The sequence below is a fragment of the Tenacibaculum discolor genome, assembly GCF_003664185.1.
Taxonomy (GTDB): Bacteria; Bacteroidota; Bacteroidia; order Flavobacteriales; family Flavobacteriaceae; genus Polaribacter; species Polaribacter discolor.
This window is the reverse complement of record NZ_RCCS01000008.1, coordinates 1-57,671: the sequence shown is the minus strand read 5'-3', so window position 1 is coordinate 57,671 and position 57,671 is coordinate 1. Positions and strand designations below refer to the sequence as shown.

53 protein-coding genes and 1 other RNA gene (1 of these 54 running past the window's edge) are annotated in these 57,671 nt (G+C 31.3%); 34 read left to right on the top strand and 20 right to left on the bottom strand.

Annotated elements, in window-relative coordinates:
* Nucleotides 1–633 carry the 3' portion of a DNA gyrase/topoisomerase IV subunit A gene (locus C8N27_RS10780; protein WP_121147375.1) on the top strand. Its footprint begins 2,082 nt before the window's first position, so 633 of the gene's 2,715 nt are visible here — the last part of the coding sequence; its start codon lies beyond the left edge, outside the window; it ends in the stop codon at nucleotides 631–633.
* Nucleotides 633–1,499 (top strand): mechanosensitive ion channel family protein, encoded by an 867-nt coding sequence (locus C8N27_RS10775; RefSeq protein WP_099216616.1) that lies wholly within the window; start codon nucleotides 633–635, stop codon nucleotides 1,497–1,499. The genes C8N27_RS10780 and C8N27_RS10775 overlap by 1 nt, the downstream gene beginning before the upstream one ends.
* Nucleotides 1,500–1,514: 15 nt before the next feature.
* Here C8N27_RS10775 and C8N27_RS10770 read toward each other — a convergent pair whose 3' ends face one another.
* The 3 genes from C8N27_RS10770 to C8N27_RS10760 all read right to left on the bottom strand — a co-directional run bounded on the left by C8N27_RS10770 (nucleotide 1,515) and on the right by C8N27_RS10760 (nucleotide 3,670).
* A complete protein-coding gene (locus C8N27_RS10770) occupies nucleotides 1,515–2,477 on the bottom strand; it encodes a hypothetical protein (RefSeq protein ID WP_121147374.1) in 963 nt (320 codons plus the stop codon).
* Between the two features lie 148 nt (nucleotides 2,478–2,625).
* On the bottom strand, nucleotides 2,626–2,937 hold the full coding sequence (locus tag C8N27_RS10765) for a DUF6787 family protein (protein ID WP_121147373.1): 312 nt from the start codon (nucleotides 2,935–2,937) through the stop codon (nucleotides 2,626–2,628).
* Nucleotides 2,938–3,019: 82 nt separating this feature from the next.
* Nucleotides 3,020–3,670: a DUF937 domain-containing protein gene (locus C8N27_RS10760; RefSeq protein ID WP_099216619.1), complete on the bottom strand. Its 651-nt coding sequence runs from the start codon at nucleotides 3,668–3,670 to the stop codon at nucleotides 3,020–3,022.
* A gap of 131 nt (nucleotides 3,671–3,801) precedes the next feature.
* On the opposite strand from C8N27_RS10760, the gene C8N27_RS10755 reads away from it, so the two are divergent.
* The 3 genes from C8N27_RS10755 (at nucleotide 3,802) to C8N27_RS10745 (ending at nucleotide 6,506) form a co-directional block, all read left to right on the top strand.
* Nucleotides 3,802–5,127 carry a dicarboxylate/amino acid:cation symporter gene (locus tag C8N27_RS10755; protein ID WP_121147372.1) on the top strand — a complete coding sequence of 442 codons (1,326 nt, stop codon included), beginning with the start codon at nucleotides 3,802–3,804 and terminating at the stop codon, nucleotides 5,125–5,127.
* 9 nt (nucleotides 5,128–5,136) lie between these two features.
* Nucleotides 5,137–5,973: a sulfurtransferase gene (locus tag C8N27_RS10750; RefSeq protein WP_121147371.1), complete on the top strand. Its 837-nt coding sequence runs from the start codon at nucleotides 5,137–5,139 to the stop codon at nucleotides 5,971–5,973.
* Between the two features lie 122 nt (nucleotides 5,974–6,095).
* On the top strand, nucleotides 6,096–6,506 hold the full coding sequence (locus tag C8N27_RS10745) for a hypothetical protein (RefSeq protein ID WP_099216622.1): 411 nt from the start codon (nucleotides 6,096–6,098) through the stop codon (nucleotides 6,504–6,506).
* Nucleotides 6,507–6,535: 29 nt separating this feature from the next.
* Here C8N27_RS10745 and C8N27_RS10740 read toward each other — a convergent pair whose 3' ends face one another.
* The 3 genes from C8N27_RS10740 to C8N27_RS10730 are packed head-to-tail and all read right to left on the bottom strand — an operon-like array spanning nucleotide 6,536 to nucleotide 8,365.
* Nucleotides 6,536–7,048 carry a DUF7935 family protein gene (locus C8N27_RS10740; protein ID WP_099216623.1) on the bottom strand — a complete coding sequence of 171 codons (513 nt, stop codon included), beginning with the start codon at nucleotides 7,046–7,048 and terminating at the stop codon, nucleotides 6,536–6,538.
* On the bottom strand, nucleotides 7,038–7,751 hold the full coding sequence (locus C8N27_RS10735) for a DUF3307 domain-containing protein (protein ID WP_121147370.1): 714 nt from the start codon (nucleotides 7,749–7,751) through the stop codon (nucleotides 7,038–7,040). Before C8N27_RS10735 ends, C8N27_RS10740 begins: the two co-directional genes overlap by 11 nt.
* Nucleotides 7,748–8,365: a SatD family protein gene (locus C8N27_RS10730; RefSeq protein ID WP_099216625.1), complete on the bottom strand. Its 618-nt coding sequence runs from the start codon at nucleotides 8,363–8,365 to the stop codon at nucleotides 7,748–7,750. The genes C8N27_RS10735 and C8N27_RS10730 overlap by 4 nt, the downstream gene beginning before the upstream one ends.
* A 229-nt stretch (nucleotides 8,366–8,594) precedes the next feature.
* Here C8N27_RS10730 and C8N27_RS10725 point away from each other — a divergent pair, with 229 nt between their 5' ends.
* The 4 genes from C8N27_RS10725 to C8N27_RS10710 all read left to right on the top strand — a co-directional run bounded on the left by C8N27_RS10725 (nucleotide 8,595) and on the right by C8N27_RS10710 (nucleotide 13,802).
* Nucleotides 8,595–10,925 carry an ATP-dependent helicase gene (locus C8N27_RS10725; RefSeq protein WP_121147369.1) on the top strand — a complete coding sequence of 777 codons (2,331 nt, stop codon included), beginning with the start codon at nucleotides 8,595–8,597 and terminating at the stop codon, nucleotides 10,923–10,925.
* 46 nt (nucleotides 10,926–10,971) lie between these two features.
* A complete protein-coding gene (locus tag C8N27_RS10720) occupies nucleotides 10,972–11,604 on the top strand; it encodes a DUF4290 domain-containing protein (protein ID WP_099216627.1) in 633 nt (210 codons plus the stop codon).
* The gene (gene murA / locus C8N27_RS10715) at nucleotides 11,605–12,918 is read left to right on the top strand and encodes a UDP-N-acetylglucosamine 1-carboxyvinyltransferase (RefSeq protein WP_121147368.1); all 1,314 of its coding nucleotides are present in this window, start codon (nucleotides 11,605–11,607) and stop codon (nucleotides 12,916–12,918) included.
* Nucleotides 12,919–13,037: 119 nt separating this feature from the next.
* Nucleotides 13,038–13,802: a DUF6503 family protein gene (locus C8N27_RS10710; protein WP_121147367.1), complete on the top strand. Its 765-nt coding sequence runs from the start codon at nucleotides 13,038–13,040 to the stop codon at nucleotides 13,800–13,802.
* A gap of 64 nt (nucleotides 13,803–13,866) precedes the next feature.
* Here the strand turns inward: C8N27_RS10710 and C8N27_RS10705 are convergent, their stop codons facing one another.
* Nucleotides 13,867–14,058 carry a hypothetical protein gene (locus C8N27_RS10705; protein WP_099216630.1) on the bottom strand — a complete coding sequence of 64 codons (192 nt, stop codon included), beginning with the start codon at nucleotides 14,056–14,058 and terminating at the stop codon, nucleotides 13,867–13,869.
* A gap of 198 nt (nucleotides 14,059–14,256) precedes the next feature.
* Here C8N27_RS10705 and C8N27_RS10700 point away from each other — a divergent pair, with 198 nt between their 5' ends.
* The 9 genes from C8N27_RS10700 (at nucleotide 14,257) to C8N27_RS10660 (ending at nucleotide 25,178) form a co-directional block, all read left to right on the top strand.
* Nucleotides 14,257–14,817 (top strand): nucleotide exchange factor GrpE, encoded by a 561-nt coding sequence (locus tag C8N27_RS10700; protein WP_099216631.1) that lies wholly within the window; start codon nucleotides 14,257–14,259, stop codon nucleotides 14,815–14,817.
* Between the two features lie 70 nt (nucleotides 14,818–14,887).
* A complete protein-coding gene (dnaJ, locus tag C8N27_RS10695) occupies nucleotides 14,888–16,012 on the top strand; it encodes a molecular chaperone DnaJ (protein WP_121147366.1) in 1,125 nt (374 codons plus the stop codon).
* A gap of 186 nt (nucleotides 16,013–16,198) precedes the next feature.
* Nucleotides 16,199–16,509, top strand: an RNA gene (gene rnpB / locus C8N27_RS10690) — RNase P RNA component class A.
* A 289-nt stretch (nucleotides 16,510–16,798) separates the two neighbouring features.
* Nucleotides 16,799–19,579: a bifunctional aconitate hydratase 2/2-methylisocitrate dehydratase gene (locus C8N27_RS10685; RefSeq protein WP_121147365.1), complete on the top strand. Its 2,781-nt coding sequence runs from the start codon at nucleotides 16,799–16,801 to the stop codon at nucleotides 19,577–19,579.
* A gap of 190 nt (nucleotides 19,580–19,769) precedes the next feature.
* The gene (locus C8N27_RS10680) at nucleotides 19,770–22,037 is read left to right on the top strand and encodes an aconitate hydratase (RefSeq protein ID WP_121147364.1); all 2,268 of its coding nucleotides are present in this window, start codon (nucleotides 19,770–19,772) and stop codon (nucleotides 22,035–22,037) included.
* Between the two features lie 107 nt (nucleotides 22,038–22,144).
* On the top strand, nucleotides 22,145–22,816 hold the full coding sequence (locus C8N27_RS10675; RefSeq protein WP_099216635.1) for a Crp/Fnr family transcriptional regulator: 672 nt from the start codon (nucleotides 22,145–22,147) through the stop codon (nucleotides 22,814–22,816).
* A gap of 76 nt (nucleotides 22,817–22,892) precedes the next feature.
* Complete coding sequence (locus tag C8N27_RS10670) at nucleotides 22,893–23,780, top strand: anti-sigma factor (protein WP_121147363.1); 888 nt, start codon at nucleotides 22,893–22,895, stop codon at nucleotides 23,778–23,780.
* Between the two features lie 110 nt (nucleotides 23,781–23,890).
* Nucleotides 23,891–24,589 carry a peptidoglycan DD-metalloendopeptidase family protein gene (locus tag C8N27_RS10665; protein WP_121147362.1) on the top strand — a complete coding sequence of 233 codons (699 nt, stop codon included), beginning with the start codon at nucleotides 23,891–23,893 and terminating at the stop codon, nucleotides 24,587–24,589.
* 118 nt (nucleotides 24,590–24,707) lie between these two features.
* The gene (locus C8N27_RS10660) at nucleotides 24,708–25,178 is read left to right on the top strand and encodes a DUF6495 family protein (RefSeq protein WP_121147361.1); all 471 of its coding nucleotides are present in this window, start codon (nucleotides 24,708–24,710) and stop codon (nucleotides 25,176–25,178) included.
* An 18-nt stretch (nucleotides 25,179–25,196) separates the two neighbouring features.
* Here the strand turns inward: C8N27_RS10660 and C8N27_RS10655 are convergent, their stop codons facing one another.
* Complete coding sequence (locus tag C8N27_RS10655) at nucleotides 25,197–25,880, bottom strand: SIR2 family NAD-dependent protein deacylase (protein ID WP_099216639.1); 684 nt, start codon at nucleotides 25,878–25,880, stop codon at nucleotides 25,197–25,199.
* A gap of 254 nt (nucleotides 25,881–26,134) precedes the next feature.
* Between C8N27_RS10655 and C8N27_RS10650 the strand changes: the two genes are divergently transcribed.
* The 4 genes from C8N27_RS10650 to C8N27_RS10635 all read left to right on the top strand — a co-directional run bounded on the left by C8N27_RS10650 (nucleotide 26,135) and on the right by C8N27_RS10635 (nucleotide 32,148).
* The gene (locus tag C8N27_RS10650; protein ID WP_167444747.1) at nucleotides 26,135–29,560 is read left to right on the top strand and encodes a DUF2135 domain-containing protein; all 3,426 of its coding nucleotides are present in this window, start codon (nucleotides 26,135–26,137) and stop codon (nucleotides 29,558–29,560) included.
* A 522-nt stretch (nucleotides 29,561–30,082) separates the two neighbouring features.
* A complete protein-coding gene (locus C8N27_RS10645; protein ID WP_099216640.1) occupies nucleotides 30,083–30,736 on the top strand; it encodes a hypothetical protein in 654 nt (217 codons plus the stop codon).
* Between the two features lie 168 nt (nucleotides 30,737–30,904).
* Nucleotides 30,905–31,576, top strand: coding sequence for a TrmH family RNA methyltransferase (locus C8N27_RS10640; protein ID WP_121147359.1), 672 nt, complete (start codon nucleotides 30,905–30,907; stop codon nucleotides 31,574–31,576).
* A gap of 146 nt (nucleotides 31,577–31,722) precedes the next feature.
* Complete coding sequence (locus tag C8N27_RS10635; protein ID WP_121147358.1) at nucleotides 31,723–32,148, top strand: hypothetical protein; 426 nt, start codon at nucleotides 31,723–31,725, stop codon at nucleotides 32,146–32,148.
* A gap of 82 nt (nucleotides 32,149–32,230) precedes the next feature.
* Here the strand turns inward: C8N27_RS10635 and C8N27_RS10630 are convergent, their stop codons facing one another.
* From C8N27_RS10630 to C8N27_RS10620, 3 genes are all read right to left on the bottom strand, one after another.
* A complete protein-coding gene (locus tag C8N27_RS10630) occupies nucleotides 32,231–34,558 on the bottom strand; it encodes a type IA DNA topoisomerase (protein ID WP_121147357.1) in 2,328 nt (775 codons plus the stop codon).
* Between the two features lie 89 nt (nucleotides 34,559–34,647).
* On the bottom strand, nucleotides 34,648–35,346 hold the full coding sequence (locus C8N27_RS10625) for a LytR/AlgR family response regulator transcription factor (RefSeq protein WP_121147356.1): 699 nt from the start codon (nucleotides 35,344–35,346) through the stop codon (nucleotides 34,648–34,650).
* Complete coding sequence (locus tag C8N27_RS10620) at nucleotides 35,343–36,305, bottom strand: sensor histidine kinase (RefSeq protein ID WP_167444746.1); 963 nt, start codon at nucleotides 36,303–36,305, stop codon at nucleotides 35,343–35,345. Before C8N27_RS10620 ends, C8N27_RS10625 begins: the two co-directional genes overlap by 4 nt.
* Before the next feature lie 340 nt (nucleotides 36,306–36,645).
* Here C8N27_RS10620 and C8N27_RS10615 point away from each other — a divergent pair, with 340 nt between their 5' ends.
* The 3 genes from C8N27_RS10615 (at nucleotide 36,646) to C8N27_RS10605 (ending at nucleotide 41,382) form a co-directional block, all read left to right on the top strand.
* Nucleotides 36,646–38,829, top strand: coding sequence for a DUF5916 domain-containing protein (locus tag C8N27_RS10615; protein ID WP_121147354.1), 2,184 nt, complete (start codon nucleotides 36,646–36,648; stop codon nucleotides 38,827–38,829).
* 146 nt (nucleotides 38,830–38,975) lie between these two features.
* Nucleotides 38,976–40,409, top strand: coding sequence for an ATP-grasp domain-containing protein (locus C8N27_RS10610; protein WP_099216647.1), 1,434 nt, complete (start codon nucleotides 38,976–38,978; stop codon nucleotides 40,407–40,409).
* A gap of 10 nt (nucleotides 40,410–40,419) precedes the next feature.
* Nucleotides 40,420–41,382: a succinylglutamate desuccinylase/aspartoacylase family protein gene (locus C8N27_RS10605; RefSeq protein WP_121147353.1), complete on the top strand. Its 963-nt coding sequence runs from the start codon at nucleotides 40,420–40,422 to the stop codon at nucleotides 41,380–41,382.
* Between the two features lie 36 nt (nucleotides 41,383–41,418).
* Here C8N27_RS10605 and C8N27_RS10600 read toward each other — a convergent pair whose 3' ends face one another.
* From C8N27_RS10600 to C8N27_RS10590, 3 genes are all read right to left on the bottom strand, one after another.
* Nucleotides 41,419–41,580, bottom strand: a complete 162-nt coding sequence (locus C8N27_RS10600; RefSeq protein WP_167444745.1) for a hypothetical protein — start codon at nucleotides 41,578–41,580, stop codon at nucleotides 41,419–41,421.
* Between the two features lie 120 nt (nucleotides 41,581–41,700).
* On the bottom strand, nucleotides 41,701–42,789 hold the full coding sequence (locus C8N27_RS10595) for an NADH:flavin oxidoreductase (RefSeq protein ID WP_121147351.1): 1,089 nt from the start codon (nucleotides 42,787–42,789) through the stop codon (nucleotides 41,701–41,703).
* Nucleotides 42,790–42,859: 70 nt separating this feature from the next.
* Complete coding sequence (locus tag C8N27_RS10590; protein ID WP_121147350.1) at nucleotides 42,860–43,702, bottom strand: DUF2911 domain-containing protein; 843 nt, start codon at nucleotides 43,700–43,702, stop codon at nucleotides 42,860–42,862.
* 120 nt (nucleotides 43,703–43,822) lie between these two features.
* Between C8N27_RS10590 and C8N27_RS10585 the strand changes: the two genes are divergently transcribed.
* The 3 genes from C8N27_RS10585 to C8N27_RS10575 are packed head-to-tail and all read left to right on the top strand — an operon-like array spanning nucleotide 43,823 to nucleotide 45,738.
* On the top strand, nucleotides 43,823–44,326 hold the full coding sequence (locus C8N27_RS10585) for a hypothetical protein (RefSeq protein WP_099216652.1): 504 nt from the start codon (nucleotides 43,823–43,825) through the stop codon (nucleotides 44,324–44,326).
* 1 nt (nucleotide 44,327) lies between these two features.
* A complete protein-coding gene (locus C8N27_RS10580) occupies nucleotides 44,328–44,993 on the top strand; it encodes an MIP family channel protein (protein WP_121147349.1) in 666 nt (221 codons plus the stop codon).
* Nucleotides 44,980–45,738, top strand: coding sequence for a Rossmann-fold NAD(P)-binding domain-containing protein (locus C8N27_RS10575; RefSeq protein WP_121147348.1), 759 nt, complete (start codon nucleotides 44,980–44,982; stop codon nucleotides 45,736–45,738). The genes C8N27_RS10580 and C8N27_RS10575 overlap by 14 nt, the downstream gene beginning before the upstream one ends.
* Nucleotides 45,739–45,751: 13 nt before the next feature.
* Here the strand turns inward: C8N27_RS10575 and C8N27_RS10570 are convergent, their stop codons facing one another.
* From C8N27_RS10570 to C8N27_RS10545, 6 genes are read right to left on the bottom strand one after another with little or no spacing between them, the layout of a single operon-like run.
* Nucleotides 45,752–46,252 (bottom strand): hypothetical protein, encoded by a 501-nt coding sequence (locus tag C8N27_RS10570; RefSeq protein ID WP_121147347.1) that lies wholly within the window; start codon nucleotides 46,250–46,252, stop codon nucleotides 45,752–45,754.
* An 18-nt stretch (nucleotides 46,253–46,270) separates the two neighbouring features.
* On the bottom strand, nucleotides 46,271–47,911 hold the full coding sequence (gene gldG, locus C8N27_RS10565; RefSeq protein WP_121147346.1) for a gliding motility-associated ABC transporter substrate-binding protein GldG: 1,641 nt from the start codon (nucleotides 47,909–47,911) through the stop codon (nucleotides 46,271–46,273).
* Nucleotides 47,904–48,623: a gliding motility-associated ABC transporter permease subunit GldF gene (gldF, locus tag C8N27_RS10560; protein WP_121147345.1), complete on the bottom strand. Its 720-nt coding sequence runs from the start codon at nucleotides 48,621–48,623 to the stop codon at nucleotides 47,904–47,906. The genes gldG and gldF overlap by 8 nt, the downstream gene beginning before the upstream one ends.
* Nucleotides 48,624–48,629: 6 nt before the next feature.
* Nucleotides 48,630–49,157 carry a GNAT family N-acetyltransferase gene (locus tag C8N27_RS10555; protein WP_121147344.1) on the bottom strand — a complete coding sequence of 176 codons (528 nt, stop codon included), beginning with the start codon at nucleotides 49,155–49,157 and terminating at the stop codon, nucleotides 48,630–48,632.
* Nucleotides 49,157–49,453 carry a putative quinol monooxygenase gene (locus tag C8N27_RS10550; protein ID WP_121147343.1) on the bottom strand — a complete coding sequence of 99 codons (297 nt, stop codon included), beginning with the start codon at nucleotides 49,451–49,453 and terminating at the stop codon, nucleotides 49,157–49,159. Before C8N27_RS10550 ends, C8N27_RS10555 begins: the two co-directional genes overlap by 1 nt.
* A gap of 4 nt (nucleotides 49,454–49,457) precedes the next feature.
* Nucleotides 49,458–50,318 (bottom strand): SAM hydrolase/SAM-dependent halogenase family protein, encoded by an 861-nt coding sequence (locus tag C8N27_RS10545; protein ID WP_121147342.1) that lies wholly within the window; start codon nucleotides 50,316–50,318, stop codon nucleotides 49,458–49,460.
* Between the two features lie 119 nt (nucleotides 50,319–50,437).
* Here C8N27_RS10545 and C8N27_RS10540 point away from each other — a divergent pair, with 119 nt between their 5' ends.
* The 6 genes from C8N27_RS10540 (at nucleotide 50,438) to C8N27_RS10515 (ending at nucleotide 57,426) form a co-directional block, all read left to right on the top strand.
* Nucleotides 50,438–51,391, top strand: a complete 954-nt coding sequence (locus tag C8N27_RS10540) for a PhoH family protein (RefSeq protein ID WP_099216660.1) — start codon at nucleotides 50,438–50,440, stop codon at nucleotides 51,389–51,391.
* A 62-nt stretch (nucleotides 51,392–51,453) separates the two neighbouring features.
* Nucleotides 51,454–52,404: a phosphoribosylaminoimidazolesuccinocarboxamide synthase gene (locus C8N27_RS10535; protein WP_121147341.1), complete on the top strand. Its 951-nt coding sequence runs from the start codon at nucleotides 51,454–51,456 to the stop codon at nucleotides 52,402–52,404.
* Between the two features lie 116 nt (nucleotides 52,405–52,520).
* Nucleotides 52,521–52,982: a (2Fe-2S)-binding protein gene (locus tag C8N27_RS10530; protein ID WP_121147340.1), complete on the top strand. Its 462-nt coding sequence runs from the start codon at nucleotides 52,521–52,523 to the stop codon at nucleotides 52,980–52,982.
* Between the two features lie 12 nt (nucleotides 52,983–52,994).
* Nucleotides 52,995–55,211: a xanthine dehydrogenase family protein molybdopterin-binding subunit gene (locus C8N27_RS10525; RefSeq protein WP_121147339.1), complete on the top strand. Its 2,217-nt coding sequence runs from the start codon at nucleotides 52,995–52,997 to the stop codon at nucleotides 55,209–55,211.
* Between the two features lie 128 nt (nucleotides 55,212–55,339).
* Nucleotides 55,340–56,593 carry a cysteate-C-fatty acyltransferase gene (locus C8N27_RS10520; RefSeq protein ID WP_099216665.1) on the top strand — a complete coding sequence of 418 codons (1,254 nt, stop codon included), beginning with the start codon at nucleotides 55,340–55,342 and terminating at the stop codon, nucleotides 56,591–56,593.
* Nucleotides 56,594–56,700: 107 nt separating this feature from the next.
* Complete coding sequence (locus C8N27_RS10515) at nucleotides 56,701–57,426, top strand: DUF4294 domain-containing protein (RefSeq protein WP_121147338.1); 726 nt, start codon at nucleotides 56,701–56,703, stop codon at nucleotides 57,424–57,426.
* Nucleotides 57,427–57,671 lie beyond the last annotated feature (245 nt).

Below are 57,671 nucleotides of genomic sequence, written 5' to 3'. Positions count from 1 at the left end.
GAGTTTAAAGCAGAAGATAAAATTTTAATAGCAACCCAATCAGGAAAAATCAAAGCAGTATCGCCAGATTTAGCGATGCACTTTGAAAATGATATGATTGTGTTAGAAAAGTGGAAACCTCAAAAACCTATTTCAGCAATTTATTTTGATGGCGTAAAAGAACGTTATTTTGTAAAACGATTCTTAGTTGAAACACCAGATAAGGAAGAGCTTTTTATATCAGAAGACGAGAAATCAAAGTTAGAAATAATAGCTACTGATTATCGTCCTATGGCTGAGGTAATTTTCTCAAAAAGAAGTTTAGATAAAATTGAAGTTAATTTTGAAGATTTTATAGCAGTTAAAGGGATTAAAGCCCAAGGAAATCAATTAACAACAGACAAAATAAGAACCGTAAACTTATTAGAATCGTTACCTTATGAAGAACCAGAAGAGGAAAAAGTAGAGGATATTGAGGTAAACGATGAAGAAGAAATTAAAGAGGAAGCATTACCTTTGGAAGTAGAAGATGCTAAACCTAAAGATAAAGAGTTTGTAGAATCTAAAGAAGATAAGGCAAAAAAGGCATTAGAGAGAGCACTTCAAAAGAAGAAGAAAGATAAAGATGACGAAAGTCAAACAGCGTTATTTTAATGGATAAGCTTTTACCATACCGTTTTAATTTAGATACCTTTTTTGGTGTTTTAGGATACATTGTAGTTGTATTTTTAGTGTCTTGGATTATTTCAAGATTGGTAAGAGCTATTATTTGGCAACTGATAAAAAGTAAAAAAGAAGACCGTTTTGGAAGAACAAGTATTCAGTTTTTGCGAAACTCAGTATCGTTTGTAATAGGGCTTTTAAGTGTTGTTTATTTAATTATGACGGTGCCTGCTTTTAGAAGTAAAGCAACGTTAATTTTTTCTGGGGCTGGTATTTTAGCAGCTATTATAGGTTTTGCTGCGCAAGCAGCACTATCTAACTTAATAGCAGGAGCTTTTATTGTTATATTCCGCCCGTTTAGAGTAGGAGACTATATTAAGTTGGATGACACACGAGTGGGTATTGTTGAAGATATAACGTTGAGACATACCGTGATAAATAACTTTGAAAACAAGCGTTTAATAATACCTAACTCGGTAATAAGTACAGATTCTATTTTAAATCATACCATAGAAGACTCTCATGTATTGAGTTTTAATAACTTCAAAATAGGATTAAAAGCAGATATTGATTTAGCTAGAAGAATAATACAAGAAGAAGCTATTAAGTTACCAACTGTTATTGATTACCGTACACCAGATCAAGTGATGAGTGATATACATCAAGTAGATGTTCGTGTTATTGATGTGTACCCAGATCATATTCATATGCGAGCCTATGTATGGTTAAATGAACCATTCCAAGAGTTCAAAACCAAATGTGCTTTAAAAGAAGCAGTACATAAGCGTTTTCTTGAAGAAGGAGTGGACTTACCGATACCAATCAACATAAATGAAATAATAAAAAGAGCAAACTAGGTTTGCTCTTTTTATTTAATATACTTCAAAAGTTATAAATAAGTTTTTTTCGGAAGGATTAGGAACCTCTGAAATTAACCCATAAATACCTTTATTTACTATTGCAGTAAAATAAGCTTTATTACCAGTAGGCATATCATTAACACCACCTAAAAAAGTAACATCAGAAGGCGCAGGTTCAATTAGCCCTTTAGGATCAGCCCAATTCATCCAATTTTCTAAGTTCTTAAGATCAGTTTTACTTTGTAGTTTTACTAAGTTAATATCATGCCCAACAAAACTTTCATACGTAATTTGATCTTTAAAGTATACAGAAAAAGTGCGTTTTCCAGCAAAAACTGAATCTTTTAAAACAATACCATCAGTACTAGAGATCGTTATGTTAGCATCTGCTTTGGGCTCAGAATTTCCAGAATCTTTATCAGAGACAACAACATCTTTAACCATTCCCATAGAAGTATGAAATACTCCATTACTCATTTTTACATAGCACTCAAGCATATAATTCCCGGGGTTTAAATAAAGTGTAGTTTCTCCTGTGTTTTCTGGAGAAAGTAATCCGCTACCACCTAAAAAAACAACTTCACCAAACCATTCAGGTAAATTAACAAACTCAGCAAACCCTTCTTTAGCTTTACCTTCATTAATAAGTTTCATAGCTTCATCAAAAACGGGTGCTACATATTTTTTAGCATCCTCTGAATTTTTCCCTTCAGGATACTTATCAATTAGAAAAAAGTGTGTTTGTGGAGATTTATTGATGTAACGAAACGTATTCCAACCGGAAGTTATGGTATCAGGCATTTGAAAATCCATACTTTCTGTAATAATTTCAATTACCTTTTTCTTCTTAATAACTTCTTTTTTGGTTTCAGTAATATTATCAGTTTGTTTCTTCTCTTTTTTACAAGATTGAAAGATTAAAAACGAACAACATATAATTATGAGAGCTAGAGTCTCTTTTAGGAAAGTTTTCATATAGAAAAGAGTTTAGTTAGTAATTCTATCTTAAAACAAGGGAAGTAAAAGAGAGGAAGTATTATTATTTAGCTAATAATATTACAAAAGTAAAAAATACTTTAGAGAAAAGTATAGGTAAATAACTGATTTTTAAATAATTGAATTATTAGTTTGCTTTTTTGAATAAAAAACTTAGTCCTAATCTACTTAAGAACTTCTTTTCAAATTCCCAAAAGAACTTAAATTGACCAAAAAGCCATCCAACTAAAGGTAAAGTAGTTTGGTAAATAGGAAAAATAAGAGAAATCCTTAAAGGATAGTATAGCCAAGGGCTCATTGTTTGTGGAGATAAACCTAATAAGTTAGTAATAGGTTTAGCAACCCATGCGGCAAAAGAACCGTTTATTGCGAAAACTATAAAAATGGCTGCTAAAGCCCAATTGTTTTCTATGCCCCAACGTTGTTTTAGTTTCTCCATAAATACTAATATCGTGGCAAAAGTAGTTAAAAGAAAAAGGGCAAACAAATGTTTGCCCTTTGATTATATTATAAATGAAAAGTTATTTTTTTCCAAATACTCCGCCTAATAGCCCTCCTAAAAGTCCACCTGACTTTTGTTGACTACCACCAGCGTTTCCTAAAATCATTCCAGCTACATCATCAACAATGCTACCATCACCATCAGCATCTAATATTTGTTCTAAGAAACTTTGTTCTTTTTGAGCAGAATTACCACCAAGTAAACCTCCTAAAAGTCCACTTAAATCACTCGAATTATTTATGTTTTCTTGACGGGATTGCTTACCTAATAATCCCATTAAAATTGGAGCTGCAGTTTTTAAGATATCAGCAACAGCACCAGAATCCATTCCAGCTTTTTGTCCAATAACTTTTTCCACTCCTTGTTGTTTGTTTCCTAAAACATGACCTAAAATTTTATTACCATCTTGTAAAACATCAGAGTTAACTCCACCATTAAATAAATCTCCTAAATTATCTAAGATTCCACCATCATGCTTATTTAATGCACTTTTTAAACTTTCAGCACCTTGAGGTGTAGCAGCATTTCGTTGCATTGCTTTCATTAAAACAGGTAGTGCCATCGTTAAAACACTACTAGTTTTATTAGTATCTTGTCCTGTAGAGCCAGCAACACCAGATATTATTGCCTTTCCGGTATCACTATTTAATAAATCTAAAATTCCAGTCATCTTTTTATTTTAATATGGTTAGTACTTAGTATCTAATTTATGGGACACAATATACGAACTCAAGGTCACTTTTTTTTAAATAATTCTTTATACCTTACGGCCAGAAAAAAATTAATAGATTAATATATTATATGAAGAAACTTGCACTACACTGGCAAATTTTAATAGGAATGGTTTTAGGTATTTTATTTGGGTTAGGAATGACTTTTGTAGATAATGGAGCGACATTCGTATCTGATTGGATAAAGCCTTTAGGAACTATTTTCGTAAAATTATTAAAGCTAATAGCAGTACCACTAATTATTGCTTCTCTTGTAAAAGGTATATCTGACTTAAAAGACATTTCAAAATTTAAAAATATTGGTTTACGTACTATATTAATATATATAGGTACAACAGTAATAGCTATAACAATAGGATTACTATTAGTAAATGTTGTACAGCCTGGAGATGGTATTTCAGAAGATACCATAGCAAAATTAACGGCAGATTATGCAAATAGTGAAGGTGTACAAGCTAAAATAGCTGAGGCTAGTAAGCAAAAAGAGAGTGGTCCACTTCAATTTTTAGAAGACATGGTTCCTGATAATGCTATGGAGGCGATGAGTAACAATAAAGCAATGTTGCAAGTAATTTTCTTTACTATTTTCTTAGGTATATCAATGTTGTTGGTGGGTGAGAAAAATGCAAAACCATTAAAAAACTTCTTTGATTCATTAAATGAAGTCGTGTTAAAAATGGTAGATTTAATAATGTTAACAGCTCCTTACGCAGTGTTTGCATTATTAGCAAATGTTGTGGTTTCTTCAAATGATCCAGATTTATTATTAGCGTTGCTAAAATATGGATTAACAGTCATAGGAGGATTATTATTAATGGTAGCACTTTACATGGTTTTAATAAGTGTATTTACGAAGAAAAACCCATTATGGTTTTTAAAGCAAATAAGCCCAGCACAGTTATTAGCATTTTCAACCAGTTCAAGTGCGGCAACATTACCTGTTACGATGGAGCGAGTAGAGGAGCATATTGGAGTTGATAAAGAAGTATCGAGTTTTGTGTTACCTGTGGGAGCTACCATTAATATGGATGGTACTAGTTTATATCAAGCTGTAGCTGCTGTATTTATATCACAAGCTTTAGGTTTCGATTTAACTTTTGGAGATCAGCTAACAATTATTTTAACAGCTTTGTTGGCATCAATAGGATCAGCAGCAGTACCAGGAGCAGGTATGGTAATGTTAGTAATTGTATTAGAATCAGTTGGCTTTCCAGCAGATAAACTAGCAATAGGTTTAGCATTGATTTTTGCGGTTGATAGACCGTTAGATATGTGTAGAACAGTCATCAACGTAACTGGTGATGCAACAGTGTCTACTTTAGTAGCTAAATCTGTAGGGAAGTTAGGAAAACCACATCCACATGAATGGGATGAACATTATGATGAAGTAAAATAAACTTGTTGTATGCTTACAGTAAAATCACCTATAGTTTCTGTTGATTGGTTACACGATAATTTAAGTGTAAATAACTTAATAATTCTTGATGCAACTATTCAGAAAGTAGGGACAAAATTAGATAATAAAAAAGAAAAACAGCAGATTCAAAATGCTGTTTTCTTTGATTTAAAGAATATCTTTTTAGATGTTGAAGGAGAATATCCTAATACAGTTCCGTCAGAGAAACATTTTGAAAACGAGGCTCAAAAATTAGGAATAAATAATGATAGCTGTGTTGTTGTTTATGACGATTTAGGAGTGTATTCAGCACCAAGAGTTTGGTGGTTGTTTAGAATATTTGGGTTTACTAATATTGCGGTTTTAAACGGAGGTTTACCAGCTTGGAAAGATGCTGGTTATATAGTCGAGTTAAAAAAAGAAAGAAAACCCTTAGTAGGAAACTTCAAAACGAATCTTAATAAGGAAAAAATAAGTGTTACGGAGGAAGTGTTAAAAGCTTCTCGAGATAATAAGGTTATATTGGATGCTCGCTCTAAAGGAAGGTTTTATGCTACGGAGCCAGAGCCAAGAAAAGACTTAAGAGGAGGTCATATACCAAATTCTAAAAGTTTGCCTTATTCAGAATTGCAATTAGAAGGGAAGATGAAATCGAAAGAAGAACTTCAAAAAATATTTTCAGATATGAATCCGAATAAAGAAGAAATGATTTTTTCATGTGGTTCGGGAATTACGGCATGTATTTTAGCTTTAGGAGCAGAAGAGTCAGGAAATACTAACTATAGTGTATATGATGGTTCTTGGACAGAGTGGGCTAGTAGATTAGAGTTACCAGTAGAGAAATAATTAAAAAGAGATAAAAAGAAACTTTTATTAGTGTTGTTTATAAGTTGTTTAAAATAAATAAGTTATATTTTATTAGTTTGCTTTAAAAAAATGTTTAAGTTAGTGGCTTAAACTAATTTTTTATGAAAAAAACTACTCTTTTATTTTTGTTTCTATTTATTAGTGCTATTAGCTTTTCTCAAAGAACCTACTGGTTAGGAGAGTTTAAAAGTGGTGCGAAAATTTATTTAGCTTTAATTAAGAATGATAAAAATCATGGCTTGCATGTAAGAATGTATAGTACCCATAATAATAGAGCTGTTTTGATTCGTGCTAATAAAAAGAAAAATTCAGAAACCTATAATATGCAAAAGAAATATGGAGGTTGGTCTGATAAAAATTATCTGGCATTTTCTAATCTCTTAGGAGAGAGGAAAGGTTATCTTGTTATGAATGGGAAGCCGTTGAGTATAAAAAAGATTAGTAGAAGTGAAATTCCGGAATATATAAAAGGTTCACGAACAGAATATAAAAGAACATATGTCACAAATTAAAAAAAGCATCTACTTATAGATGCTTTTTTTTATATCAATTTCTTTACTTCTTGTTTTAAAAAGGAGATTGCTGTATTTGCTGGACTTTCTTGTTGCGAGTAGTCAATTAACACATTTTCTCGTAAGTCTTTAGCAGTTTCAGAACCTTCTGCTGTAGAACGAAGCTTTGCTATAATACCCAACTTAGCAGCAGTAACAGCTTTCCAGCTATCATCAGAAATGTATAGTTGTTGTACTAAATTATGTTCAAATTCTTGTTCTATGTTACCAATTAAAAGTTGTAGATAATTATCAGTATCATCTCCAATAGGGTTAACTCTTAATAATAATTTTGATGGATTGATACGTTCACAAAACAATAACATACGCTCATATGCTTGTAGTTTTGTAGGTAAACTTTCACGCTTTTTTTCAACTAAAGCATTAAATGTTTTTTCTTTATTATCCTGTTCAATAAAGCGACCCAAAATTAGGTAAGCCACACCGCCAGTTACTAATGCTGGTAGGGCATAAGCAAGCCCTTCAATAATTTTATCTTCCATAATGCGAATATACGAGTCCTGTTAAAATTGCCAATCCAAAACTTAATAAAGTTCCAATTAGTACATATTCAGTAAGCTTTCTGTCTTTTGATGCAGTTAAATCTCCAAATCTAAATATAGATTTTGCAGCAAGTAAAAAACCAACACCTGCCCATTGGTTAATTGCAATAAAAACAAAAATTAATATACGTTCTAAAAAACCAATGTACCTACCTGCATTGGCTAACGATTGTTCTGTTGATTTATTACCCTTTTCAGGATTCCATTTTGAAATTAACGTATTTATAATGATAGAAGAGGTGTAAGTAACAAAAATTAAAGAAGCAAAAAGTAATAAGTTTTGCTTAGTTAAAATAGCGTCAATATTAATCTTAAAAGGATAATAAATATAGGTGGCAAGCCCTAGAAAGAATATATGTAAAGCTTGATCTAAAAAGAAAAATAGACGTTTGTTCTTTTTCTTTTGAAGATATAGTTTTCCAAGATCAACTAGGTAATGAGTAATAATTACAAGTAAAAAAGCACTCCAATATGTAGAGTTAAATTGTAATAATAATAGTAATAAAACTGTATGAACGCCTATGTGAGCATATAGTTTTATAGATTTTATTTTCTTTTTCTCTTTGTTTTTCACCCAGTTTTTAGGCTGAAACACAAAATCGCCTAATAAATGAGCAATAAGTAGTTTTAAGAACAATATCATAAGTTGGTTAGTTTCTGATTCATAAGTTTTCTATAGCGTTTCTCTAGTTTCATAATTTCATCAAATCCAGAACGCTTTCTTCGTTCGCTAGCACTACTTTCTGAAATAGCTAGTTTTTTAGCAATAACTTTTTGAGTACACTCAGGGTTTTGTATTGACATATACACAAAAGCAGCAGAATTAGTTGTCCAGTTATCCATTATTAACAAACTTAAACCTAAAGAAACTTCAAATTCTTCATTAATATTTTCCCAAGGAGTTTTTAAAGCTAAATTTTGTTTTTTTAACAAATAATCAAATGCATATCCAGAATTTATAAAGACTTCGCCATTGGCTTCGGTAATTTTTTCAGTATCAAAACTTTTATTACCAATACCAATAGCTAAACGAATGTCTAAATCTTTTATTTTCTTAATAGTAGCTTTTAGCTTAATAGCATAGAGAAGAGCGTCAGTAATATTTTCAATTTCAATTTGAAAACTATCTCCACGAAAAAGTTCCCATGTTTTTGGTGTTTTTCCAATAGAATTAAAGGAATCCTTTAATAAAGGGAGCCATGTTTCAGCAGAAACACCTCTAGAATTAATAATATCACCGGTAATTACACTTGTCATGTATATAAATTTTAGTAAAAATAGGTTTTCAAATTTGAAACACCAAATAATTCGGTTTTTAAAGCGAATATTTATAAATAAGGGTTTTAAGACGAATTATTGTTAATTCGGGTTAAAGCTGAAATTTATAGTAATTTAAATTAGTGAATAAAAAAAGGGTTAGAATCTTTAAAAAACCTAAAAGATTGGTTAATTTTCCATTTTTAAAATTCTTTCAATTTAATTTCCATTGAGTACTTATTTAGAGCAACTTAACGAACCACAGAGAGCAGCTGTTTTGCAAAAAGACGGCCCAATGATAATTATAGCAGGAGCAGGATCGGGTAAAACGAGAGTGTTGACCTACAAAATTGCCTATTTAATGGAGCAAGGAGTAGATGCTTTTAACATTTTATCGTTAACATTTACCAACAAAGCTGCCCGTGAAATGAAAGACCGTATTGGTAAAGTTGTAGGTTATAGTGAAGCTAAAAACCTTTGGATGGGAACTTTTCACTCAGTTTTTGCACGTATTTTACGTTCTGAAGCTGACCGATTAGGATATCCGTCAAATTTCACCATTTACGACACACAAGATTCAGTTCGATTGATAACAGCGATTATCAAAGAAATGAACTTAGATAAAGACAGATACAAGCCTAAGCAAATTTTAAGCAGAATTTCTTCGTTTAAAAACAGCTTGATAACGGTTAGGGCTTATTTTAATAATTCTGATTTACAACAAGCCGACTTAGAGGCAAGTAGACCTAGAACAGGTGATATTTATAAAGAATATGTAGATAGATGTTTTAAGTCAGGAGCTATGGATTTTGACGATTTACTACTGCGAACGAATGAATTGTTGGCGCGTTTTCCAGATGTGTTAGCTAAGTATCAAGATCGTTTTCGCTATATTTTGGTAGATGAGTACCAAGATACCAACCATTCTCAATATTTGATAGTACGTGCGTTGGCAGATCGTTTTCAGAACATTTGTGTGGTAGGAGACGACTCTCAAAGTATCTATGGATTCCGTGGTGCGAACATTCAAAACATCTTAAACTTCCAGAAGGATTATCCAGATGTAAAAACGTTTAAGTTAGAACAAAACTATCGTTCAACAAGTAACATTGTACGTGCTGCGAATAGTGTTATTGATAAGAATAAAACCAAGTTAGACAAAGAAATTTGGACAGCAAATGATGCAGGAGATAGTGTAAAAGTAATGCGTACAATTTCTGATGGAGAAGAAGGACGTTTTGTAGCGCAATCTATTTGGGAAAATCAAATGAATCATCAGCTAACAAGTGATCAGTTTGCTATTCTCTATCGTACTAATGCACAATCAAGAGCAATAGAAGATGCATTGCGTAAAAAGGATATTAAATATAAAATTTACGGGGGAATCTCATTCTATCAACGTAAAGAAATTAAAGATTTACTATCATATTTACGAATTTTAATCAATCCGAATGATGAGGAAGCATTAAAACGTATCATTAACTATCCAGCAAGAGGAATTGGAGCTACAACGCTTGATAAATTAACAATTGCAGCGAATCATTATAAAAAATCAATGTTTGATATTTTAAAGAATATCAATACAGTAGATATTAATCTTAATTCTGGAACCAAAACAAAGTTGCAGAATTTTGTAAATATGATTCAGCGTTTTCAAATTGAATCACAAACAAAAAATGCTTTTGAAATTGCTGATTTGGTGGTAAAACAAACCCAGTTAGTTAAAGATTTACAAAAAGACGGAACACCAGAAGGAGTTAATAAAGTTGAAAACGTTCAAGAACTTTTAAACGGAATAAAAGACTTTATTACCGATAAAATTGAAACTGGTGAGGATGCTTCGTTAACATCATTTTTAGAAGATGTAGCACTAGCGACTGATTTTGATTCTGATAAACAAGACGAAGAACCTAGAGTTTCACTAATGACGATTCACCTGTCAAAAGGGCTAGAGTTTCCTTATGTATACATTGTAGGTTTAGAAGAAAGTTTATTCCCTTCAGCAATGAGTATGAATACTCGTAGTGAGTTAGAAGAAGAACGTCGTTTATTTTATGTAGCGCTAACAAGGGCAGAAAAAGGAGCTTACTTAACTTATGCACAAACACGTTATCGTTGGGGTAAATTAACCGATGGAGAACCTAGTAGATTTTTAGAAGAAATTGATGATCAGTATTTAGAATACTTAACTCCAAAAGTACCAGAACCTTCGGTAAATAGATTTATTGATGCTAGCTTGTTTGAAGATGATACACCAAAGAAAATACGTTTCCAAAAACCAATTCAAAAAAAGAGAAAAGAATTTTTAGCAAAGAAGGAAAAACCAAATATGGTTCCTCCAAAAAGTAAAATGAAAAAGGTTTCAGAAATGAGCCCGAAAATGAATTTGTTTGATGGAGAAATAACGGTAGGGAATGTAGTAGAGCATAACCGATTTGGAACAGGAAAAGTTGTAGCTTTAGAAGGTAAAGGCCCCAATAAAAAAGCAGAAATAGAGTTTAGTACAGTAGGTAAAAAGAAATTATTGTTACAATTTGCAAAATTGAAAGTAATCGGGTAGATAATTCATAATAATTACCTATTTTGCATAGATAAAATATAGAGAAATGACGTTTGATTTAGAATACAATTCGAAAAGATCCAAATTAATTATCCCAGAATATGGGAGACACATACAAAAATTAGTAAACCATTGTATTGCATTAGAAGATAAAGAAGAGCGAAACACAATGGCTAAAGCTATTATTGATGTAATGGGGAATTTACAACCTCATTTAAGAGATGTGCCTGACTTTAAGCATAAACTTTGGGATCAGTTACATATAATGGCAGATTTTCAATTAGATGTTGATTCTCCATACGAAACACCTTCAAAAGAAGAGTTACAAGAATCTCCTGAGCGATTGCCATATCCTAAATCAGCATCAAAATATCGTTTTTATGGAACGAATATTCAAACCATGATTGATGTTGCATTAACATGGGAAGAAGGAGAAATGAAAGAAGCATTGGTATTTACTATTGCAAACCATATGAAAAAGTGCTATTTAAACTGGAATAAAGATACAGTTGACGATAGTGTGATTTTTGATCACTTATATGAGTTGTCTGATGGTAAAATAGATATTCGTAATACAGAAGAAGACTTAACAGATAGTAAGAGTCTATTGAGAAAAAGAGGAGGCCAAGGGCAGCACAAATCAAAAGGAAAAACAAATACTAAATATAGAAAAAAGTAAATGGCATCATTTAAAATAGAAGGAGGTCACAAGTTAAAAGGAACAATAACACCACAAGGAGCAAAAAATGAAGCATTACAGGTTATATGCGCGGTGTTATTAACGTCAGAAAAAGTAATTATAAATAATGTTCCTGATATTATTGATGTTAATAAACTGATTTTTATTTTAGGAGAATTAGGAGTTAAGGTAGAAAAACTATCTAAAAACTCGTATAGTTTCCAAGCAGATGATATCAATTTAAAATATCTTGAGTCAGCAGAATTCAAAAGAGATGGAAGTTCTTTAAGAGGTTCTATTATGATTGTAGGTCCATTATTAGCTCGTTTTGGAAAAGGATATATTCCACGTCCAGGAGGAGATAAAATAGGACGTCGTCGTTTAGATACTCACTTTGAAGGATTCATTAACTTAGGAGCTAAATTCCGTTACAACCGTGAAGAGTATTTCTATGGAGTTGAAACTGAAACAGGATTAGTAGGAGCAGAGATGTTGTTAGACGAAGCTTCGGTAACTGGTACAGCAAATATTATTATGGCTGCAGTACTAGCTAAAGGAACTACGACAATATATAATGCAGCTTGTGAACCATACATTCAACAATTATCAAAAATGTTGAATTCTATGGGAGCAAAAATTTCTGGAGTAGGATCTAACTTGCTTACAATACAAGGGGTAGAGTCATTAGGAGGTTGTGAACATACTATTTTACCAGATATGATTGAAATAGGTAGTTGGATTGGTATGGCGGCTATGACACGTTCTGAGTTAACAATTAAAAATGTAAGTTGGGACGATTTAGGACAAATTCCTAATGTATTTAGAAAGTTAGGAATTCAGTTAGAAAAAAGAGGAGACGATATCTATATTCCAGAACAGGAAAGTTACGAAATTCAAAGTTATATTGATGGGTCTGTATTGACTGTAGCAGATGCACCATGGCCAGGATTTACACCAGATTTGTTAAGTATTGTTCTAGTAGTAGCAACACAGGCAAAAGGTACAGTGTTAATTCATCAGAAAATGTTTGAAAGTCGTTTGTTCTTTGTTGATAAATTAATTGATATGGGAGCAAAAGTAATTTTATGTGACCCACACAGAGCTACAGTAATTGGACATGACTTTAAATCACAGTTGAAGGCAACTAAAATGACTTCTCCAGATATTCGAGCAGGTATTTCTTTATTAATAGCAGCATTATCTGCTAAAGGAACAAGTATTATCAATAATATAGAGCAAATTGATAGAGGTTACGAAGATATCGAAGCACGCTTAAAGTCAATTGGAGCTAAAATTGAAAGAATTGATGATTAATAAAGTAACATCAAGAAATAAATATGAATCCCAAATCAATTGATTTGGGATTTTTTTATGATTAAAGTGTAATTAAAGTATGTTTATTTCGACTTAGTAGGTTAATTTTAATCAATATTATGAAAACAATAATCATACTTGCAATACTGCTATTTCAAGTAACTATTTTTACAGCACAAGAAAGTTCTCAAACTTTTACATCATCAATAGAAAAAGCTCATAAAAAGAATGCATTTATGGGTAAGAAATACCTTAAATATACCATTGATATAACTTTTGGAGGAAAAAAACATTTAAAAGGTATTATAACACAAGAACCAGGAGGAGGTAAAATAAAAATAGAAAAAGAAGATGGTTCACTTATTATTTTTGATGGAAAAGAAGTGTATGCATTAGGAGTAAATGAAAAGGATATGGCAACAGCTCGTTTTGATATTTTTACATGGTCATATTTTTTAGGCTTACCATATAAACTTAACGATCAAGGAACTATTTGGTCTAATTTTAGTGATAGCAAATGGGGGGCTAAAAATTTTACAACAGGTAGATTGACTTTTGAATCTGGTACTGGTGATGCACCAGACGATTGGTATGTGATATATAAAAATCCAAAAACAAATATTTTAGAAGGAGCAGCATATATTGTAACCTTTGGTAAAGGAAAAGAAAAAGCAGAAAAAGAACCTCATGCTATTAAGTATAATCAAATTGAAGAAGTTTATTCAATACCAATTGCTACAAATTGGACATTTCATATGTGGTCTTTAAAAAACGGATATGAAGAACAAATAGGAGAGGCAAAACTATCTAATATAAAATTCCTTAAAGAAGCAGAATTTATTGTGCCTACAAAGGCAAAAGTAGTTAGCGTTGTGCCAAACTAGTTAGAAACAAGAAATAAAAAAGCTGTTATCGTTTAGATAACAGCTTTTTTTTATGTTTTAACTTTTACATTTCTTCACTACATGTATATTCTTGCGTACAAGCAAAATATTGATGACAATAAATAGGACCTGTAACGCTTCCAGAGCAATCACATCCACATTTACTAAGATCAATAGCAGCACCACCTGTTAGGTTTTTTTGTTGGTTTTTTGAAAGAATTGTAACTCCTGAAATGTTTAAAAAATTCTGTTTCATAATGAGGGACTTTTTTATGTTATAAATTAATTAATAAAATTTCTTAAATATATAATTTTGAATTGTTTGTACAAAAGATAAATGTACTTTTTTGTATGACAGATATAAAATAATATTTACAATGTCATTATGACATATTTTTTTTATTGGCAGTATTCTTGTTAATCAAAAAGTGTTAAATACATGAAACGATTTACAATGAGTAAAGATCAATATACAAAAGAAGACGAAATTAACGACGCTATTAAAAAAGGCGATTTAGGAGAGAATCAAGAAGAAACTCAGGAAAATAAAGAGGTTGAGGCTAAAGAAGAGCCAACTGCAGAAGAATTAATTCAAGCTGAGAAAGATAAATATCTACGATTATTTGCAGAGTTTGAAAATTACAAAAAACGTACTTCTAAAGAACGTATTGAACTTTTTAAAACTGCAAGTCAAGAATTAATGACAGCTTTACTGCCAATTATGGATGATTTTGATAGAGGTTTGGCAGAAATTAAAAAAACAGAAGACTCTGAACTGTTAAAAGGAATGGAACTTATTAATAATAAGTTTAAAAATACCTTAACTCAAAAAGGATTAACAGAAATAGAAGTAAAACCAGGAGATGATTTTGATGCAGAAGTTCATGATGCAATAACGCAAATACCAGCACCTTCAGATGATTTAAAAGGAAAAATTATTGATTGTGTAGAGAAGGGATATAAGTTAGGAGATAAAATTATTCGTCACCCTAAAGTAGTAATGGGGCAAGCGTAAAACAATCATCATTAATACAATTATTAGTAATTATAATAACTGTTTACTAATTAATTGAACATTGAAAGTTATGGCAAAACAAGATTATTACGAAATATTAGGAATATCAAAATCAGCCTCAAAAGCTGAAATCAAAAAGGCATATCGTAAGATGGCAATCAAGTACCATCCAGATAAGAATCCTGATGATAAAGATGCTGAAGAAAAATTCAAATTAGCTGCAGAAGCTTATGAGGTATTAAGTGACGACAATAAAAAAGCACGTTACGATCAGTACGGTCATGCTGCTTTTGAAGGAGGTCATGGAGGTTTCGGTGGCGGCGGTATGAATATGGATGACATATTTAGCCAATTTGGAGATATTTTTGGAGGAGCCTTTGGTGGCGGTTTCGGTGGTTTTGGTGGTGGAGGTCACCGTCAAGCACGAGTAAAAGGTAGTAACTTACGTATTCGTGTAAAACTAACTTTAGAAGATATAGCAAAGGGAGTTGAAAAGAAGGTAAAAGTTCGTAGAAAAGTTCAAGCCGAAGGAGTAACATATAAAACATGTTCAACATGTAATGGTAGCGGACAACAAATGCGTGTAACCAATACTATCTTAGGTAGAATGCAAACAGCTACTACCTGTAGTACTTGTCATGGAGCAGGAGAAATGCTAGATAAAAAGCCAAGTGGAGCAGATGCGCAGGGAATGATAGTAAAAGAAGAAACCGTTTCTATTAATATTCCTGAGGGGGTAACTGAAGGAGTACAATTAAAAGTAGGAGGTAAAGGAAATGAAGCTCCAGGTAAAAACTCTATTCCAGGAGATTTATTAGTGTTAATAGAAGAAATACCACACGAAAATTTAAAACGTGAAGGAAGTAATATCCATTACGATTTATATATTAACTTTTCAGAAGCAGTTTTAGGAGTATCGAAAGAAGTAGAAACAGTTACAGGAAAAGTAAAGATTAAGATTGAACCAGGAACGCAATCAGGTAAAATTTTACGTTTAAAAGGAAAAGGATTACCAAGTATTGAACGTTATGGTCATGGAGATTTCTTAATTCATATAAATGTATGGACACCTCAAGAGTTAACCAAAGATCAACGTAAGTTTTTTGAGGAAATGCAAGAAGATGAGAACTTTAGCCCAAACCCACAGAAGTCGGATAAATCTTTCTTTGAAAAGGTTAAAGATATGTTTTCTTAAAAAAATCTTAAAAAAGGTAATTTTTTTTAAATAAAATTTTTTTTAAACGAAAAACAGTTATATATTTGCAGTGTCTAGGAGACGTTCTAGACACTTTTTCTTTTTCATAGCAATTTTCCCACTCAATTCTTTTGAGTGGGTTTTTTTATGAATAGAGGTGTGAACTTTTATTTTAATAACAATATAATAGCAGACCTATCTTATCGACTTACAATTTAATGTAAGTAGGAAAGTCTGGACACCATAGAGTAGCATAGCGGATAACATCCGTCCGGTGTAAACCGAGGACAAGTGCAACAGAAAGTATGTACAGGTAATGCTGTAGTGAAACCAGGTAAACTCTATGCGGTGCAATGCCATGTACATTAGAGCTTGAGCGCTACTCGCGCGATTCTAAGGGGTAGGCAGATTGATTCTGAGAGTAATCTCAGAACTAGATAAATGATAAGAACCTTATTTATAAGGAACAGAATCCAGCTTATGGGTCTGCTTTTTTTCCTATTTAGAATGATTATACTATTTTTTTCTAATCTCTTAAAAACATCTAATTATCAATTTGATAATTATATGGTGTTTTTATAGTTGTTTTTTTGAGATATTTTTAAAAACAGACCTTTCAAATTAAATTAATTTGCTTTTTAGGCTGTTTTGTTGTTTATTTTTAAAATTAAGGTTAAAATATTACTTTTGCTAAGCAAAAATTAACAGGATAAAGCTGTAATAACCAGTTTTAATATATAGTAGTTTATACTATTTCCTTCTAAATATTTTAAACAAAACTTTTTTATGAACACATACTCAGATTACCTAAAGGAAATTGAAGTAAGAAAAGGTCAAGGTCTTCACCCCAAACCTATTGATGGAAGTGAATTGTTAACCGAAATCATCTCACAAATTAAAGATGAAAACAATCCACACAGAAAAGATTCTCTTAATTTCTTTATTTATAATGTTTTACCAGGTACAACAAGTGCTGCTGCTGTAAAAGCTAATTTTTTAAAAGAGATTATTCTTGGTGAATCTGTAGTAGAAGAAATCACTCCATCTTTTGCTTTAGAGCAGTTAGGTCACATGAAGGGTGGAGCTTCTATAGAAGTTTTACTTGATTTGGCTTTAGGTAGCGATGCTGTTATTGCTGAAGAAGCTGCAAAAGTATTAAAGACTCAAGTATTCTTATATGAAGCAGATACAGAGCGTTTAGAAGAAGCATACAAAGCAGGTAATAAAATAGCAAAAGAGCTTATTGAAAGCTATGCACAAGCAGAGTTTTTTACTAAGCTTCCAGAAATAGAGGAAGAAATTAAAGTAGTTACATATATAGCAGGTGTAGGAGATATATCAACAGACTTATTATCACCAGGTGCTGATGCACACTCAAGATCTGACCGTGAATTACATGGACAATCAATTTTTGAGCATAATAAAGATATGCAAAAAGAGTTGTTAGCACTTAAAGAGCAACATCCAGACAAACGTGTGATGTTGGTTGCTGAAAAAGGAACTATGGGAGTAGGATCTTCTAGAATGTCAGGTGTAAATAATGTGGCTTTATGGACGGGTATTGAGTCTAGTCCGTACGTTCCATTTATCAATATTGCACCAGTAATTGCAGGTACTAACGGAATTTCTCCAATTTTCTTGACTACAGTTGGAGTAACAGGAGGTATTGGTATTGATCTTAAAAACTGGGTAAAGCAAAAAGATGCAGAAGGTAATACTATTGTTGATGAAGATGGAGAACCAGTTTTAAAGCAAGAATACTCTGTAGAAACAGGTACTGTTTTAACTATCAATACAAAAACTAAGAAATTATATAACGGAGATAAAGAATTAAAAGATATCTCTACAGCATTAACTCCACAAAAAATGGAGTTTATAAAAGCAGGAGGATCTTATGCTGTTGTTTTTGGTAAGAAATTACAAACATTTGCTGCTAAAGTATTAGGAATTGATGTACCACAAGTATATGCTACTTCTAAAGAAATTTCTGTTGAAGGACAAGGGTTAACTGCAGTTGAAAAAATCTTCAATAAAAATGCAGTAGGAACTACTCCAGGAAAAACATTACACGCAGGTTCTGATGTTCGTGTAGAAGTTAATATTGTAGGATCTCAGGATACTACAGGTTTAATGACTTCTCAGGAGTTAGAAATGATGGCAGCTACTGTTATTTCTCCAATAGTTGATGGAGCTTACCAATCTGGTTGTCATACAGCTTCAGTATGGGATGATAAATCAAAAGCAAATATTCCAAGATTAATGAAGTTTATGAACGACTTTGGTTTAATTACAGGACGTGACCCTAAAGGGGAATATCCTGCAATGACAGATGTTATTCACAAAGTGTTAAATGACATTACAGTAAGTGATTGGGATATTATTATTGGAGGTGATTCTCACACACGTATGTCAAAAGGTGTAGCTTTTGGTGCCGATTCAGGAACCGTAGCATTAGCTTTAGCAACAGGAGAAGCAACAATGCCAATTCCAGAATCAGTTAAAGTAACATTTAAAGGAGACATGAGAAGTTTTATGGACTTCCGTGATGTAGTACATGCGACGCAACAACAAATGTTAAAGCAGTTTGATGGAGAAAATGTGTTCCAAGGAAGAGTTATTGAAGTACATATTGGTACCTTAACAGCTGATCAAGCCTTTACATTTACAGACTGGACTGCAGAAATGAAAGCAAAAGCTTCTATCTGTATTTCAGAAGATGAAACATTAATTGAATCATTAGAAATTGCTAGAGACCGTATCCAAATCATGATTGATAAAGGAATGGATAACGAAAAGCAAGTATTAAAAGGTTTAGTTGAAAAAGCGAATACTAGAATTCAAGAAGTTAAAACAGGAATTAAACCAGCATTAAAACCTGATGCAGATGCAAAATACTATGCAGAGGTTGTTATTGATTTAGATGAAATTGCTGAACCAATGATTGCAGATCCTGATGTAAATAACGAAGATGTTTCTAAACGTTATACACACGATACAATTCGTCCATTATCATTCTATGAAGGAACTAAAAAAGTAGATTTAGGTTTCGTAGGATCTTGTATGGTTCATAAAGGAGATATGAAAATCTTAGCTCAAATGTTAAAGAACATCGAAGCACAAGAAGGTAAAGTAGAATTCAATGCTCCATTAGTAGTAGCACCACCTACATACAATATTGTAGACGAGTTAAAAGCTGAAGGAGATTGGGAAGTATTACAAAAGTATTCAGGATTTGAGTTTGATGATAATGCACCTAAAGGATTAGCACGTACAAAGTATGAAAACATGTTATACTTAGAACGTCCTGGATGTAACTTATGTATGGGGAATCAAGAAAAAGCTGAGCCAGGAGATACAGTAATGGCTACATCAACACGTTTATTCCAAGGAAGAGTTGTAAAAGATTCTGGAGAGAAAAAAGGAGAATCTCTATTATCTTCTACACCAGTAGTAGTATTGTCTACTATTTTAGGAAGAACACCTACTATGGAAGAATATGAAAAAGCAGTAGACGGTATTGTTTTAACAAAATTTAAACCATCTCAAAAACAACTAGTAATTTCATAGTTAAATAAAACTATTAGTTATAATATAGAAGCCCGAGTGTTAAAGCTCGGGCTTTGTTGTTATTAATTAATTTCTGTATAAAACTCTACTATAGAAAAAACTTATTTAAACTTATTATAATTATATAGTTACTCCATCTTTTGTACTGTTTTTTTTGGTAAATTCGTACAGCAACAAAAAAATTACATATATGGCTTTTGATATTAACATGATAAAAGAGGTATACAATAAAGTAGTTGAACGAGTAGATGCTGCTCGTGAAATTACAGGTAAACCTTTAACATTAGCAGAGAAAATTTTATATACGCACCTTTGGGACGGAAATCCAACGAAAGCATTCGAAAGAGGAAAGGATTATGTTGATTTTGCCCCAGACCGTATTGCTTGTCAAGATGCTACAGCACAAATGGCGTTGTTACAATTTATGCAAGCAGGAAAAGATAAAGTAGCAGTACCAACAACGGTACATTGCGACCATTTAATTCAGGCAAAAGATGGAGCAGCTACCGATTTAAAACACGCAAACGATGTAAGTAGTGAGGTTTTTGATTTTTTAGAGTCTGTATCTAATAAATACGGTATTGGCTTCTGGAAACCTGGAGCAGGAATTATTCACCAAGTGGTATTAGAAAATTATGCATTTCCAGGAGGAATGATGATTGGTACTGATTCTCATACAGTAAACGCTGGAGGGTTAGGAATGGTTGCTATTGGTGTAGGTGGAGCTGATGCAGTAGATGTAATGGCAGGAATGCCTTGGGAATTGAAATTTCCTAAATTAATAGGTGTAAAATTAACAGGTAAATTATCTGGTTGGACAGCACCTAAAGATGTGATTTTAAAAGTAGCAGAAATTCTAACAGTAAAAGGAGGAACAGGAGCTATTGTTGAATATTTTGGACCTGGAGCAACAGCTATGTCTTGTACAGGTAAAGGAACTATTTGTAACATGGGAGCAGAGATTGGAGCTACAACCTCTACTTTCGGTTACGATGAGTCTATGGAACGTTATTTACGTGCTACAGATAGAAATGATGTGGCAGATGCAGCAAATGAAATTAAAGAATATTTAACTGCAGATGTTGAAGTATACGCAAACCCTGAACAATATTTTGACCAAGTAATTGAAATCAATTTATCAGAATTAGGCCCATTATTAAATGGACCTTTTACTCCTGATTTATCTACTTCAGTAGGAAAAGAAATGACAGAGAAGGCTCAAGCAAATGATTGGCCATTACAAGTAGAGTGGGGGCTAATAGGGTCTTGTACAAACTCTTCTTACGAAGATTTATCACGTGCAGCTTCTATTGCACAACAAGCTATAGATAAAGGATTGAAAACAAAAGCAGAGTTTGGTATTAATCCAGGATCTGAGCAAGTACGTTTTACAGCTGAAAGAGATGGAATACTACAAGTCTTTGAAAATTTAGATGCTAAAATATTTACTAACGCATGTGGGCCATGTATTGGACAGTGGGCTAGATATAGTGACCCTAAAAATGCGCCAAAAAATAGTATTGTTCACTCTTTCAATCGAAATTTTGCCAAAAGAGCAGATGGTAACCCAAATACACATGCTTTTGTAGCTTCACCAGAACTAACAGCAGCAATAGCAATTTCAGGACGTCTGGATTTTAACCCAATGACAGATTCATTAATTAATGAAAATGGAGAAGAGGTAATGTTTGATGAGCCAACAGGATGGGAATTACCTCCAAAAGGTTTTGAGGTTAAAGATAATGGGTACTTGGCGCCAGAGAAAGATGGAAGCCATGTAGAAATAGTTGTAAATCCCAATTCAGAACGATTAGAACTGTTAACTCCATTCACTCCGTTGGGAGATACTATAAAAGGTGCTAAATTATTAATCAAAGCTCACGGAAAGTGTACAACTGACCATATATCTATGGCAGGACCTTGGTTACGTTATCGTGGACACTTAGATAATATTTCTAACAATATGTTAATTGGAGCTGTAAATGCTTTTAACATGAAGACAAACTTCGTGAAAAACCAATTAACAGGAGAGTATGATGCAGTACCTAAAGTACAGCGTGAGTATAAAGCAAAAGGAATTAAAACAATTGTAGTAGGAGATCATAACTATGGTGAGGGTTCTTCTCGTGAACATGCAGCAATGGAACCACGTCATTTAGGAGTGGCAGCTGTGTTAGTAAAATCATTTGCACGTATTCATGAAACAAACTTGAAAAAACAAGGGATGTTAGGTTTAACATTTGATAATGAAGCAGATTACGATTTAATTCAAGAGGACGATACATTCAACTTCTTAGATTTAAATGAATTTGCACCAGGAAAACCGTTAACAATTGAAGTGGTTCATGCAGATGGTTCAAAAGATGTTATTGTTACAAATCATACCTATAATGAAGGACAAATTGAATGGTATAAAGAAGGTTCAGCCTTAAACTTAATTAAAAAACAAAATGCTTAATAAAAAGTGTTTTTAAATATTAATGGTATAAAGGCTCTGGGGTTTTCCAGAGCTTTTTTTGTAATGCACTTTAAGTTTTTTCGACTTAAAACTTAAAAGTAAAAACTATGAGTGCACTTTGGTACTTTGAGGATGTCAACCTGTTTAAAATATTATGCCCCCATAAATATCCTATTTTCAAGGAAAGTCATACACTTAATAAATATAAAAAGAAAGATTATATTTATTTTGAAGAAGATGCTGCAAATAAAATTTATTTAATAGATAAAGGAAAAGTAAAAATAGGATACTATACGGAAGATGGAGAAGAAGTAATCAAAGCAATTTTAACTAAAGGAGAGATATTTGGTGAAAAAGCCATTTTAGGAGTTGAAAGACGAAATGAATTTGCTCAGTCTATAGATAATACAACAGAAATTTGCCCTGTATCTAGAGAAACTATGTATTCCTTGATGAGAGAAAATGTATCTGTAAGTTTAAAAATTTATAAATTTATAGGATTACGAATAAAAAGGTTAGAAAGAAGACTTCAATTATTACTATTTAAAGATACACGCACTCGTTTATTAGAGTTTTTTAAAGAATTATGTGAAGAGTATGGGCATGAATGTGAAAAGACAGGAGATCAAGTAATAGAACATCCATACACACAAAAAGATATTGCAACTTTAATAGGAACTTCAAGACCAACATTAAATACCTTAATGAACGAGTTAAAACAAGAAAAAGTTATTGATTTTAACAGAAAAAAAATACGATTACTTAAAAAAGTAGCATAAGTGTAAGCTAGCTAACATTTTAATAGAAAACGTGCAAGTAACTTTGTTTTTGTATAAATTCAAAATTACAAAAACAATGAAAAAAATACTTTTAACACTAGCAGCAGTAAGTGCCCTAACTTTTGTTGCTTGTAGCGATGACGATGACAATACACCAAAAACATCAAACTTAAGCTTAAATGTTAGTGGTTTAGAAAACCTAGGAGCAAATTATGTATATGAAGGTTGGATAATTGTTGGAGGTTCGCCAGTATCAACAGGAGCTTTTAATGTGAGTGATTCAGGAGAATTATCTAAGAGTTCTTTTGTAGTAGATTCTGATATGCTATCAGCAGCATCTACCTTTGTTTTAACCATTGAACCAGCAAACGACCCAGACCCATCGCCATCAAGCACTAAAATTTTAGCAGGAGATTTTTCAGGTAATAGTGCTTCTATAAACTCTAATATTGTTGGAGATTTTAGTAGTTCTTGGGGGAAATTCATTTTAGCGACACCAACAGATGGAGAAAACACAAACGAAAGAAGTGGTGTTTGGTTTTTAGAACCAGGGATGCCACCACAAGTAGGTTTAGGATTACCAGAATTAGATGAAGGATGGAAATATGAAGGATGGGCAGTGATAAATGGAGTACCAGTTACTACAGGTAAATTTACAAAACTTGCTGCAACAGATGAGTTTGATGGTTTTAGTGGTCCTATGGATTTACCAGCACCAAATGGAGCTGATGGATTTTTTCCAGGAGAAGATTTCTTAGTAAATGCTCCAGACGGAGTAACTTTTCCAACGGATTTAAGAGGTTCAACTATTGTAATTACAGTAGAGCCAAACCCAGACAATAGCCCAGCACCTTTTACTTTTAAACCATTAGCTAAAAAAGTAGCTGATGATGCTCCAGACCATGTAGCTATAGATTTAGGAGCTGGACCATTGGTAACTATTACAGGAACCGTTTCAAGATAACAGAAAACAGTGTCATAGCGTTTAAAATTTAATTAATACGCTTAATTCCCCTTATATTTTAAGAGTAATCAATTATTTTTGGTTACTCTTATTTTATATAAAACTATTTTATGAAAGACTTTTTAAATAATATATCTCAAAAACCATTACATGTAGTTGATACGAGTATACCTTTTAGCGAATACATTCCAATTTCAATAGCAGCATCTAACAAAGAATTAAGTTTTGATGTTTCTTCATCAAAAGAATGGGAGGCTTATTTAGAAAATTATTTTTCAAAACATAAAAAAACAGTTGCTTTTGGGGGATATTTGGAAGTAAGAGATATTTATAGTAGAAGTGAGCATTTTAATAAATTATCAGAAGAAAACCAACGAAATATTCATTTGGGAATTGATTTGTGGTGTGATGCAGGTACAGACATTTTAGCTGTATTAGATGGGGAAATTCATAGCTTTAAAAACAATTTAAATTATGGAGATTATGGGCCAACGATTATTGTAAAACATTCAATAGAAGGAAATGAGTTTTATTCATTATATGGTCATTTATCATTAGAATCTTTAGAAAACATATCCGTTGGAACAAAGGTAAAAAAAGGAGAGAAGATAGGAACTTTAGGAGATAGTTCTGTAAACGGAGATTACGCTCCTCATTTACATTTTCAGTTAATAATAGATATTGAAGATTATAAAGGAGATTACCCTGGAGTTTCTTCAAAAAAGAACCTAGATTATTATAAGGAAAATTGCCCCAACCCCAATTTATTACTAAAATTGCCAAATGAAACGAACATTAATAAATTTTAAAAATTTCTATATAAAAGATTTTCTTTAAAATTTTTAATGAGAGAACGGGTGGAGCGAGTGGTTGCAAATGTTCTTAATTTTATTATAATAAATCAATTAATTAAAAAACTTAAAACGTTTGAAATATAGACAACTTACAAAAGAACAGTTTGAAGGATTACATGAAGAATTTGCTCGATTTTTAGCATCACAAAACATTGATAAAAAAGAATGGGATGAACTAAAAAAAGAGAAACCACATGTAGCTAAAGATGAAATGAATGTATTTAGCGATGTTGTTTGGGATGATGTATTAACTAAAACAACGTATTTAGAACATTTTTCTCCAAACTTAGTAAACCTATTCAAATGCGAAGAAAAAGAAATACATCGTATTGTAATAAAAATAGAAAAAGACATTAATGTTATAGAGCAAGAAGGGTTTGAATGGCTACTAAAAAATCCAAATGATGAAGCAATTGAGTTTTTAAGAGGCTCAAAAGCATATCAAGAAGAAAGAAATGTTGAGCTTTTTGATTTGATTGAAAAAGGAAGCACAATTTCTAAAGGAGAATTGTATGAGTATTTTGACCGATTAACATCAAATTAATAAAACTTGATACTAAGCTTATTTTAGTATAGTAATTAATTTATCAGTACCTGAACTAGCAACGTCTTCAATAATAGTTAAGTTATTGAAGGCGTTTTTATTTACAGCAGGTTTAGGATCTATAAAATAAATAGGAGTATTATGCTGTACATAATTAACCAAACTAGCAGCAGGATATACTTGCATAGAAGTTCCTATAATTACTAAAATATCTGCTTGTAAAGTAATTTCTGCAGCTTTTTCCAAAAGAGGAACATCTTCACCAAACCAAACAATGTGTGGGCGTAATTGAGCATTTTCTTCGCATACATCACCTATAGCAATATCTTTATTCCAATTATAAACAAGATGTTTGTTTTTGGTACTACGAGCTTTTAATAGTTCGCCATGTAGATGTATTACATTTTTGTTTCCTGCTCTTTCGTGTAAATCATCTACGTTTTGAGTAATAATATCAACTTCAAAATCATTCTCTAAAGAAACTAAATTGTGATGTGCTTTATTAGGAGAAACTTTTAAAAGTTGTCTTCTACGTTGATTGTAAAAGTCTAATACCAATTCAGGATTAGCATGAAACCCTTGTGGAGAAGCCACTTCATAAATATCGTGACCTTCCCATAAGCCATCGGCATCTCTAAAAGTTTTAATACCACTTTCAGCACTAATACCAGCACCTGTTAATACAACCAAACGTTTTTTCATAAATCTAAAATATAAAATTTTACTTACTGTATAATTGATGAAGGGCAATTAACTTATTTAGAAGTTTTTTATTTTTATTATAGAATAGTTTTATGCTTCTTTAGAGAATAAAAATTAGGTAAATTTGTATTGCTATGAAAATTTTTCCTTTTCTATCTGAACCACTTTACTCATTAAAAAGAGAGCTACACTCATTCCTAATTTTATTTTTCAAGATAAAAGCTCAATTTTATCTAAAATTTAAAGTATTAACTATGAAAAAAATATTATTCATTAACGTTTTATTGGTAAGTTTTGGTCTTTTTTCTCAAGGCACCCCAAAAATTATTTTAAAAGATTCTAGTGAACTAAAACTATCAAGTCTAAAAATAGAAGTAAATATTACAGGTGATTTTGCTACTACTACTTATGATATGGAGTTTTATAATGATTTAGACAGAACACTAGAAGGGGATTTGATATTTCCTTTAGGGCAAGGACAATCTGTATATCAATTTGCGATGGATTTGAATGGAAAGTTAAGAGAAGCTGTAGTTGTAGAAAAAGAATTAGCTAGAGTTGCTTATGAAACTACTGTTAGGCAAAATATTGATCCTGCACTTTTAGAAAAAACATCAGGTAACAATTATAAGGCAAGGGTATACCCAATTTTTCCTAAAAAAAATAAAAGAGTAGTTTTAACGTATGAAGAAAAACTTTCTATAGTTAACGATAAACTTGTATATGAGCTTCCTTTAGGAGTTAAGAAAGTTGTTGATAATTTTTCTTTAGATATTTTTACTTATGGAATATCTAAACTTCCTGTTGTAAAAAGCGAGTTCTTTAAAGATTTACATTTTATTAAGGAAGGAAGTGTAATGAGTGCTTCCATAGTTAAAGAGAATGTAGCTCTTCAAAAACCAATTAAAGTAGAGTTAAAAAAGTTTTCTAACTCTGAAAATGTTTTAAGCTATGGAGATTATTTTTATAGCTCGATTCCATTGAAAAAAAAACCGAGAAATAAAGAAAAACCTAAAAAGATAAGTATTCTTTGGGATGTTTCTTTTTCAATGAGAAATAAAAATTTAAATAAAGAAATAGAGCTTTTGAATAAATATTTTAACTATATACAAAATGTGGAAGTTGAATTTATCTCTTTTAATAATACAAAAAATAAAGGTGAGAAATTCGTTATAACTAACGGTACATGGGATAACCTTAGAAAAGAGATACAATCTCAAACTTATGATGGGGGAACTAATTTAGAAACACTAAGTACCTTAAAATTAAATTCAGACGAAATACTTTTATTTTCTGATGGATTGACTAACCTAGGAACTATAGAAGGGTTTAAGAAGAAAATAGTTTATACAATTAACTCATTAACATCCGCTAATCATTTTTTATTAAATAAAATTGCCACTGATCAAGGAGCTGTATATATAAACTTAGGAAAACTTAATAGTGAAGAAGGATATAGATTATTAAAACAAGAAGTATTACAGTTTTTAGGTTTTAAGAGTGATGCTAATCTGGATGAAGTATATCCAAAAAGCAGAACAAATGTTACAAGTGATTTTGTAATTACAGGACGGTTTAAGGGGAGCCCCTCAGTTGAATTAAAGTTCGGATATCAAGGTAAGGTTACAAAAGTATTAACTCTTAATTTGAAGAGTTCTCTAGCTTCAAATCAAGTTAAGAGGCTTTGGGCAAAAGAGAAATTAAAGTATTTGAATAATGAAAAAGAAGAGAATAAAAAGGAAATAATTTCTTTAGCTAAGCAATATCATTTAATTACAGATTACACTTCAATGTTAATTTTAGATAGAATTGAAGATTATGTACAATATGGTATAGAACCACCAAAAGAATTAAGGTCTCGTTACAAAGAATTGTTAAAAGAAAAAGAGGAAGATCAAATTTCATCTATAGAAAATATTGAAGAAAGAAGAGAATATCTTTTTAATCAATATAAGGATATTACAGATTGGTATAACCTTATTTACCCTAGGAAGAACCAGAAGAAAAAAAGAAAAACCCAAACTTCAAGAGTTAGAAATACTGACACTAGTCAAAGTACTACTACTACTACTACTACTACCAATGTAATGAATAATAACAGTAGAAATGAAAATCATACTGATATTCCAAAAGTAGATGTTGATTATTCTAAAAAGGTGGTAACAGGTATTGTAAGTGATTCTTCAGACGTTTTACCTGGAGTGAGTGTAATAGTAAAGGGAACAAATCGAGGAACTGAAACTGATTTTGATGGTAATTATACTATTAATGTGGAGGAGAATGAAGTTTTAGTTTTTTCTTTTGTAGGATTTTCAACTAAAGAAGTTATTATTAGTAGGGGTAGCACTGTAAATATAGAACTCGAAGAAGATAATGTTCTTGATGAAGTAGTTGTTACTGGACTAGGTATAGCAAGAGACTCAAAATCAGGAAATAGTAATATTATTCAGTCTTTAGTAGGTAAATCTTTAGGAGTAAATATTTCTCAAGATAATGAAGGGGCAACCAAAGTTTCTATAAGAAGGAATAGTTCATTGAGTCAAAATGAGCCAATGTATATAGCTGATGGAATTTCAGTAAGAAAGAGTTTTATTGAAAAATTAAATACCAAAGACATTTATGCTGTACAGGTAATTAAACCTTTTGATGCAATAAAACTCTATGGAGAAAAAGCAAGGGATGGGATTATAATTTTTACGACAAAAAAAGGAAGAGAAACTAATAAAAAAGAAATAGAGAAATTAAACTTGTTGATAGAGGAAAGAATAGAATTAAAAGCGTGGAACCCTAAAACTCCATATGTAGATATTCTTAAGAAAGAAACTTCGGTTTTATCTGCTTACAATAAATATTTAGAAATTAGAGATTATTATTCTAATAGTCCGATGTTCTACATAGATGTAGCTGATTTCTTTGACCAAAAAGGAGAAAAAGAATTAGCAATTAGAATTTTGACAAATTTAATAGAGATAGATCTAGATAATTATGAACTTATAAAAGCATTGGCATATAAGTTAGAGTACTTTAAGGAGTATGACTTAGCAAAGGAAATTTATAAAAAAGTATTAGAGTTAAGACCTGAAGAACCTCAATCATATAGAGATTTAGCATTAGGGTATGAACTAGCTGGAGATTATCAAGATTGCTTCAATCTGCTTTATAAGATTTATAATGGAGAGCTTTTAGTTAAAGATGAAGATGAACGATTTGACGGTATAGAATCTGTTGTATTTGTAGAGCTTACAAGGATCGTATCGAAGTATGGAAATAAATTAAAGCTAAGTAAACATCAGAGAAAGTTTTTTAAATCAATTTCAGTAGATGCCCGTATAGTTGTTGATTGGAATCATAATGATACAGATATTGATTTATGGGTTATTGATCCAAATGGAGAAAAAGCATATTACAAAAATCAGGAAACAGCTATTGGAGGAAGAATGTCAACAGATATGACGGAAGGCTATGGACCGGAGGAGTTTATGCTAAAGAATGCTATTAAAGGGAAGTATAAAATTATGATTGATTATTATGCAGATAATGTTCAAAAGATATCTGGCCCAACTATTTTAAAAGTAAATATGTTTACAAATTATGGAAAGAAAAATGAAAAAAAACGAACAATCATCGTAAAATTAGAAAAACAAGAGGATTATATTGAGGTAGGAAATTTGTCTTTTTAAAAACAACTTCATTCTAAAATTTACCTTTATTTATGTTAAACATATGGATACTTTAAATTTCTAAATGTTAATTTAGTTACTAGCAATATTTTTACAGCACTTGTTAATACAACCAAACGTTTTTTCATAGATAAAATAGAGAAATTAATGATTCTAAAATATGAACTATGCTATTAAAAAAGCATTTCTTTTTCGTTACAAGTTTAAGAAAATAAATAAGAGATTATTGCTTAGTGATTAAAAAATAGGAAAGTTTGCTTTGTATGTAGCATAATTAATTAAAGTTTGTTGACCTGTTTAAGAAGTTTTTTCTCTATAGATAAACTTATTTAACTTTAATCTATCTTTTTATGTTAGAATCCCTTTAAAACAGATAGTTTTCTACCACTTAAGTAAACTACAGCTGAAAACAGCTTCAGTTATCCAAAGAATTTAGTAACTTTATCTGTAGCCATAAGAGAGTTTTATAAGCTAAAGAAGCTCTTTCAATATTATGAGAAGGAATAACATAAACTAGTAAATATGAAATCATTTATAAAATTAACAGTGCTATTATCAATTATAGTTGTTGCGTTTAATTGTTGTACAACAACTCAATTAGTAGAGTATTGGAAGAATCCAGAAATTGATTCACTCTCATTATCTAAAGTATTAATCATTGGTATGACTCCAAATTTAGAGGCTAGAGATAAGTTTGAAGAATTACTAAAAAAAGAGTTAGAATCTAGAAACATTGATGCAGTGCCAAGTTTAGATATTTTTGAGCCAAAATTTAGAATGGAAGGGAAAACAGAAGAAGAATTAAAACTTATAGAAAATGTTTTAACAGCAAACTTTTATGATGCAGTAATTTATACTAAGGTGGTAGGTGTAGAAGATAGAAAAATATTCTCAGAAAAATATAAAGAAAAAAAATACCTAGATGTAAAGTTTAAGGAAGATTATTATAATCACCGAGAAATTCTAGAAGACCCAAATTATTATGAAAAGTATAAAATATACAAAGCTGAAACCTCTTTATATTGTATTTGTCCAACAAAAGAACGAGAGTTAATTTGGAAAGGATATATAGATATTATTGATCCTAAGTCTATAGAAGAAACTGTAAATGATTACGTTAATTTATTGGTTCTAGCATTAGAAGAGCAAAAACTTATTAATAAAAAAGAAATTTAGCTTTCTCTTCTTTATTTAAGGTCATATTAATTAATAATCCAACACAACTAAGATTTATAGTTTACTTGTTATTTTAATTTAGTTGTGTATAGAGTTAACTACATTTATTAAAAAAGAACGAGTTGTTTAAGCATAAGATAAAATAGGAAAATTTACTATGTTTGTCGTATGATTGATGAAGGATTATTAGCCTATTTAGAAGGTTACATTACTGAAAAAAGGAAAGATACATTTCACAAAGTTTTGAATGAAAGAACACGTCATTTTACAGTAGTGTTAGAAGATATTTATCAGCCACATAATGCAAGCGCAGTGGTAAGAAGTTGTGATATATTTGGTATACAAGATGTATATGCCATAGAAAATAAGTTTACGAACAAAGTATCAAGACATGTAGCCAAAGGAAGTCAAAAATGGTTAGACATTCACCGATATAAAGAAGACGGAGACAATACCAAAGCTTGTTTGGAAGATTTACGAGCAAAAGGGTATCAAATTATAGGTACCACACCACATACAGATTCGTGTATATTACCTGATTTTGATGTCACAAAAAAATCAGCATTTGTTTTTGGTGCTGAAAAAGATGGAATTTCGGATTACATAAAACAAGAAGCAGATGGATTTTTAAAAATTCCAATGGTTGGTTTTACCGAAAGCTTAAATATCTCAGTAGCAGCAGCTATTACCCTACAAGATGTAACTACCCGATTAAAAAGAACAAATTTAGATTGGCAGCTATCAGAAGAAGAAAAGAAGATACTCTACTTTAAATGGATAAAAAACACCATTAAAAATCCTGATAAATTAATAGAGTATTATTATAAAGAACTTACTTAGAGGTATGTGTAACTATTATAAACTAATAAAATATCATGGATTGTAAATCCAGACCATCGAGGACGAGTATATTAATAATGTAAATTGGTAGTTTATTATGAGAGGGATATTTTATTTTATTTTTTTTAGGACTAGCTTCTATTTTTATGACTATTAATGATGTAATTAATAATAGGTATTTAAAGGAGATTAAAAATATTAAGAGTTTAAATAATGAAGGCAAGTACATGACCGAAGATTTACTTTTAATAACTGAGGAAACGCATAGAAATCCAAATACAAGTGAAACAATTCGTTTTGATATTGAAGGAATCCTCCAAAGTAATGACTCTATTATAAGTTTAGATATTGGATTTCCTGAATATTTAGATTTCAATTTAAAGTACCAGCCAGTATATAAAAGTAAACTAACAGGAACTTATTATTTAAAAGACGCTCCATCAAAATACTATAACGGGAAGTTAAGAGAACTATATTTTTTTATTTTCTTAAAAATTAGCTTTTATTCTATATTAATAACAATAATTATTTTTTTTAAAAAATATTACAAACAAAGAACCTTTAGAATATAAAGTTTCCTCTATATCTGGAGGAAATATTTATTAAATAGAGAGTAGCCTTAAAAATTACTTCAGAAAATTTATTATAACGAGCTTACTTAGAAGTCAATATTTTATATACTAACTCTTTGGTTAATGGTTGCCCGTTAGCCATTTTTTTGATGTTTTCAAAAGTAAACACAAAGTCACAACCATTTTTATACTCAGAACATCCATAAGCAGATTTTCCTTTTAAAACGCTTCCTTTGTTACACTTAGGGCAGGTTATTTTTTCATTGTCATTACGAGGAGTTTGCGACGAAGTAATCTTTTCATTTGTAACAACTCCTTTTTTTGGTTCAAATTTTAAATTAAAATTATCATCAAAACGAACCAAACCTTCTACTTTTTTATCTTCTTGTTTAAAGCCTTTTAAATTGGTGGTACAACCTTTGTCAAGCAAACGAATTAGTTGGTTTTCAGATATTTTTTTATCCATAAACTCAAAAGCTAAGGTAAAATCACACCCATTTTTATAGGCAGAACAACCATAAGCAGCACTTCCTTTTAATAATTGTCCTTTCTTACATTTCGGACATTCTTTGCCAACAACGGTTTTCTTTTTTGAAGTTGCTTTTTGGGGTTTTTGCTTTGTTTTTTGAGCTTCATATGATATCCGTTTGGTCTTGTTACTCGAACGCACTTCATATACCAAATCATCAACCATTTTTTTCATTTGATTGATAAATGTAGCAGCATGGTATTCACCACGTTCAATTTCCTTCAAACGTTTTTCCCAGAGTCCTGTTAATTCAGCAGATTTTAATAATTCGTTATCAATTAAATCAATCAAATCGATACCTGTTTGAGTAGGAATAATTAATTTTTTTTGACGCTCAATGTATTTTCTTCTAAACAAGGTTTCAATAATACTTGCACGTGTAGATGGTCGTCCAATACCATTTTCTTTCATTAATTCACGCATTTCATCATCATCTACTTGCTTCCCTGCAGTTTCCATGGCACGTAATAAGCTCGCTTCGGTATAATTTCTAGGAGGCTTTGTTTCCTTTTCTAAAAATGAAGGTTCGTGCGGACCTTTTTCTCCTTTTTCAAAGGTAGGAAGTACATCTTTTTCTTCTGTTTTTTTAGCATCGCTTCCGTATTCAAAAACAGCTCGCCAACCTTTGGTAAGTATTTCTTTTCCTGAAGTTCTAAAAGGAACTTTATCTGCTTCTCCTTTAACTTCAGTTTTAGAGATATCACTATCGGGATAAAACACGGCAATAAATCGTTTTACGATGGTATCATATACCTGTTGCTGATTGTATTGTAAGTTTATTTCTACTCCTGTAGGAATAATAGCATGGTGATCGGTAACTTTTTTATCGTTAAAAACTTTACTCGATTTACGTATTTTCTTTCCTAATAAAGGTTGTGTTAATGAAGCATACTGCTTTAATCCCTTTAAAATATTAGGAACTTTAGGATAAATATCGTTCGGTAAAAAAGTAGTATCTACTCTAGGATAGGTGACTACTTTCATTTCATATAATTTTTGAACAATTTTTAAGGTTTCATCCGCAGAAAAACCAAATTTATTGTTACAATATACCTGTAAACCTGTTAGATCAAACAGTTTAGGTGCGTATTCTTTCCCTTTTTTCTTAGTTACAGAAGTTATTTCAAAATCACTTTCTTTTACTTTATCCGCAAAAGCTTGTCCATCTTCTTTCTTTAAAAAACGACCCTCTTCACAACTAAACAGTGTTTCACGATATTGGGTTTGTAATTCCCAATACGGTTCAGGTTTAAAGTTTTGAATTTCTTTATAACGATCAACCAACATAGCTAGGGTAGGAGTTTGTACTCTACCAATAGATAAGACTTGTTTGTAACCACCAAATTTTACAGTGTACAAGCGGGTAGCATTTAAACCTAATAGCCAATCACCTATAGCACGAGAAAACCCCGCATAATATAAATTGTTGTAGTCGTCGTTGTCTTTTAGGTTTTCAAAACCTTCTTTAATAGCTTCTTCAGTTAAGGAAGAAATCCATAATCGTTGGATTTTACCTTTGTAATTTGCCTGATTAATAACCCAACGTTGAATAAGCTCTCCTTCTTGACCAGCATCCCCACAGTTAATAACCACGTCGGCTTTTTCAAATAAAGATTTAACAATATTGAACTGTTTCTGAATTCCACTATCGTTGGTTACTTTAGTATCAAAGCGCTCAGGAAGCATGGGTAAATTGTTCAAATCCCAACTTTTCCAGTGAGGTTTGTAATCTTTTGGCTCTAAAAGTGTGCATAAATGACCGAATGTATAGGTAACAGCATAGCCATTACCTTCGAAATATCCATCTCGTTTGGTATTGGCTCCTAAGATATTAGCAATCTCACGGGCTACACTAGGTTTCTCGGCGATACAAACTTTCATAAAAATGATTTAGAAGGTCGAAATTACTAAATTATTTGTGAATGTTAAACGATGTTCTTAGATGAAGTTTTAATAAATGTAATTAGTTATTAACCAATAAAATTTAGGTTGCTTCTAAAGTTTTCTCCGATAGGGATTTCAATTTTCCCTATCTCAATATCATTTTTAGTATATGCAGTAATTTTATCAATATTAACAATATATGAGCGATGTATCCTTATGAATCGTTGATCTAATTTTTCTTCAAAAGCAGTTATACTAGATTTAGTAACATGTTTTTCTTTTTCTAAATGTATTTTAATGTAGTCTTTTAGACTTTCTATATATAAAATAGAGTCTAAATGTACTTTTACTTGTTTTCTGTCTTTTCTAATATAAATAAAAGAGTTGTTGTTATGATTAGAAACTATTAAAGGGTTGACAATGTTTTCTTTTTGTGAAACTTTAAATTTTTGTATGGCACTAAAAAAGCGTTGAAAAGTTATAGGTTTTAAAATATAATCGACTGCATTTAATTCAAATCCTTCAACAGCATAATCTCTATAGGCTGTGGTAAAAATAACTTTGGGTTTGTTTACTAAGTTTTTAAAAAAATCAGTACCCTTTAAAACGGGCATTTCAATATCTAAAAACAATAAATCAATAGTTTCTTTTTGAAGTATGTTACTAGCTTCAATAGCGCTACTGCAAGAAGCAATTAGCTCAAAATCATCCAATTGAGATAAATGTGTTTTTATAAGACCTCTAGCTAATTTTTCATCATCAACTATTAAACATTTGTATGTCATTTTATAGGTAATTTTAAATACAAGTTAAAACTATTAGAATCTTCCTTAATATGTAAAGAATAGTTATTATGGTATAATAATTCCAATTGCTTTTTTACGTTGTTTAAGCCAATACTTTTTTTATTTGTAGCTATACTATTTTTTGCCTTTGAATTCATAATATTGAACTTTATAAATTCTTCTTCGACAGACATATTTATATGTATAAAAGCTTTTTTTAATTCTTGAGAAACCCCGTGCTTAAAGGCATTTTCTATAAATGTCAGGAGGATTAAAGGAGCAATTTTAACAGCGGTTTTTATTTCCTTATCAAACTTAATATCCACACGCTCATCATACCTAACTTTTTCTAAAGCGAGATAGTTTTCTATTAGTTCAATTTCTTTTTTTAGCGAAACGTATTTGTCATTACATCCATACAACATATAGTCTAACATTTCCGAGAGCTTAGCAATCACCTCAGGAGCTTCGTCAGACTTTTCTATAGATAAGGCATATAAGTTATTTAAAGTATTGAATAAAAAATGCGGATTTAATTGATGTTTTAAAACAGATAGTTCTGTATACATTTTTTGCTCATTAAGTTGTAAGTAGGCTTGTTGGTCTTTGTAAAACTTAGCTATAACTAATAATATAGTGGGAGTTAAGATTATTGTTGATTTTCCTAAAAATACTCGAAGATCTAATAGCTTTTCCCAAAACATTTTATTAGAATCATATACACTGTTATTACTAGACTTAAAATATTTTGGAATGTGATAATATTCGTGAAATCCAACAAAAATTATAAACACACCAACTAATAAAAGCAAAAAGTATATTGTAAATAGAATATTTTTTTTAGGGATTAAAAACTTAGGAACTAAAAAATTAAGACAAGTATAAGCTACTATAAACTGACAAAAAACATAAATAGCAAAATGTTCTAAAACTTCAAGATACCCGCTATAATAATTCATATTTACAGTGCCAATAAAATAGATGTACACTCCCAACCAAAACAAAATCTGTTTTACTATAGGAGCCTTAAAAAATCGTACTATGTTTTTTAAAATATGCATGTGCGCGCTAAAATACAATTTTAAAGAAGAGACAAATTAAAAATAGCTTAAAGCTAATTTTTTGTAGCTAGAAATAAAGAAATGATAGACTAAGCTTAGTTTCTTCCAAACATAACTTTCCAACTTTAAAAGCAACTCGTTAGTCTACTTTTTAAAAAGTAGGCATATCTCCATAATAGTTTTGTTTACTAAATGTGCTTAAAGATGATAGCACTTTGTTAATTTTTAATTTAAGTAAATGAAGAAAGTTGTATTTTTTTTAATGTTATTTTTTGAGGTGTTTTATATTCAGGCTCAATCTAAGGTAGAAACAAGTAAAATAATTTTCAGTGATAGTGATATTCAATTAGATGGAAAATTAGATGAACCTATATGGAACAAATTAATTCCCGAAGGAGAATTTCTTAACTATATACCTAATAATGGAGATCTAGCTTCTAATGAAACAGAGGTGAAAATGTTTCATAATGGAAAAAAACTATACATAAGTGCTGTGTATCAGGATATAACTAATGATGTTCAAATAGGGTCTTTAAAAAGGGATGATATTGGAACTTCTGGAGCTGATAGCGATTCTTTTGCTATAATTCTTGATACATATAACCAGCAACAATCAGGTTATTTTTTTATTGTTAATATGGGAGGTGCTTTGGTAGACGCATTAGTATCCAGAAATGGCGATGGTTTTAAAGTAAGCACTAGTTGGAATACTGTTTGGAATGCAAAAACTTCAGTAAAAGGAAATTTAAAAATATTTGAAATAGAAATTCCCTTAAAAGCACTAGGTTACAAGGTTGACTCTGCTGAATGGGGAGTAATGTTTCATACAAGAAACATTAAATTAAATGAGTGGACAACTAGCACTTTAATAGATCGTAATTATAAACAATTCGATTTACGATTTGCCAAAGTGTTCGAAGTAGAAAATTTATCAAAGAATAAACCATCCAAATTCGTTGTAACCCCATCTGTAACAATGAACTATTCGGAAGATGTAATCAATGATGTTGAAGATACTATGGTAAAACCAAGTTTAGATATACAGTTTAATATAAGTTCTTCTTTAAAGTTAGATGCTACTATAAATCCTGATTTCTCGCAAATAGATGTAGATAGGCAAGTAACAAACTTAAGTAGGTTCTCTATATTTTTTCCTGAACGACGTAACTTCTTTTTAGAAAATAGTGATTTGTTTACGAGTTTAGGGGTAAGTGGAGTAAATCCTTTCTATTCAAGACGTATTGGTGCGGATAGTGAAATATCTTTTGGATTAAAATTATCTGGAAATATTACTAAAAAAACACGATTAGGAATATTAAATGTCGCTACAAAAGCCAAAAACGATAATCCTGCTCAGAATTATGGAGTATTTGTAGTACAACAACAACTTTCTAAACTTTTCACAGCAACAGGGTACCTCATTAATAGACAAGAAACAGAGGGCTTTTCTTTTATGGATGATTATAATAGAATTACTGGAGTTAACTTAAACTATCAATCAAAAAATAATAGATGGACTGGACTTGCAAATTTTGCAGGTAGTTTAACAAGTAATGTTTCAGGAAATAATAAATTTTATAACACAGAAGTTTGGTACAATAATATAAATGTCTCTGGTTATGCCGGAATAAGAAAAGTTGAAAAAAATTATATTACAGATGTTGGTTTTGTACCACGTTTATATAACCATGACGCTATTTTAAATGAAGTTATACGTGAAGGATATACTCAGACAAGTGGTCGTATTAGTTTAACCAAGTTTTATAAAAATTCTAAAACCTTCGATAATCATCGTTATTTGAACTTATCTAATGATACCTATTGGGATGATCAAGGAGATGTTAGTCAGTCGACTACAGTGTTAAATAATGATTTAGTATTTAAAGATCAATCGTTTTTGTATGGTGGATTTCGTCATGAATATGTAAACCTAAAATATGCATTTGACCCTTTAAATAACGGAAAAGCTATAACAGCAGGAAAGTATAAGTATTTCGATGCAGGTTTTGGGTATGCTTCAGCCGATAATAAAAAGTTTCAATACAGCGGTAATATTAGTTATGGGAGTTATTACAGTGGTTATAAAAACGGTGTTAGCGTAAATGCTCAATATAGATTAATGCCCTTAGCACGTTTGCAAGTTCGATATGAAAGAAATAGAATAAATTTAAAAGAACTAGGAAGAGAAACCTTTCATTTAGCACGTTTTACAGGAGAAATATTTTTTTCTAATCGATTAAATTGGACTACTTATGTGCAGTACAATACTCAGTTTGATAACTTTAATATCAATAGTCGTTTACAATGGGAATATAAACCGCTATCGTACATATATGTAGTTGTTTCGGATAATTATAATCAAGATATATCACGTAAAAACTGGGGGATAGCTTTAAAAGCAAACTATAGATTCGATTTTTAAGAAGATATAGAAGGAATTAGTAAAATTCAATTGAAAATATGTTTATAATTTAATGCGAACAAAGGTTAGGAGGTTTATTTTTTTATTATTTTTAATTATGTAGAAATAATCATTTATAAGAGATAATAAATTTATAAAAACGAATAATGAAAACTATAGAGCTTATAAAACCTAATACATTTAATAACGAGAATCATTGGTACCCTAAAGTATTGAACGCCACAATTCATCCAATGGTAAACTTTTTTTTAAATCTTGATAAGGAGAGAATTATTGCTAGGTACTGCCATTTACACCCTAAAGTAAATGCTGATAAGCTTAGAGAAATTTTGTCGTATGAATGTAAGTACTTTTTATGGGGAGGAGCAGATTTGATCAACTCAACATCGGCAGATGGAGATAAAAACATGGTTATAATAGAAAATAATTCATGTCCATCTGGTCAAAAATCAATGCCTTTATTAGATGATAATAAAGAAGACGGAGTATATCGCTTATTAATTGAAAGAACTTTTAAACCTATTTTAGAAAAGAAGCGAAAACTTGTTAAAGATGGTAGGTTAGCAGTACTTTACGATAAAAATTATATGGAAACGTCTGGTTATGCAGCAGTTATAGCAGATGTTTTTAATGAAGATGTCTTTTTAGTGCCTTATTATTCAAAGAAAGACAACGATCACATCAAAATAGAAAATGAAATCTTCTATGTTAAACAAGATGAAGAATGGATTCCATTACGAGGTATTTTTAGATATGTAACTCAAAAACCATGGAATAGATTTCCTATTAATAGTAAAACAAAAATTTTAAACCCGATTATTACCTGTTTAGCTGGTGGAAGAAATAAAATGGTCGCAGCCAAAGCATATGATATTTACAATACCGAGTTAGAAGAATACGGAATGAAAATAAACATACCAGATACTATTTGGGATGTAAGCAAGAATGAAATACCGTTATGGGTGAAAAAAATGGGCGGACAAGCTGTTGTAAAGATACCTTATAGTAATGCAGGACAAGGGGTTTATACGATTGTTAATGAACAAGAACTAGAAGAGTTTATGAAGTTAGAAATCGAGTATGAACGTTTTATAGTACAAAGTTTAATAGGTAATTATAATTGGAGTTCAGTTAGTACCAAAGGGAAATATTACCATGTTGGTACAATGCCAAATGCTAAAGGAGAAACGTTTGTGTCTGACATTCGCATGATGATTAGTAGTACTAAAGATGGAATAAAACCATTGTGTATGTATTCGAGAAGAGCATTGTTACCACTGGTAAACGACTTAGAAAGTAGTAAAGATTCATGGCAAATGTTAGGAACCAATTTATCAGTTAAGTTAGGAGAAAATGAATGGACATCTGACACAAATCGTTTGTTAATAATGGATAGAAGAGATTATAACAAACTAGGTTTAGGAATAGATGATTTAATAGAAACTTTTATACAAACAGTACTTTCCACCATTGCTATCGATAAAATGTGTATTAGCTTAATAAACTCAAATAAAAAGTTTAAAAAGAAACTATTTACTTCATTAAATAACGATAGTACGCTGTTAAACGAACTATATTAAATGTATGAATATGGGACACCAAATTGAATATATTACAGAGTTTGATGTAAGTCAAACTCCTAAAAACTCTATAAAAAACTATTGGTTAAAGGTAACTTCCAATGCAATGGGAATACCTACATGTATTCCTGTTATGGTTGCTAGAGGAAAAGAAGACGGTATAGTATTAGGGCTTACAGCAGCGGTTCATGGAAATGAATTGAACGGAATATCTGTTATCCAGCGATTGTTTAAAGATTTGGATACAGAAAATTTAAAAGGAACAATTGTAGGAATTCCAGTAGTTAATGTACCTTCATTTGTTCGAGGAACACGAGTTTTTAGCGATGGAGTTGATATTAACAGAATTATGCCAGGAAAAGATAATGGAAATACAAGTGAGGTATATGCCAATCGTTTTTTGAATTTAGTAGTAAAGAAATTCGATTATTTATTGGACTTGCATACAGCTAGTTTTGGTAGAGTGAATTCATTTTACATTAGAAGTGATATGAATAATAAAGTTACTAAAAAACTAGCCTTATTACAAGATGCAGAAATTATAGTACATACACCTCCGTCAGATGGTACTTTAAGAGGAGCAGCTGAAGAATTAGGAATTCCGTCTATTACTATTGAAGTAGGTAATCCGCATAGTTTTCAAAAGAAAATAATTAAAAGTGGAGTAGCAGGAGTACACAATGTATTGGCATATTTAGGGATTACGGATGATGAATATGAAACCTCTAAGAGAAATACAGTAGTTTGTGAAAAATCCTATTGGTTATATACACAAGAAGGAGGCTTACTCACTGTTCATGTTGATTTAAGAGATATTGTAGAAGAAGGAGACCATATTGCCACACTACGAGATGTGTTTGGTAATAGAATTAAGAAATATTACGCTCCAGAAAGAGGAATTGTAGTAGGGAAGAGTGTAAACCCTGTAAATCAATCGGGTGGACGTATAATTCATCTAGGAATTATAAAATAAAAGACTGTTTTTTAACAGTCTTTTATTTTTAAGATTTTAACTAGCCTTTACCAGTGTTTTATTCCTAAACACAATAGCTGTAATTAGTAAACCGATTCCTACACCAAAACTTAAACCTTGCATTAAGTCTGATATTTTTAAATAATGAGTAAGTATTTGAGAAGCGGCAATGGTTAAAATCCCTATTGATAATAACATCAAAGATTTTTTACGATATAAATTTTTCATAGTAAAACTGTTTTATACTGTATTAGTAGAGAAACAATGTAATTTGTTACATAAAAACTCAAATAAATTTTAAAAATTAATAAAGTCTTTTTAAGAAGCTTCGTCTTTAACAAAGTTAGGCCACCTACGCATATAATTTATAAACGTATCACTTAATCCTTCATTAATTAAGTAGTCTTTTGAAACAGGTGTTTCAATGCTTTTAAAAGAGGAGTCTTTAATAACTTGTAGAGGAAAGTCATGATGTAAAATTCCAGATCGTCCGATACAAACAAAATCAATCCCAGTATTTAATATTTTAGTAACATTTTCACCACTATTAATTTTTCCAGCAACGGTTACAAGAACATTTTTGTAATCTAATTCAGTAAAATGTTCTAACAAGGTTTTATTTTGAAAATCTTTTTGTTCAGGATATTTAAAAACATCCCATAGAGAGAGATCAATAAAGTCTATTTTATTTTCTGTTACTAACCGTTTACATATTTCCTTTATTTCAAGAATATCCATACCAAATCTTTCAGGAGAAAGTCGAACCCCTATTAAAAAATCAGCACCGCAGGTACTTCTTATCTCATTAATAATCTCAAATAAAAGGCGCGATCTATTAACTAAACTTCCACCATATTGATCGGTTCTTTTGTTAATTTCACTACTTAAAAATTGAGTTAAAATATATCCGTGAGCTCCATGGACTTCAACACCATCATAACCACATTTTTTAGCTCTATTAGCTGCTTTAACAAAATTGTTTTTAAGTTCATAAATTTCATCTAATGATAATTCACGAGCATTGTGTTTTTCGTTTTTTGAAGGGCAAACAGGTAGACCATCAATCAATTCTGATGGTGATCGCATACCTGCGTGGTGTAATTGAATTACGGCTAAGCTACCATAAGACTTAATACTTTTTGCGAGTTTAGTATGTCCCGGAATTTGTTCGTCAGAAAAAATACCTAATTGTCCTGGGAAACCTTTACCGTTTTCTTGTACATGAGAAGCACACGTCATTACCATTCCAAATTGTCCTTCAGCTCTCATTGTTAGCCAATGAAACTCCTCATCAGAAAGTTGCCCGTTTTCGAAACTTTGTGTATTGGTCATTGGTGCAAGCATGAATTTATTTTTCATTGTGGCACCACAAGAAAATTGTAAGGGTGTATTTGAGTTGGTTTTCATGTTATGATTTATTTTTAAGAAAAAAAACTCGCGAAGAGCGAGTTTTTTATGAAGACATTGTATGCTAAAATTATTTCATTTTAGCAATAAACTCTTTATTCATTTTTACATAGTCAGCATTTCCTGCCTCCTTTGCACCTGCTAATGAAGCTTTAGCTGCTTTAACAGCACCTTTTTTATCACCAGCTTTAGCTAAGATTAAAGATTGTTGACGTAAGTACCAAAAACGAGGTTGATCTTTAGTCATATCAACTGCTTTGTTAATCCAATTTTTAGCTTTGTTAATGTCTTTTCCTTCTTGTAAGTAATACACAGCAGAAGAAAAATAATCATTGGCAGAAGGTCCACCCATTACTTGTGCAATGCTTTTTTCTACAGCCTTATCAGTAGGAGTATTAAACTTTACACCTACGTAAGCATTTTCCCATAAAATTCCTAATACAGCAGAATCGTTTGTTAAATCGTCAATAGACATTGTAAACGTTTCAATTTTCACAGGCATAGCTTCAACTTTAGCAGTAGTAGATACAGCTACTTTAGAGTCATCCCATTTTTGAGGAGTTCCCCAGTTGTTAGCATCAGAATAAAATAATACTTCCCAAGAATCTTTTCCTGGTTTAGTATATAAAGCGTACGTTCCTTTTTTTAAGGTTTTACCATCAATAGTAACATCGTCGCTAAAAGTAACTTTGGTATTTGCGTTAGCACCAGTTCTCCATACTTTTCCGTAAGGAACTAAATCTCCAAAAATAGTTCTCCCTTTCATACTTGGACGAGAATATTCAACTGATACATCTGTTAAACCTACAGTTTGCTCTAATTTAGCTGCAGGACTAGGGGCAGGGGTTTTTAATTGTGCATTGATATTTGTTGATAAAGCAACAACAAACAAGCTTAAAAGTATTTTTTTCATGTTGATTGATTTGTTTTAAATTAGTTTTGTTAAAATTACAAGGAATTCCTCGGATTAATGTTAACAAAAACTTAAAATACCGTAGTCTTGTTTTAATAGATATTTGCAATTAAAGAAAGAATGATAAGAAAAAGAATATATAGAAAAAATGGAGCTATTGGAGCTTTGTTAGATGAGTATGAAAAGTCAATAGAAGAGTTTAAGGAGGTAATTAAAGATGTTACTTCAAAAGAATTGATTCAAATAGTTGATAGTGAGACTAAAGATGAAGATTGTAAGTCAATTCAAACAATACTGACACATGTTGTTAGGGCAGGATATACCTATGTTATTGAAATAAGAAAGTGGTTAGGAGAAGATATAGTTTATAAAGAAAAAGAGCAACTAAACTCTGTTTCGGAGTATAATAAAGCATTAGATACAATGTTTGCTTATAATGAGCAACTCTTCAACGATTATCCTAATATTAAATTAGAAGAATTAGATCCAAATAAAAAGGTTCACGTAAGGTGGGGGCAGAAATATGATGTAGAACAATTATTTGAACATGCTATTGTACATATATTAAGACATAGAAGACAAGTAGAATTATTCAAAGAAAAATTAGTAGATAGAAACTTATAAAATGAAAAAATATATAGCTGAAAGTATAGGAACTTTTGCTTTAATTTTCTGTGGAACAGGGGCAATGACGGTAAATGAAATAACCAGTGGAGCAGATTTGACGCATATTGGGGTTGCAATTACTTGGGGATTGATAGTGATGGCAATGATTTATGCCTTTGGAGAAATTTCTGGAGCACATTTTAATCCTGCAGTCACAGTTGCTTTTGCTTATGCTAAAAGATTTTCATGGAAAGAGGTGCCTAAATATATTATAGCTCAATTAGTAGGAGCTTTGTTGGCTAGTGTTATGCTTTGGGTATTATTTCCTACAAGTGAATTTTACGGAGCTACATTACCAACGGTAGTACCTTGGAGAGCTTTTATTTTAGAATTGTTATTAACCTTCTTTTTAATGCTTACTATTATCAATGTATCTACAGGAAGTAAAGAAGTAGGAGTAATGGCAGGTATAGCCATTGGGGGTGTAGTGTTATTAGAAGCCATGTTTGCAGGACCTATAACCAAAGCTTCTATGAATCCTGCACGTTCCATTGCACCAGCGCTAGTTTCTGGTCACTTAGAGCATTTATGGTTGTATATATTAGCACCAATTATAGGAGCTTTATTAGCGGTGGTTTCATGTAAAATAGTAAAAGACGATAATTGTTGTAATGAAAAATGTTAGTATTTTAGGTTGCGGATGGTTAGGCAAAGAATTAGGAATATATTTTACAAAGAAGGGATATAAAGTAAATGGTTCAACAACTTCTAAAGATAAACTTCAAGAATTAGAATCAGTTGCGATTGCCCCTTACGTAGTTGATATTTCAGGCAAAAATATTTCATCAGAATTTTTAGATGCTGATGTTCTAATCATAGCTATTACTTCCAAAGAGGTAGAAAACTTTAAAAGGTTAATTTCTTCTATTGAGAAATCAAACACAGTTAAAGTAATTTTTATTAGCTCTACTTCGGTGTATCCTAGTTTAAATAAGGAAATGACTGAAGAAGATAAAACAATAAATTCACCACTAGTTGAAATAGAAAACTTATTTAGAAATAATAATAATTTTCAAACAACCATAATTCGTTTTGCTGGATTATTTGGAGAAAAAAGGCAACCAGGAAATTGGTTTGCTAATAGAAAAATTCCACATCCAAAAGGTTATGTAAATATGATACATAGAGAAGACTGCATTGCTATTATAGAACAAATTATAGAACAGAATGTTTTTGGTGAAGTTTTTAATGCCTGTGCAAACGATCACCCAACCAGAGAAGATTTCTATATAAATGCTAGAAAAATTCTAGGAAAACCTATTCCAGAATTTGACGACTCAAAACCATTAGTTTACAAAATAATTAGTAGCAAAAAACTTCAAAAAGCATTGAGTTATCAGTTTAAACATAATAACTTGCTATGTCTTTAGGGTGTTGTTAGGTTTACCTGTAATTAAACCCAAACTCTTCTTGATATAAATGGTTTAGATAATCGTCTGAAGGAGAAATTTCAATTTTAATAGATTCATTTTTAGATTTAAGCCATTTACAGAACGCTATAAAATCTTTATTTTTAGCTACAGGAGAAAAACGAAACTTATAATCTTTTAAAATTAAGTAGTTAGAATGAGGTGTTTTGCTACTGTAAGGAGCAGAGTATTTGTAAACTATAATGTCATGATAATTAATAGTTTCAGTTTTTATAATGTTGTCATATGTTACTTCTATTTTATCCTCAAAAAAAGAAATTTTAAACGCTTGTTTATATAATTTTTTGTGGGCTAGAACACTAAATAAAATAGAGATAATAAACGATAAAACTAGAAAGTATGAATTCACACTTTCTGAAGTTATTAAGGTAAAATTAATTAAGGCCAACAAAAATATAATACCTATAAAGTCTGTATACTTTTGTTGACTACTTGAAGAATATTTTGCTTTCATTTTTATATAGCTAATCAACTACTGATACTTCTTCTTCCTCCAGTAATTAAAACCAAAACCAAACAGTGCTAATAGTACTAATGGAATACCAATATTGATAAATTGCCAAAAACGTTTTTCAGCAAAAGCACGTTGCTTATCCAATAAGTTAATTTGAATGGTTTTATTACGCAGTTGAATCAATCCAGAATCATCTAATAAATAGTCAATAGCATTGATTAAAAATTCTTTATTTCCAAACTGTTCTCCTGTCCATTTATCTAAGGACAAATCGTGTGGTTTTCCTTTTAAAATCTGATTTCTGCCGACATCACCATCAGCAATTACAATCATTTTATTGTTTGTGCTCTCAGCTTTAAAATCAGGAGTGTCAAAAGGTTTTATTCTGTTTTTATATGCTGAAGGAATAGCTCCTTCCAATAACACAGCTAATAATTGTGGACCTGAAGCAAACTCATTTTCTTTAGGTTCTTTCGCAATACTTTGTAACTCAATAAAATTAGGCGTTCCAGTTTTTTTAGTGAGTACAGAAGTCACTAATAACGGAGTTTTTTTCAAATTCCCCTTCAAAGTATCTATTTGAGTAGCAAAACGAAAACGAACAGGTGCTACATTTTTAGTAATCGGATGGCTCGGATTTCCATTAACTAATGGATGATAAAACCAGTTTAAGTGTTGGAACTGTGTTTGGTTTCCTACATTTCCTGTAGCTAATGGAATTTTAGCCGAGTATAAATCTTGAATTAGTTTATTATTTACACGAACTTGATAGCCAAACAATAAATCAGTTAAATTCAAATCACGAGGAAATGCTAACATTTTCCCTTCATTGTATAAACTATCAGTATCCGCATAGTTATTATCTAGCATCCATAAACTTTTACCACCATTTGCTATAAACTGATCAACGGTAAATTTTTCTTCCTCAGTAAAACGTTCAGTAGGTTTTGCTATAATTGCTAAATCGTAGTTACGTAAATCTTTCAAGGTTTTTTGCGGATTGCTTGCCACACTATCTAATGTAAATTTGGCTAAACGGTATTTTTTACCAACTTCACTTAACAAACTATATTGATAAATATCTTGAAGCTCACCATTACCAGCTAATACCGCTATTTTCTGTCTTTCTTTTAAAGTAATATTATGTAATGCATTAGCAAAAGAATACTCTAATTTTTCAACAGCATTTTGTAACTGCGCCTCTTGCGTTTTAGCAATAGAGTTAGGAAGTAAAGAAATTAACTCTACTTTTTTACCATAAGTAATTTCTGCCCAAGGAAAAATAATAGCTTCAGATAACTTCCCATCTTCCTCTACAGTTAATTGGCTAGGCATCATTCCTCTTTTCACCAAACGTTCACGAATATTATCAGGATTGATAAAACGGAAACGAATATTAGAGTTTTTTGCTTGTAATTCCTCTAAAAACTGGCGTGTTTCTATTTGTAAACGCTTAAATTCCGCAGGAAAATCACCTTCTAAGAATACATGAATCGTTAGTGGGGTATCAATTTTATCAATAAGACTTTCACTTACTTCCGATAAGGTATATCGTTTATCTTGTGTTAAATCAAAACGTTTGTATATAGAGTTAGCCACATAGTTAAGAACTAACAGTCCAATAAGAGCTAATGCGATGTGTTGTAATTTCTTATTCATTTTTTAACTGTTGTTTAGTGATGAATAAAAAGAAGAACGTCACACTGATAAAGTAGATTAAATCACGAGTATCTACTACACCACGACTAATACTTTTAAAGTGTTCGTTAATACCAAATTGTTGTAAGGCATATCCTGAGTTTCCTAAAGAAGATCCGACAGCATCAAATCCGTAGAATAAAGCAAAAGTGATAAATACACTTACAATAAATGCTACAATCTGATTATTTGAAAGGGTAGAAGTAAATAATCCTACAGCAGTATAGGTTGATGCTAAAAATAACAACCCTAAATACGAACCAATTGTACTACCTACATCTAAATTTCCAATAGGGCTTCCTAATTGATACACAGTATAAGCATAGGTTAGCGTAGGTAATAATGCTATTATAACGAGTAAAAGGGCAGCAAAAAACTTACCTAAAACAATTTGCCAATCGGTAAGTGGTTTGGTTTTTAAAATTTCAATGGTTCCACTATTAAACTCATCTGCAAAACTTTTCATTGTTATGGCAGGAATCAGGAATAAAAACAACCATGGAGCTAAATAAAAAAAGCTACTTAAATCGGCAAACCCTGCATTTAAAATGTTGAAATTATCTTTAAATACCCATAAGAATAAGCCATTTACAAGTAAAAATACTCCAATAACCAAATAGGCAATGGGAGAGGCAAAAAATGAGTTAAATTCTTTTTTTAGTAGTGGTAGCATAAAATACTATTGTTCGTTTTTAAGAAGTCCAAAAATAACATTATTCTCGAAGTCGTTATCTTTTTTATTGGGACGTAATTTAAAGTTAAACTTTTTTAACAAATTTATAGAACCTTTATTGTGTTTATGAGTATAAGCTTCAATTTCATTCAAGTTAAGTGAACTAAAGCCAAATTGAATAACTTCTTTTAAAGCTTCACTCATAAAACCTTTTCCGTGAGCGTCAGGATGTAATTCATAGCCAATTTCAGCATAAGACAAATTATCATTAAAATGACGTAAACCAATAGAACCTATAACCTCGTTGTTGTTTTCAATAATCCAGTAAATACCTTCGTTTTTAAGTACTAATTCATCAATTAGTTTTATAAAATCTTCCACATCAGAAATATCACTAGGAATCTTTCTATCAATAAATTTATTGACTACTGAATTCGATCGAATTTTAAAAACAGCCTCTTTATCATTATCAACAAGTTTTCTTAGTACAAGCCGAGGTGTATATAAAACAGGAAAAGGACTGAATAAACTCATTAAGTTAACGATTCAACTTTATCAACACTCCAAGCAAGAGGCTTGTCATTAAATAAAACTTTGGTTTGTGACCAAACACCTTTAAATAATTCAGAATTTCTGTAGTTTTCTAAATCTTGCTCAGTATCCCAATAGCTATAAGTGAAAAATATATTCGGATTTGTTTTGTCTCTATATAACTCTAATAAACGACAACCAGGTGAATTTCGTATAAACTCTTTTTTTGAATTAAAGTTGTTTAAAAACTCTTCAATTTTTTCTGGCTGAAAGCTCATTTTTACAATTCGTACAAACATAAATTTAATTTATAGGTGTAAATTCTGGTTTAATAGGGTTTTCAAATTCAATGGTAATGGTATCACGGTATTCTAAACCTAGTAGGGTAGAAGCTCCACCAACCGTTTCTAAATTACTTCGGTAAATAGCAATTTCTAAAAAACCAGCAGAATTAAAAATAGCTAACTTTTCACCATCGTATTGTCTTTTGTCAGTAACCGAAAAATCAACAATTTCATTATATCGGCTGTAAATTTTAGAAAAGGTATAGCGTCTTGCTGTTACTTTGTAATCACGACCTTTTCCAATAGTATTAAATTGTTTTTTACTAATGTTTGTAATTACATTTCCGTAATTATCAATGTAAATAACACCTCCTGAGATAATAGTTTGTTGTTCGTTTACTTTAGGTTTAATCTCAACAATCTTTTTATAAGTCTCAATCTCTCTACCAATAACATTTAAGCTACCACCACGAGCAATATGAGAAGCTACTTGCACAAAAACATCCAGTACAGGAAAACTACTTTCAATACGATCGTGAATATTAATTTCAACAATTTTAGTTGGATTAATTTCAGAAGCAATCATAGAAATTAATCCATTGTCAGGACAAATAAAATAATGATTGTCCAACTCTAAAGCAATATGCTTATTGTCCACACTTAATTCTGAGTCTACACCAATTACATGAATCGTTTTATCAGGAAAACTTTTATAAGCATTCTTTAAAATATAAGCAGTTTCAGTAATGTTGAAAGGAGAAATTTCATGCGTAATATCAACAATCTTTGCATCAGGCAACTCAGAATAAATAGCCCCTTTTACAGCACCTACAAAGTGGTCTTTCGTTCCAAAATCAGTAGTTAATGTAATAAGAGACATTAATTTAGGTGTTTGTTAATTAATTTGTGAAAAATTATGCTGAAATTTTAAACAAAACTACGTAATTCAAGAAAAATAATCATTATTTTTAGTGTGAATAATATTAAAACTTTTATCATTTGAACGAACGCGTAATTGAATTAACAGAAATCAACCCAAACGATTTTTTTGGAGCTCAAAACAGCACTATTACTCAGTTAAAAACATTCTTTCCTAAAATAAAAATAGTAGCTAGAGGAAATAAACTTAAGATTTTTGGTGAACCTGAATTATTAAATGAATTTGAAAAGCGATTAGAAATGCTTATCAAATACTTTAATAGGTATAATAAGCTAGATGAAAATAGTATTGAGCGTATTTTAACATCAACAGGTAAGGAAGAAGAAATACGAAAGTCAGGTAAAGCAAAAGATGTATTAGTTCATGGTGTTAGTGGTAGGTTAATTAAAGCGCAAACGGATAACCAACGTAAAATGGTTGAGTTAATGCAAAAGAATGATATGTTATTTGCAGTAGGACCTGCAGGTACAGGTAAAACATATACGGCAGTTGCCTTGGCTGTAAAAGCATTAAAAGAAAAAGAGGTAAGACGAATTATTTTAACAAGACCTGCGGTAGAATCAGGCGAAAATTTAGGGTTTCTTCCAGGAGATTTAAAGGAAAAACTAGATCCATATATGCAACCTTTATACGATGCACTTCGAGATATGATTCCTCATGAAAAATTAGAATCACATCTAGAAAAAGGAGTAATACAAATAGCACCACTAGCTTTTATGCGTGGTCGTACCTTAGACAACGCTTTTGTAATTTTAGATGAAGCGCAAAACACAACCCATAACCAAATGAAAATGTTTTTAACGCGTATGGGAATGCACGCAAAATTTATCATTACAGGAGATCCAGGTCAGATAGATTTACCAAGAAGACAAGTATCAGGCTTGAAAGAATCGTTATTGGCTTTGAAGGATATTGAAGGAATTGCACAAGTGTATTTAGACGATAAAGATGTAATCCGTCATCGATTAGTTAAAAGAATTATTTCAGCTTATAAAAGTATAGAAACGGAGTAGTTTTTAGTTGTCAGTATTTAGTGATTAGTTTACATTTGCGGGCAACAACACAACAACATACAATGAATACAATTAACGAAACAAACTTCCAGTTTCAAGGACAAAAAGAAGTTTATAAAGGAAAAGTAAGAGAAGTTTATAATATCAATGATGAGTTGTTGGTAATGATTGCTTCTGATAGACTTTCCGCTTTCGATGTAATTTTACCGCGTCAAATACCTTTTAAAGGACAAATTTTAAACCAAATTGCTACAAAAATGATGAACGATACAGTTGATATTGTTCCGAATTGGTTATTAGCAAATCCAGATGAAAACGTAGCAGTAGGTCATTTATGTGAACCTTTTAAAGTAGAAATGGTTATCCGTGGATATTTATCGGGGCATGCAGCTCGTGAATATGCAGCAGGAAAAAGAACACTTTGTGGGGTAGCAATGCCAGAAGGAATGAAAGAAAATGATAAGTTCCCAGAGCCAATTATTACACCATCTACCAAAGCAGATAATGGAGAGCATGATGAAGACATTTCTCGTGAAGACATTTTAGCTAAAGGAATTGTATCAGAAGAAGATTATTTAGTCTTAGAAGACTATACTAGAAAACTGTTTAAAAGAGGAACCGAGTTAGCAGCTAAAAGAGGGTTGATTTTAGTAGATACTAAATATGAATTCGGAAAAACTAAAGACGGTAAAATTGTATTGATTGATGAAATCCATACACCAGATTCATCTCGTTATTTTTATGCTGACGGATATGCAGAACGTCAAGAAAAAGGAGAAAAGCAAAAACAATTATCAAAAGAATTTGTACGTCAATGGTTAATTGAAAATGGTTTTCAAGGAAAAGAAGGTCAAGAAATTCCTGAAATGTCTGATGAAAAAGTTATTGAAATCTCAAATAGATATATTGAGCTATACGAGCAAATAACAGGAGAGAATTTTATAAAGGCAAATACCGAAAACGTACTCGAGAGAATAGAGAAAAATGTAAGTACGTTTTTAGAAAATAAATAATAAAAAGAGAGGCTAGAGCCTCTCTTTTTATTTAAAATTATCTTAAAAGAACCTCATTAACAAACAGGCATTTATATTTTTTGTAACTTACACGAGACAAACAAAAATTAGCCAAAATGCCAAATTATACATTAAAAATTAACGGAAAGTCGGTGTCCTTTAAGGCAGATGCTGATACACCATTGTTGTGGGTTTTACGAGATGAACTCAATATGGTAGGAACTAAATTCGGTTGTGGAATAGCACAATGCGGAGCCTGTACTGTTCATGTAGATGGAACAGCAATGAGAAGTTGTCAATTACAAGTTTCTATGTTGGATGGTGAAGAAATAACAACCATTGAAGGGTTATCAACCGAAGGAGATCATCCACTACAAAAAGCTTGGAAAGAAGTAGACGTTCCACAGTGTGGATATTGTCAAGCAGGTCAAATTATGACAGCTGCTTCCTTCTTAAAAGAAAATCCAAATCCTTCAAAAGAAGAGATAAGAGAAGCAATGCAAGGTAATATTTGTCGTTGTGCTGCATACAATAGAATAGAAAAGGCAGTTGCATTGGCTGCAGATAAAATGTCTTAAAAACTTTCAATCATGAGTACACAAGAAAAAAACTTCACGTTTAGCAGAAGAAACTTTTTAAGAACTTCTGCATTAGCTAGTGGTGGCATTATGATTGGATTTAATCTATTTACTGCTTGTAAACCTAATGTAAAACCATCTGTAGATGTTGAAAATCTAAATTTCAATGATTTTAACGCATTCATAAAAATATCTGATGAAGGATATGTAACTATTTACTCTCCTAATCCAGAAATTGGACAAGGAGTGAAAACTTCAATGCCAATGATTATTGCTGAAGAATTAGATGTTGAATGGGACAAAGTACATGTAGTCCAAGCTCCGTTAGATACAAAAAATTATACCCGTCAATTAGCTGGAGGAAGTCAATCTATTCGTTTGGGTTGGACAGCATTAAGACAAACAGGGGCTACAACTAAACAAATGTTAATAAATGCAGCAGCAGTAAAATGGGGTGTTGATGCCGCTACTTGTTCTGCATCAAAAGGTGTAATTACCAATGCAAATGGCGATAAATTAGGCTATGGAGAAGTGGTTAAAGAAGCAGCAATATTAGAAGTTCCAGAAAATGTAACATTAAAGAAACCTTCAGAATTTTCTATCATAGGTAAAGATGCTATAAATGTTGATGTAGAAAAAATAGTAACAGGAAAACCTTTATTTGGATTAGATTATAAAGAGGAAGGAATGGTTTATGCAGCTGTAGTAAGACCACCAGCCTTTGGTGATGCTTTAGAATCTTTTGATGCATCGGAAGCCAAAAATATATCAGGAGTAATAGATGTTGTTACAATAGGAGAAAAAGCAAGAAACTTTATTGAGTCAGGTAAAAATAACTGGACTTTCAAATTACCAAAATCAGATAAAGTAGTAGTAATAGCTAAAAATACTTGGGCTGCTATAAAAGGAGCAAAAGCTATCAAGGCTACATGGAAAGCTGACTCTAAACTTGAAGATACAAAGCTTCATGATGAAAAACTATTAAGCTTATTAAATGAAGATAAGCTTGATGTAAGAAGAGAAGATGGAGATGTAAAAAAAGCATTTTCAGAAGCGGATAAAGTCATAGAACGCACCTATCATTCGCCTTTTTTACCTCACAACTGTATGGAGCCAATGAATTTCTATGCAAATGTAACACCAGATAAGGTTCATTTAGTAGGTCCTGTGCAAACCCCAGAGTATGCAGCTCAAGTAGCATCAGAAATGCTAGGGCGTAATTTAGAGCAGGTACATGTAGAAATGACAAGAATGGGAGGTGGTTTTGGGAGAAGACTGTATGGAGACTTTGTATATGAAACACTTGAAATATCTGATAAAATTAAGAAACCAGTAAAAATGGTTTCAACAAGAGAAGAAGATATAATAGCAGGTATTTACCGACCGGCTATTAAATATAAAATAGCGGCATCAATTAAAGATGGAAAAGTAACAGGATATCATTTAAAAGAAGCAGCAATTAATGATAATATGTATGGATTAATTCCACATTTCTTTCCAGCTGGATGTATTCCAAACTATAAAGTATCAACAGGAAATTATAAAAGTAATATCAGCACAGGAGCTTGGAGAGCACCATATACCAACTTTTTAGGATATGCAGAACAATGCTTTTTTGATGAATTAGCACAAGAACTAGAGGTTGATCCAGTACAATTGCGTTTAGATTTACTAGAAAATGTAAAGGAAACGAAAGACGAAAAAATTCAGTACTCAGGAAAAAGAATGCAAGATGCAATTAGATTGGCTGCAGAAAAAGGAAACTGGGGTAAAGCTAAAGAAGGAGTTTATCAAGGTTTTTCAGCTTATTACAGTCATAATACCCATGTAGCAGAAGTAGCTGAAGTAGAGTTAAAGGATGGGGTACCAGTGGTAACAAAAGTAGTTGCAGCAGTCGATTGTGGTATCGTTGTAAATCCAACAGGAGCTAAAAATCAAGTAGTAGGAGGAGTAATTGATGGTATTGGACATGCTATGTATGGTAATTTAACTTTTAATGAAGGAAAACCATCAAGTAGAAATTTTGATAACTATCGATTAATAAAAATAAATGAAACCCCTAAGGTTGAAGTACATTTTGTAGAAAATGAAATAGCACCAACAGGCTTAGGAGAACCAGGTTTACCACCTGCAGGAGGAGCAGTAGCAAATGCAATTCATAAAGCATTAGGAAAAAGATTATATAAACAACCATTTATAGAAGAGCTAAAATCAAACATTTTATCCTAAAAACTGAAGAACTTTATAGGTTTAATAAAGTAGTGTTTTTATTATTTATTGAAAATGAAACAGTAGGTAATTTTTGAAAATCTGTTAAAAAGCACTACTTTCGCATCCTATAAAAATCAAAAATAACAATGGTTAAAGATTTATTTGAAAGAATTAAAGGAGATAAAGGACCTTTAGGAAAATGGGCAGATAAAGCAGAAGGGTATTATGTGTTTCCTAAATTAGAAGGACCAATTTCTAACCGTATGTCTTTCAATGGAAAAAAAGTAATAACTTGGAGTATTAATGACTACTTAGGATTAGCAAATCATCCAGAAGTTTTAAAAGTAGATGGAGAATCTGCTGCTACAGATGGTATGGCGTACCCTATGGGAGCTCGTATGATGTCAGGTCACACAAAATACCATGAACAATTAGAGCAAGAATGTGCCGAATTTGTTGGGAAAGAAGCAGCTTATTTAGTAAACTTCGGATACCAAGGAATGGTGTCAGCAATTGATGCTTTAGTAGGAAAAGACGATATCATAGTATATGACATGGATACACATGCATGTATTATAGATGGAGTTCGTTTACATGCAGGAAAACGTTTTGTTTATCGTCACAATGATATAGAAAGTTGTGAGAAAAACTTGAAGCGTGCCACCAAAATGGCAGAAAAAACAGGAGGTGGAATTTTGTTAGTTTCTGAAGGGGTATTCGGTATGCGAGGTGAACAAGGACGTTTAGCAGAAATAGTAGCCTTAAAAGAAAAATATAACTTCCGTTTATTAGTAGATGATGCACACGGGTTTGGAACTTTAGGAGAAGGAGGAAGAGGAACAGGATTTGAACAAGGAGTACAAGACGGAATAGATGTATACTTTGCGACGTTCGCAAAATCTATGGCAGGAATTGGAGCATTCTTTGCAGGAGATAAAGATGTAGTTCAATACTTACAATATAATATGCGATCTCAAATGTTTGCAAAATCTTTACCAATGCCAATGGTAAAAGGTGCTTTAAAACGTTTGGATATGATTCGTACTATGCCAGAACTTAAAGAAAATCTTTGGAAAATAACCAATGCATTACAATCAGGTTTACGAGAAGCAGGTTTTGATTTAGGAACAACACAAACGTGTATAACACCAGTATACTTAAAAGGAGAAATTCCAGAAGCCATGGCAATGGTGAATGATTTAAGAGAAAATCATGGAGTATTCTGTTCAATTGTAGTATACCCAGTAATACCTAAAGGATTAATAATACTAAGATTAATTCCAACAGCACGTCATACAATTGAAGACGTAAATGAAACAATTGAAGCATTTTCTGCAATCCGCGAAAAATTAGAGAACGGAACTTATAAGCAAGTAGCAGCTTCAATTATGGCAGAATAATAAGAAAATACAAAAAAATAAATAAAAACTCATGAAATACTTCATGAGTTTTTTTGTTTTAAAAGAGAAATGATACATTTGAAATCCTTTTGCTTATCAAAAATCAAATGAAAAAATTACTTTACATATACTTATTATTATTCGTAACAGCTTTAAGTGCGCAAATTAGAGATACATTACCAAACTTTAATGACGAATATATCTTGATAAGGGAAGGAGATAGTTTAATGATAGAGCTAAATGAAGTAACAGTACTTCCAAAACATAAGTTTAAAGAAAAAAAAGATATTTTATATTATTATTGGCTTCGTAAAAAAGTATTTAAAGCATATCCCTACGCAATTTTAGCGGCAAAAAGAGTAGATAGTGTAAACTCTCGTCTAGCTAGAGTTAAATCAAAAAGTAAAAAAAGAAAATACATAAAAAGAATTCAGAAGTATTTAGAAGAAGAGTTAACAGCACCTTTAAAGAAATTAACAAGAACTGAAGGAAGAATTCTTTTAAAGTTAATCCACCGTCAAACAGGAAAAACAGCTTTTGATAATGTAAAAGAATTAAGAAGTGGTTGGAAAGCCTTTTGGTATAATACCACAGCAAATTTATTTAAGTTATCATTAAAGTCAGAGTACAAACCAGAAACGGAGAATGAAGATTATTTAGTAGAAGATATATTACAGCGTGCTTATATAGATGAAAAGTTAGAGTATCAAGAACCAAAACTACGTAAGAACTATTTAGTAATTGTATCAAAAAGTAGAGGATATGTTGACGTATCCGAGTATAAAGAGATGTTTGCAAAGATGCGAAAGAAGCGAAAACATAAGAAAAAGTAAATGAATTAGAATTTAGAGACCTCTTTAAGTTTGATGATAAAGTAGTATAAGAGGGAAATTTTCTCCATGCTAGAAGTAGTACAATGGTTATAAATATAAGGGGAAAAGGAAGGAGATGTGTATGGTATAAAAAACTTTTGTATGTAACTGATTAGTGTATAGCGTATTAAAAAATAGTTTAAAAAAAAGGTTGGAAAAGTGCTTGTTGAATGGAAAAAGGTATCTATATTTGCACCCGCAAACGG

Bases quoted from the DNA above. Each gene is read 5' to 3' on its own strand.
- C8N27_RS10775 (WP_099216616.1), top strand. From the start codon at position 633: ATGGATAAGCTTTTACCATACCGTTTTAATTTAGATACCTTTTTTGGT.
- C8N27_RS10770 (WP_121147374.1), bottom strand. From the start codon at position 2,477: ATGAAAACTTTCCTAAAAGAGACTCTAGCTCTCATAATTATATGTTGT.
- C8N27_RS10765 (WP_121147373.1), bottom strand. From the start codon at position 2,937: ATGGAGAAACTAAAACAACGTTGGGGCATAGAAAACAATTGGGCTTTA.
- C8N27_RS10760 (WP_099216619.1), bottom strand. From the start codon at position 3,670: ATGACTGGAATTTTAGATTTATTAAATAGTGATACCGGAAAGGCAATA.
- C8N27_RS10755 (WP_121147372.1), top strand. From the start codon at position 3,802: ATGAAGAAACTTGCACTACACTGGCAAATTTTAATAGGAATGGTTTTA.
- C8N27_RS10750 (WP_121147371.1), top strand. From the start codon at position 5,137: ATGCTTACAGTAAAATCACCTATAGTTTCTGTTGATTGGTTACACGAT.
- C8N27_RS10745 (WP_099216622.1), top strand. From the start codon at position 6,096: ATGAAAAAAACTACTCTTTTATTTTTGTTTCTATTTATTAGTGCTATT.
- C8N27_RS10740 (WP_099216623.1), bottom strand. From the start codon at position 7,048: ATGGAAGATAAAATTATTGAAGGGCTTGCTTATGCCCTACCAGCATTA.
- C8N27_RS10735 (WP_121147370.1), bottom strand. From the start codon at position 7,751: ATGATATTGTTCTTAAAACTACTTATTGCTCATTTATTAGGCGATTTT.
- C8N27_RS10730 (WP_099216625.1), bottom strand. From the start codon at position 8,365: ATGACAAGTGTAATTACCGGTGATATTATTAATTCTAGAGGTGTTTCT.
- C8N27_RS10720 (WP_099216627.1), top strand. From the start codon at position 10,972: ATGACGTTTGATTTAGAATACAATTCGAAAAGATCCAAATTAATTATC.
- murA (WP_121147368.1), top strand. From the start codon at position 11,605: ATGGCATCATTTAAAATAGAAGGAGGTCACAAGTTAAAAGGAACAATA.
- C8N27_RS10710 (WP_121147367.1), top strand. From the start codon at position 13,038: ATGAAAACAATAATCATACTTGCAATACTGCTATTTCAAGTAACTATT.
- C8N27_RS10705 (WP_099216630.1), bottom strand. From the start codon at position 14,058: ATGAAACAGAATTTTTTAAACATTTCAGGAGTTACAATTCTTTCAAAA.
- C8N27_RS10700 (WP_099216631.1), top strand. From the start codon at position 14,257: ATGAGTAAAGATCAATATACAAAAGAAGACGAAATTAACGACGCTATT.
- dnaJ (WP_121147366.1), top strand. From the start codon at position 14,888: ATGGCAAAACAAGATTATTACGAAATATTAGGAATATCAAAATCAGCC.
- C8N27_RS10685 (WP_121147365.1), top strand. From the start codon at position 16,799: ATGAACACATACTCAGATTACCTAAAGGAAATTGAAGTAAGAAAAGGT.
- C8N27_RS10680 (WP_121147364.1), top strand. From the start codon at position 19,770: ATGGCTTTTGATATTAACATGATAAAAGAGGTATACAATAAAGTAGTT.
- C8N27_RS10675 (WP_099216635.1), top strand. From the start codon at position 22,145: ATGAGTGCACTTTGGTACTTTGAGGATGTCAACCTGTTTAAAATATTA.
- C8N27_RS10670 (WP_121147363.1), top strand. From the start codon at position 22,893: ATGAAAAAAATACTTTTAACACTAGCAGCAGTAAGTGCCCTAACTTTT.
- C8N27_RS10665 (WP_121147362.1), top strand. From the start codon at position 23,891: ATGAAAGACTTTTTAAATAATATATCTCAAAAACCATTACATGTAGTT.
- C8N27_RS10655 (WP_099216639.1), bottom strand. From the start codon at position 25,880: ATGAAAAAACGTTTGGTTGTATTAACAGGTGCTGGTATTAGTGCTGAA.
- C8N27_RS10650 (WP_167444747.1), top strand. From the start codon at position 26,135: ATGAAAAAAATATTATTCATTAACGTTTTATTGGTAAGTTTTGGTCTT.
- C8N27_RS10645 (WP_099216640.1), top strand. From the start codon at position 30,083: ATGAAATCATTTATAAAATTAACAGTGCTATTATCAATTATAGTTGTT.
- C8N27_RS10640 (WP_121147359.1), top strand. From the start codon at position 30,905: ATGATTGATGAAGGATTATTAGCCTATTTAGAAGGTTACATTACTGAA.
- C8N27_RS10635 (WP_121147358.1), top strand. From the start codon at position 31,723: ATGACTATTAATGATGTAATTAATAATAGGTATTTAAAGGAGATTAAA.
- C8N27_RS10630 (WP_121147357.1), bottom strand. From the start codon at position 34,558: ATGAAAGTTTGTATCGCCGAGAAACCTAGTGTAGCCCGTGAGATTGCT.
- C8N27_RS10625 (WP_121147356.1), bottom strand. From the start codon at position 35,346: ATGACATACAAATGTTTAATAGTTGATGATGAAAAATTAGCTAGAGGT.
- C8N27_RS10620 (WP_167444746.1), bottom strand. From the start codon at position 36,305: ATGAATTATTATAGCGGGTATCTTGAAGTTTTAGAACATTTTGCTATT.
- C8N27_RS10615 (WP_121147354.1), top strand. From the start codon at position 36,646: ATGAAGAAAGTTGTATTTTTTTTAATGTTATTTTTTGAGGTGTTTTAT.
- C8N27_RS10610 (WP_099216647.1), top strand. From the start codon at position 38,976: ATGAAAACTATAGAGCTTATAAAACCTAATACATTTAATAACGAGAAT.
- C8N27_RS10605 (WP_121147353.1), top strand. From the start codon at position 40,420: ATGGGACACCAAATTGAATATATTACAGAGTTTGATGTAAGTCAAACT.
- C8N27_RS10600 (WP_167444745.1), bottom strand. From the start codon at position 41,580: ATGTTATTATCAATAGGGATTTTAACCATTGCCGCTTCTCAAATACTT.
- C8N27_RS10595 (WP_121147351.1), bottom strand. From the start codon at position 42,789: ATGAAAACCAACTCAAATACACCCTTACAATTTTCTTGTGGTGCCACA.
- C8N27_RS10590 (WP_121147350.1), bottom strand. From the start codon at position 43,702: ATGAAAAAAATACTTTTAAGCTTGTTTGTTGTTGCTTTATCAACAAAT.
- C8N27_RS10585 (WP_099216652.1), top strand. From the start codon at position 43,823: ATGATAAGAAAAAGAATATATAGAAAAAATGGAGCTATTGGAGCTTTG.
- C8N27_RS10580 (WP_121147349.1), top strand. From the start codon at position 44,328: ATGAAAAAATATATAGCTGAAAGTATAGGAACTTTTGCTTTAATTTTC.
- C8N27_RS10575 (WP_121147348.1), top strand. From the start codon at position 44,980: ATGAAAAATGTTAGTATTTTAGGTTGCGGATGGTTAGGCAAAGAATTA.
- C8N27_RS10570 (WP_121147347.1), bottom strand. From the start codon at position 46,252: ATGAAAGCAAAATATTCTTCAAGTAGTCAACAAAAGTATACAGACTTT.
- gldG (WP_121147346.1), bottom strand. From the start codon at position 47,911: ATGAATAAGAAATTACAACACATCGCATTAGCTCTTATTGGACTGTTA.
- gldF (WP_121147345.1), bottom strand. From the start codon at position 48,623: ATGCTACCACTACTAAAAAAAGAATTTAACTCATTTTTTGCCTCTCCC.
- C8N27_RS10555 (WP_121147344.1), bottom strand. From the start codon at position 49,157: ATGAGTTTATTCAGTCCTTTTCCTGTTTTATATACACCTCGGCTTGTA.
- C8N27_RS10550 (WP_121147343.1), bottom strand. From the start codon at position 49,453: ATGTTTGTACGAATTGTAAAAATGAGCTTTCAGCCAGAAAAAATTGAA.
- C8N27_RS10545 (WP_121147342.1), bottom strand. From the start codon at position 50,318: ATGTCTCTTATTACATTAACTACTGATTTTGGAACGAAAGACCACTTT.
- C8N27_RS10535 (WP_121147341.1), top strand. From the start codon at position 51,454: ATGAATACAATTAACGAAACAAACTTCCAGTTTCAAGGACAAAAAGAA.
- C8N27_RS10530 (WP_121147340.1), top strand. From the start codon at position 52,521: ATGCCAAATTATACATTAAAAATTAACGGAAAGTCGGTGTCCTTTAAG.
- C8N27_RS10525 (WP_121147339.1), top strand. From the start codon at position 52,995: ATGAGTACACAAGAAAAAAACTTCACGTTTAGCAGAAGAAACTTTTTA.
- C8N27_RS10520 (WP_099216665.1), top strand. From the start codon at position 55,340: ATGGTTAAAGATTTATTTGAAAGAATTAAAGGAGATAAAGGACCTTTA.
- C8N27_RS10515 (WP_121147338.1), top strand. From the start codon at position 56,701: ATGAAAAAATTACTTTACATATACTTATTATTATTCGTAACAGCTTTA.